The organism is Nostoc sp., assembly GCF_036917395.1.
Classification (GTDB): Bacteria; Cyanobacteriota; Cyanobacteriia; order Cyanobacteriales; family Nostocaceae; genus Nostoc.
On record NZ_JBALDI010000057.1, the window covers coordinates 115343 to 163799 of the forward strand.

The 48457-nt window shown below is 42.5% G+C and carries 41 protein-coding genes, 1 tRNA gene and 1 pseudogene (1 of these 43 only partly in view); 19 read left to right on the top strand and 24 right to left on the bottom strand.

What is annotated here, in order from left to right:
• Together groL and groES are read right to left on the bottom strand one after the other, a co-directional pair.
• On the bottom strand, positions 1–1545 hold the 5' portion of the coding sequence (gene groL / locus V7K46_RS20150) for a chaperonin GroEL (RefSeq protein ID WP_335116162.1). 90 nt of this gene lie to the left of the window's left edge; the window shows 1545 of its 1635 coding nt (coding positions 1–1545); it begins with the start codon at positions 1543–1545; the stop codon falls past the left edge of the window.
• A 142-nt stretch (positions 1546–1687) separates the two neighbouring features.
• On the bottom strand, positions 1688–1999 hold the full coding sequence (gene groES, locus V7K46_RS20155) for a co-chaperone GroES (RefSeq protein WP_069071443.1): 312 nt from the start codon (positions 1997–1999) through the stop codon (positions 1688–1690).
• A 254-nt stretch (positions 2000–2253) separates the two neighbouring features.
• Between groES and V7K46_RS20160 the strand changes: the two genes are divergently transcribed.
• The 3 genes from V7K46_RS20160 to V7K46_RS20170 all read left to right on the top strand — a co-directional run bounded on the left by V7K46_RS20160 (position 2254) and on the right by V7K46_RS20170 (position 3736).
• Positions 2254–2517 carry a hypothetical protein gene (locus tag V7K46_RS20160; protein WP_335116164.1) on the top strand — a complete coding sequence of 88 codons (264 nt, stop codon included), beginning with the start codon at positions 2254–2256 and terminating at the stop codon, positions 2515–2517.
• Between the two features lie 59 nt (positions 2518–2576).
• The gene (locus tag V7K46_RS20165; RefSeq protein WP_335116166.1) at positions 2577–2732 is read left to right on the top strand and encodes a hypothetical protein; all 156 of its coding nucleotides are present in this window, start codon (positions 2577–2579) and stop codon (positions 2730–2732) included.
• Positions 2733–3058: 326 nt separating this feature from the next.
• Positions 3059–3736, top strand: a complete 678-nt coding sequence (locus V7K46_RS20170; protein WP_273767301.1) for a response regulator transcription factor — start codon at positions 3059–3061, stop codon at positions 3734–3736.
• A 67-nt stretch (positions 3737–3803) separates the two neighbouring features.
• Here V7K46_RS20170 and V7K46_RS20175 read toward each other — a convergent pair whose 3' ends face one another.
• From V7K46_RS20175 to V7K46_RS20185, 3 genes are all read right to left on the bottom strand, one after another.
• The gene (locus tag V7K46_RS20175; RefSeq protein WP_335116168.1) at positions 3804–3932 is read right to left on the bottom strand and encodes a hypothetical protein; all 129 of its coding nucleotides are present in this window, start codon (positions 3930–3932) and stop codon (positions 3804–3806) included.
• A gap of 340 nt (positions 3933–4272) precedes the next feature.
• On the bottom strand, positions 4273–4707 hold the full coding sequence (locus V7K46_RS20180; protein ID WP_335116170.1) for a hypothetical protein: 435 nt from the start codon (positions 4705–4707) through the stop codon (positions 4273–4275).
• Positions 4708–4812: 105 nt separating this feature from the next.
• Positions 4813–6135 carry an AAA family ATPase gene (locus V7K46_RS20185; protein WP_335116172.1) on the bottom strand — a complete coding sequence of 441 codons (1323 nt, stop codon included), beginning with the start codon at positions 6133–6135 and terminating at the stop codon, positions 4813–4815.
• Positions 6136–6265: 130 nt separating this feature from the next.
• Here V7K46_RS20185 and V7K46_RS20190 point away from each other — a divergent pair, with 130 nt between their 5' ends.
• The gene (locus V7K46_RS20190) at positions 6266–6652 is read left to right on the top strand and encodes a hypothetical protein (protein ID WP_335116174.1); all 387 of its coding nucleotides are present in this window, start codon (positions 6266–6268) and stop codon (positions 6650–6652) included.
• Between the two features lie 150 nt (positions 6653–6802).
• On the opposite strand, the gene asnS is transcribed toward V7K46_RS20190, so the two are convergent.
• Entirely contained in the window at positions 6803–8194 is a 1392-nt protein-coding gene (gene asnS, locus V7K46_RS20195) for an asparagine--tRNA ligase (protein ID WP_335116176.1), read from the bottom strand.
• A gap of 81 nt (positions 8195–8275) precedes the next feature.
• Complete coding sequence (locus tag V7K46_RS20200) at positions 8276–8638, bottom strand: hypothetical protein (RefSeq protein WP_273767307.1); 363 nt, start codon at positions 8636–8638, stop codon at positions 8276–8278.
• Positions 8639–8743: 105 nt separating this feature from the next.
• Here V7K46_RS20200 and V7K46_RS20205 point away from each other — a divergent pair, with 105 nt between their 5' ends.
• A complete protein-coding gene (locus tag V7K46_RS20205) occupies positions 8744–9022 on the top strand; it encodes a DUF6439 family protein (protein ID WP_273767309.1) in 279 nt (92 codons plus the stop codon).
• 270 nt (positions 9023–9292) lie between these two features.
• On the opposite strand, the gene V7K46_RS20210 is transcribed toward V7K46_RS20205, so the two are convergent.
• Both V7K46_RS20210 and rlmD read right to left on the bottom strand, forming a co-directional pair.
• Positions 9293–9742, bottom strand: a complete 450-nt coding sequence (locus tag V7K46_RS20210; protein WP_298911492.1) for an ATP-binding protein — start codon at positions 9740–9742, stop codon at positions 9293–9295.
• A 390-nt stretch (positions 9743–10132) separates the two neighbouring features.
• Positions 10133–11539 (bottom strand): 23S rRNA (uracil(1939)-C(5))-methyltransferase RlmD, encoded by a 1407-nt coding sequence (rlmD, locus tag V7K46_RS20215; RefSeq protein ID WP_335116237.1) that lies wholly within the window; start codon positions 11537–11539, stop codon positions 10133–10135.
• A gap of 431 nt (positions 11540–11970) precedes the next feature.
• Here rlmD and V7K46_RS20220 point away from each other — a divergent pair, with 431 nt between their 5' ends.
• Entirely contained in the window at positions 11971–12456 is a 486-nt protein-coding gene (locus V7K46_RS20220) for an allophycocyanin subunit alpha-B (RefSeq protein ID WP_273767312.1), read from the top strand.
• A gap of 138 nt (positions 12457–12594) precedes the next feature.
• Here V7K46_RS20220 and V7K46_RS20225 read toward each other — a convergent pair whose 3' ends face one another.
• Both V7K46_RS20225 and V7K46_RS20230 read right to left on the bottom strand, forming a co-directional pair.
• Entirely contained in the window at positions 12595–12867 is a 273-nt protein-coding gene (locus tag V7K46_RS20225; RefSeq protein WP_335116179.1) for a hypothetical protein, read from the bottom strand.
• 319 nt (positions 12868–13186) lie between these two features.
• On the bottom strand, positions 13187–13810 hold the full coding sequence (locus V7K46_RS20230; protein WP_335116181.1) for a hypothetical protein: 624 nt from the start codon (positions 13808–13810) through the stop codon (positions 13187–13189).
• 526 nt (positions 13811–14336) lie between these two features.
• Here V7K46_RS20230 and purL point away from each other — a divergent pair.
• The 3 genes and pseudogenes from purL to V7K46_RS20245 form a co-directional block, all read left to right on the top strand.
• Entirely contained in the window at positions 14337–16712 is a 2376-nt protein-coding gene (purL, locus tag V7K46_RS20235; RefSeq protein WP_335116183.1) for a phosphoribosylformylglycinamidine synthase subunit PurL, read from the top strand.
• Between the two features lie 371 nt (positions 16713–17083).
• Positions 17084–18583: an amidophosphoribosyltransferase gene (purF, locus tag V7K46_RS20240; protein WP_335116185.1), complete on the top strand. Its 1500-nt coding sequence runs from the start codon at positions 17084–17086 to the stop codon at positions 18581–18583.
• A 318-nt stretch (positions 18584–18901) separates the two neighbouring features.
• Positions 18902–19402: pseudogene (locus V7K46_RS20245) on the top strand (Uma2 family endonuclease); the annotation flags it as partial.
• A gap of 165 nt (positions 19403–19567) precedes the next feature.
• On the opposite strand, the gene V7K46_RS20250 reads toward V7K46_RS20245, so the two are convergent.
• The 3 genes from V7K46_RS20250 to V7K46_RS20260 are packed head-to-tail and all read right to left on the bottom strand — an operon-like array spanning position 19568 to position 21477.
• Positions 19568–19849, bottom strand: a complete 282-nt coding sequence (locus V7K46_RS20250) for a hypothetical protein (RefSeq protein WP_335116187.1) — start codon at positions 19847–19849, stop codon at positions 19568–19570.
• Positions 19850–19879: 30 nt separating this feature from the next.
• On the bottom strand, positions 19880–20926 hold the full coding sequence (locus V7K46_RS20255) for an ABC transporter permease (protein ID WP_335116189.1): 1047 nt from the start codon (positions 20924–20926) through the stop codon (positions 19880–19882).
• A 32-nt stretch (positions 20927–20958) separates the two neighbouring features.
• Complete coding sequence (locus V7K46_RS20260; RefSeq protein ID WP_335116191.1) at positions 20959–21477, bottom strand: adenine phosphoribosyltransferase; 519 nt, start codon at positions 21475–21477, stop codon at positions 20959–20961.
• A gap of 502 nt (positions 21478–21979) precedes the next feature.
• Between V7K46_RS20260 and V7K46_RS20265 the strand changes: the two genes are divergently transcribed.
• Together V7K46_RS20265 and V7K46_RS20270 are read left to right on the top strand one after the other, a co-directional pair.
• On the top strand, positions 21980–22606 hold the full coding sequence (locus V7K46_RS20265; protein WP_335116193.1) for a DUF3038 domain-containing protein: 627 nt from the start codon (positions 21980–21982) through the stop codon (positions 22604–22606).
• Complete coding sequence (locus V7K46_RS20270; RefSeq protein WP_335116195.1) at positions 22603–24033, top strand: DUF4335 domain-containing protein; 1431 nt, start codon at positions 22603–22605, stop codon at positions 24031–24033. The genes V7K46_RS20265 and V7K46_RS20270 overlap by 4 nt, the downstream gene beginning before the upstream one ends.
• 54 nt (positions 24034–24087) lie before the next feature.
• Here V7K46_RS20270 and V7K46_RS20275 read toward each other — a convergent pair whose 3' ends face one another.
• Positions 24088–26358 carry a transglycosylase domain-containing protein gene (locus V7K46_RS20275; RefSeq protein ID WP_335116197.1) on the bottom strand — a complete coding sequence of 757 codons (2271 nt, stop codon included), beginning with the start codon at positions 26356–26358 and terminating at the stop codon, positions 24088–24090.
• Positions 26359–26787: 429 nt separating this feature from the next.
• On the opposite strand from V7K46_RS20275, the gene V7K46_RS20280 reads away from it, so the two are divergent.
• Complete coding sequence (locus V7K46_RS20280; RefSeq protein ID WP_335116199.1) at positions 26788–27513, top strand: hypothetical protein; 726 nt, start codon at positions 26788–26790, stop codon at positions 27511–27513.
• A gap of 202 nt (positions 27514–27715) precedes the next feature.
• On the opposite strand, the gene lspA is transcribed toward V7K46_RS20280, so the two are convergent.
• Both lspA and V7K46_RS20290 read right to left on the bottom strand, forming a co-directional pair.
• Complete coding sequence (gene lspA / locus V7K46_RS20285; protein WP_335116201.1) at positions 27716–28192, bottom strand: signal peptidase II; 477 nt, start codon at positions 28190–28192, stop codon at positions 27716–27718.
• A gap of 134 nt (positions 28193–28326) precedes the next feature.
• Positions 28327–28914: a biotin transporter BioY gene (locus tag V7K46_RS20290; RefSeq protein WP_298911479.1), complete on the bottom strand. Its 588-nt coding sequence runs from the start codon at positions 28912–28914 to the stop codon at positions 28327–28329.
• Positions 28915–29835: 921 nt separating this feature from the next.
• Between V7K46_RS20290 and pstS the strand changes: the two genes are divergently transcribed.
• From pstS to pstB, 4 genes are all read left to right on the top strand, one after another.
• Positions 29836–31017, top strand: a complete 1182-nt coding sequence (gene pstS / locus V7K46_RS20295) for a phosphate ABC transporter substrate-binding protein PstS (protein ID WP_335116203.1) — start codon at positions 29836–29838, stop codon at positions 31015–31017.
• A 184-nt stretch (positions 31018–31201) separates the two neighbouring features.
• Complete coding sequence (gene pstC / locus V7K46_RS20300) at positions 31202–32152, top strand: phosphate ABC transporter permease subunit PstC (protein WP_335116205.1); 951 nt, start codon at positions 31202–31204, stop codon at positions 32150–32152.
• A 19-nt stretch (positions 32153–32171) separates the two neighbouring features.
• The gene (gene pstA / locus V7K46_RS20305; RefSeq protein ID WP_335116207.1) at positions 32172–33053 is read left to right on the top strand and encodes a phosphate ABC transporter permease PstA; all 882 of its coding nucleotides are present in this window, start codon (positions 32172–32174) and stop codon (positions 33051–33053) included.
• 57 nt (positions 33054–33110) lie between these two features.
• On the top strand, positions 33111–33917 hold the full coding sequence (pstB, locus tag V7K46_RS20310) for a phosphate ABC transporter ATP-binding protein PstB (RefSeq protein WP_335116209.1): 807 nt from the start codon (positions 33111–33113) through the stop codon (positions 33915–33917).
• Between the two features lie 412 nt (positions 33918–34329).
• On the opposite strand, the gene V7K46_RS20315 is transcribed toward pstB, so the two are convergent.
• The 3 genes from V7K46_RS20315 to V7K46_RS20325 form a co-directional block, all read right to left on the bottom strand.
• Positions 34330–34400: transfer RNA gene (locus V7K46_RS20315), tRNA-Gly, on the bottom strand.
• A gap of 50 nt (positions 34401–34450) precedes the next feature.
• Entirely contained in the window at positions 34451–35635 is a 1185-nt protein-coding gene (locus V7K46_RS20320) for a hypothetical protein (protein ID WP_335116211.1), read from the bottom strand.
• Positions 35636–35703: 68 nt separating this feature from the next.
• On the bottom strand, positions 35704–38571 hold the full coding sequence (locus V7K46_RS20325; RefSeq protein ID WP_335116213.1) for a response regulator: 2868 nt from the start codon (positions 38569–38571) through the stop codon (positions 35704–35706).
• Positions 38572–39589: 1018 nt separating this feature from the next.
• Between V7K46_RS20325 and V7K46_RS20330 the strand changes: the two genes are divergently transcribed.
• Both V7K46_RS20330 and V7K46_RS20335 read left to right on the top strand, forming a co-directional pair.
• Positions 39590–40237: a GNAT family N-acetyltransferase gene (locus tag V7K46_RS20330; protein ID WP_335116215.1), complete on the top strand. Its 648-nt coding sequence runs from the start codon at positions 39590–39592 to the stop codon at positions 40235–40237.
• Positions 40238–40865: 628 nt separating this feature from the next.
• Positions 40866–41420 (top strand): hypothetical protein, encoded by a 555-nt coding sequence (locus V7K46_RS20335; RefSeq protein ID WP_335116217.1) that lies wholly within the window; start codon positions 40866–40868, stop codon positions 41418–41420.
• Between the two features lie 8 nt (positions 41421–41428).
• Here V7K46_RS20335 and V7K46_RS20340 read toward each other — a convergent pair whose 3' ends face one another.
• The 4 genes from V7K46_RS20340 to V7K46_RS20355 form a co-directional block, all read right to left on the bottom strand.
• Positions 41429–42580, bottom strand: coding sequence for a histidinol-phosphate transaminase (locus tag V7K46_RS20340; protein WP_335116219.1), 1152 nt, complete (start codon positions 42578–42580; stop codon positions 41429–41431).
• Between the two features lie 168 nt (positions 42581–42748).
• A complete protein-coding gene (locus V7K46_RS20345) occupies positions 42749–43384 on the bottom strand; it encodes a YqiA/YcfP family alpha/beta fold hydrolase (protein ID WP_335116221.1) in 636 nt (211 codons plus the stop codon).
• 97 nt (positions 43385–43481) lie between these two features.
• Positions 43482–44858 (bottom strand): glutathione-disulfide reductase, encoded by a 1377-nt coding sequence (gene gor, locus V7K46_RS20350; RefSeq protein WP_335116223.1) that lies wholly within the window; start codon positions 44856–44858, stop codon positions 43482–43484.
• Positions 44859–45182: 324 nt separating this feature from the next.
• Positions 45183–46439: a FecR family protein gene (locus V7K46_RS20355; protein WP_335116225.1), complete on the bottom strand. Its 1257-nt coding sequence runs from the start codon at positions 46437–46439 to the stop codon at positions 45183–45185.
• Between the two features lie 733 nt (positions 46440–47172).
• Here V7K46_RS20355 and V7K46_RS20360 point away from each other — a divergent pair.
• On the top strand, positions 47173–48405 hold the full coding sequence (locus tag V7K46_RS20360; protein WP_335116227.1) for a hypothetical protein: 1233 nt from the start codon (positions 47173–47175) through the stop codon (positions 48403–48405).
• The last annotated feature ends 52 nt before the right edge of the window (positions 48406–48457 follow it).

Below are 48457 nucleotides of genomic sequence, written 5' to 3' on the forward strand. Positions count from 1 at the left end.
CAACACCATACCAGCGATCGAAGCAGCGTTTTGCAGAGCAGAACGAGTCACTTTAGCAGGGTCAACAATACCAGCGGCTAACAAATCGACGAATTCGTTTGTTGCAGCGTTGTAGCCAACACTAAATTCTTTCTCTTTCACGCGTTCAGCGATCACAGCACCATTCTGACCAGCGTTTTCAGCAATCCGCTTCAAAGGTGCGGGTAAGGCGCGAACGACAATCAACGCACCAATCAACTCTTCATCCTTAAGATTTTCCTTCGCCCAAGTTTCTAAATCAGGAGCGAGGTGAGCCAGAGTTGTACCACCGCCAGGAACGATACCTTCTTCCACAGCAGCTTTGGTGGCGTTGATAGCGTCTTCTAGGCGCAGTTTCTTATCTTTCATTTCGGTTTCGGTGGCTGCACCCACTTTCACCACAGCGACACCACCAGAGAGTTTAGCAAGACGCTCTTGTAGTTTCTCTTTGTCGTAGGAAGATTCAGTTTCGTCGATTTGACGACGAATCTGTTCGACACGAGCCTTAACAGCAGCTTCGTTACCTTCGGCAACAATTGTGGTGCTGTCCTTGGTTATGGTGACGCGGCGAGCTTTACCCAGGCTATCCAGCTTGGTGTTGTCTAGCTTCAGACCGGCATCTTCAGTAACTAGTTGACCACCAGTCAAAACAGCGATGTCTTCTAAGAGAGCTTTGCGGCGATCGCCAAAGCCAGGAGCCTTAACAGCAGCTACGTTGAGTACACCGCGTAAACGGTTTACTACTAGAGTTGCCAAAGCTTCTTTTTCGATATCTTCGGCGATAATCACCAAAGGACGACCAGCACGAGCTACTTGCTCTAACACTGGTACGAGGTCTTGTACTAGGGCGATTTTCTTATCGGTCAGCAGCAGGAAAGGCTCATCAAAAACCGCTTCCATCCGTTCAGCATCAGTGGCGAAATAGGGAGAGATGTAGCCTTTGTCAAAGCGCATCCCTTCAGTGATTTCCAACTCGGTGAACATAGATTTCCCTTCTTCTAGGGAAATTACGCCTTCCTTGCCCACCTTGTCCATTGCTTGAGCAATCATCTGACCGACTTCTTCGTCATTACCAGCCGAGATCGCACCAACTTGGGCAATGGCTTTGGAATCTTCCACTGGACGGGCGTGTTCAGCAATTTTTTCTACGAGGAAGCTGGTAGCTTTGTCAATACCACGCTTTAGCGAAATCGCATTAGCACCAGCTGCAACGTTCCGCAAGCCTTCTTTGACGATCGCATGAGCTAAAACGGTGGCAGTAGTGGTGCCATCGCCCGCAGCATCGTTGGTTTTAGAAGCAGCTTGACGAATCAAAGCTACGCCAGTGTTTTCAATGTGGTCTTCTAATTCGATTTCTTTGGCGATCGTTACACCGTCATTGACAATTTGCGGTGCGCCAAATTTCTTTTCTAGGACTACGTTACGACCTTTGGGGCCAAGGGTAACAGCTACAGCCTCAGCCAGAATGTCAATGCCTCGCTCTAGGGCGCGACGGGCGTTTTCGTTATAGATAATGCGCTTTGCCATAGGTGTCTAAATCCAGGGATTAGGTCAATTTTTTCTTGAGTTGGGTATTAGGGATTGGGGAACTTGGGGTTCCCTCTAGGGATAAGGGATAAGGGGTAATGGGGATTGTTCCCATACGCCATAACCCATACCTGATAACCCATTAGATAACGACTGCTAAAATATCTTTTTCAGAAAGCAGTACATATTCTTCGGTGCCGAGCTTGATGTCGGTGCCAGCGTACTTCGAGTACAGCACCTTATCACCGACTTTAATTTCCAATTCCTGACGGCTACCGTCATCGTTACGCTTGCCAGGACCAAGGGCAACTACTTCCCCTACCTGGGGCTTTTCCTTGGCGGTATCGGGCAAATACAAACCACCTGCGGTCTTTTCCTCAGAGGCGTTCACTTTTACGAAAACGCGATCGCTCAAAGGTTTAACTGTAGAAACGCTTAAAGATAAAGCAGCCATATTATTTCCTCCAGAGTTTAGCACTCTCAACTCCTGAGTGCTAATCTACCGAAAAGTGGCGTCCAATGGCAAGAATTCTTTGAGTACGGGTTCCCGAACTAGAAGAGCATCAGGGTACTTAAATATATAAGTATAAATGCTTAATTATTTCTAGTTTTTAGGTTCCGTTCCGTAAGTTACGAATATTTTTATCTGGTCAACTTTATTTGCAAAGCTTGGAAATTGTTATAGAACTGTAATCAGGGAGCCACTCGATGAGTAACAATACAGTGATCCAGTCTAGCCATCAAATCCCCAAAACCACTAAGTCTGTCGAACATCAAACCCTGAGTAATTGTGTAGAAACTTTAGGACTTGCTAAAATTCAGCGACACATTTCTATTTGCGCTGACCAGACAATTGCTAACTGCTGCTCAAAACGAGCTAGTCTGGAATCCTGGGAATACTTCAAAAAGCGACTTAAAGAGTTAAAACTTGATGAGCCGCAACAAAGTTATCCCATTTGCGTCTGTCTTTAGAACTAAAGCCAACTGCTTGCGCGTTTGTTGTTCTGGACTCATAATGGTGGTTTACCCCGATGGGGCCTGGTATCGCCAAGCAAACCCGGAAAGTTACCCTGCGGCTCATCCGAGAACACTTAATAGGCAATAAGGTGGTAGAAGAATATGCATTTTCAACCCATCCTTTGCCAGAAACTTCCCTAGTTTCTCGTGAACACCTCATAGAGGCTTAACAACCGAAGGATATGTTATAGCAGTAAGCTTTAAGAAAGTGCGGGTTGTTTTGAGGTAGGGTCATCTTTAAGCCAATACTTACTTGTGAGTCAGAAAGATTATTATTTAATCAGTGTTTTTTACCCCGCCCCTTTCAAAGCGATATATAATAGCGCATTATAGATACTACTGCTATACGTATCCTTGCTGGACTTTTGCTATCGAGCTACTAGTCTATTGAAAGTGCTCGGCATTTTTGAGACTTCGAGACAGCAAAGGCAAGTTAAGTAGGAAAAAGGACACATCTCGAATAACCCACCATAGAGGATAAATATTCAAGACTTTGATGGACCGAAGCGCGACAAGTGCCACTGCTATGAAAGAGCCCAGCATGAAAGATCACAAACGACTTCTATTGATTGATGATGACCCTAACCTCATCTTGCTGGTGAAGGATTACTTGGAATTCCGGGGATACGAAGTCATCACCGCCGAAAATGGACGTGAAGCTCTGGAAATTTTAGAGCAAGATGTTCCAGACATGATTATCTGCGACGTGATGATGCCGGAAATGGACGGATATACTTTTGTGGAACAAGTCCGGCAAAACGAACGCACCAGCTGGATTCCGGTTCTTTTCCTTTCAGCTAAGGGACAAAGTGCAGACCGAGTTAAGGGTTTAAATAAAGGTGCTGATGTTTATATGGTCAAACCCTTTGAACCAGAAGAACTCGTAGCACAAGTTGAATCCTCGCTGAAACAAACTATCCGTTGGAAAGAACACCAAGCAAAAGGAGGCGAAAACAGTTCCCGCATCCAGGTTCCCTTCGATGTGCAGTTAACCCCAACCGAACTGAAAGTAGTCCAGTTTGTCGCTAGGGGTTTAGCTAACCGGGAAATTGCTGAAGAACTCAATGTTAGTCAGCGTACAGTTGAAAGCCATGTGTCCAATATGTTGGGCAAAACCAATCTACACAACCGCACTGAACTAGCGCGGTGGGCGATTGAAAATCAAATGGCATAGCCGATTTTAAATTTTGGATTTTGGATTATGAATCTAAAATCCAAAATCCGAAATCAAAAATTGATTACTACCCATCTTCTTCAGGACTGGATTGGTGCAAAACTTCTAAATCCAACTCATCCAGGTAAGTTAAGGCGCTTTCAATCTGGGAAACAGTACTTCGCAGTTGTAGATGGAAGCAACTATGTTGTGGCACGTTTGTGCTTACCTGAGCATCAGCAATAATTATTGTGACCCCATAGTGAGAGAACCAGTCGTGAAATCACTGGTTCCTCATGCAAGTCTTTAGGAATACGAATCTGGATACAAGTTTGGGTGCGTCTATTATCTAAAATAACAGTATTAGATTTTACTTATTTATTCAAAATTGCCATTCTAGCTTCCTACTCGACTTATGGAATAAGGATTTTACGTACAATTCTTTTAACACTAGCGTCACTTATCCCACGTAGGCAAGCAAGAAAGTATTTACAACTTTTACCTCTATTTAGTAGCATTTGTAATCAGATGTTATCAATACTACTAAGCTTTTATTTCTATGAATTTTGTACCGATTGAAGTAAATTATTAAGCTTTTCAAATAATTGTCTAAAGTTTTCAAACTCTGAAACATCAAAAGATTCTACATCAGTGGCAAAACTATCTTTATCTCCCATTATTTTAAACACTTCTGTTCCAAGAATGTTTTGACCATATTTGTTGAAATTTTTGAGCAAATCGTCCGAAAAATAATGTTCAATAACTAAATATCTTTGTGTGATATCATTTGAAGTTACAAATTTGGAACGTGAGATTGGAATAGTTAATAAAAACCCCCAAGCATCCTTTGAACGGTGCTTTCTAGATTCTTTAGATATATCATAATCTTCAAAGCAAGATTTATTTAATCCCTTAAATTGTTCATTACCTTCTCTATCATTATCAAATAAACCAATAATCGGTTGTGATGTTACTCCTGCAATAAATTCCAATGTCCTTCTGACGGCATCAGCATTACCTTCTCTTTTGGATTCATCAATTTGAATACCTGATGGTACAATGTCAAAATTAATTTCTTCATTTGGATAAAGCTTATGCTAAGCAACACGTATTATTTGAGCATCTGTTTTACCTTCAGTAATCAGGATAGGTCTTGTGTAAGGTTTGATAGTTTTTATTAATTCATCTTCATATGCTTTGGTTTGCTTATAATAAGTAAAAGAATGTTTAAACTCGGAAAAACGCTCTGTTGATATAAAATCCCCTTTAGGCATTTCAAGAATTTTTAATCCTTGCTCACCATATTCTTCTTCCATACCGAGTAGAAACAATGGAGAGTGAGATGTAATAATAAATTGAACTCTAGGAAATAGTTTTAATAATTTTGGTAAAACCTTATATTGTAATTCTGTATGTAAGTGAACATCAATTTCATCAATGATTACAATTCCTTCAATCTCTGTTAAATTGATACTTTTATGTATATCTCCTTTGTCAGCGTAACGAATTATTGTCGCAAACATATTAAAAAGTATAGATTGACCGGAAGATAGAGCATCTAAACTAGGAATAGCTATCAAATTATTTTTAGTAATACATAAACGAAATTGATTAGTACTTCGATAATTAACTGCAAATTTAGCTGAATTATCTTGAAGCACCTGCTTTAAAATAATCTCAACATTCTGTCGGCTTTTATTTAATAAAACTTTCTCATTTATATTTCCTTTAACACTTAAATTACCTTCAACATTTTCAATTTCCATCATGCAATCAAGGAAAACATCGAGTAACCAAATTTTATTTTCTTGCACACTACTGTCAATAAAAATCGGCTTACCCAGTCTCTCAGTAAACTTTGGCTCGATAAGAAACTTTAACTCATCAGATAGACTGTGGCGGTTCAACCAGTGTGGAAGTTCTTTTCGACTGGGAGGAAAGTAACAAATAGCATTTGTTCTAAAAAAATCTTCAAAAGCTTTTTTATCTTCTGGTGCAATCAATTTCTGATTTTGATCTATAGTCCATGATGCTACAGATTGAAATCGCTCTCGTCTATTTTGATTATATGTATTAGGATCAAGATTTCCAGATTTATCCACGTAGCAGTATTTTTTATCATTTTTGGAAAATTCTAGTAACCCAATACTATATTCTGAATATACTTTCTGATTTATACCACCTGTGATCTTGAAATATGGAGAATACATGGGTTGTTGTCCAACTAATATATCTTGATAAGCAGTTTTAGCAAATTCAGTCAGTGCATCAACAATATATGAAATAAATATGCTTTTCCCCGAACCATTGACCCCAACTAAAACCAAAGGCTGAGGTTTTCCATCTTCATTAAATGGCAAACTTATATCTAAATTTGCAATTGGTCCTGCGTTTTCAAGTAGATATTCTGTCAAATACATTTTGATGCTATCCCCAGACTAAATTCTAAAAATACCTCAGAAAATTTTCTTCAATAGAAAATTTAGATTAAACAACACTTATCATGAGTTTGAGATAATACGCCTTTGGGAACAACCTACAGACAGGTTTATGAGTATTCCAGGTTTATTACCCTTTGTGGTGCTAAGTCAGACAAACGATCCTACAATGGTATTAACCCAAGTAGCCAAAGCAGTTGAAGCAATTAGCGATCGCCAGCTACAAAGAAATATAGCTGCTGCCAGTGGCATTCTAGCAGGTCTGGTATTAAAAAAAGATGTAATTAGGAAGATTTTAAGGATTGAGATTATGCGCGAATCAGTCATTTATCAAGAAATCCTAGAAGAAGGCGAAGCCAAAGGTAAAGCACAAGGTAAAGCAGAAACAACAAGAAAGTTGGCTTTAAATTTGTTGCGAATTGAAATGAATGTAGAGCAAATTGCTCAAGTTACTGAATTATCTATTGAGCAAATTAAAGTTTTACAAAAGGAGATTTAAAAACCTTAATTTTAACTAATCGCTTTCTAAAATACACGGCTATAAAAGCAAAACCCGCGATCGCGGGTTTAAAAGTTTTTATTACTCCGCACAGACGGACTTGGTTTGTGTAGACGCGATTTCTAATCGCCTGGATTTTAAATTCTCAAACTAAAACTCAGCACTTTGCGGTGCACGCGGGAACGGAATCACATCGCGGATATTTCCCATCCCCGTCATGAATTGCACGAGTCGTTCAAAACCCAAGCCAAAACCCGCGTGTGGAACAGTACCGTAACGACGTAAATCGAGATACCACCACAAATCTTCTGGCTTTAATCCTTGCGCTAACACACGGCGTTCTAAGATTTCTAAGCGTTCTTCCCGTTGGGAACCGCCAACAATCTCGCCAATTTTGGGTGCAAGAATATCCATTGCGCGGACGGTTTTTTCATCGTCGTTTAAACGCATATAAAATGCTTTGATTTGCGCTGGATAATCTGTAACGATCGCAGGCTTTTTAAATAATTGTTCAGCTAGGTAGCGTTCATGTTCTGATTGTAAGTCTAAACCCCAACTTACAGGATATTCAAATTTAACATCAACTTTTTCTAAAAGTTTGATGGCTTCTGTATAAGTTAAGCGTTCAAACTGATTATTAATAATATTTTCGGCTGTTGCCAACACAGATTTATCAATACGTTCATTGAAAAATTCCATATCTTCTGGGCAAGTTTCCAACACATATTTAAAAATGTGTTTGAGAAACGCCTCAGCTAAATCCATATCGCCTTCTAAGTCACAAAAAGCCATTTCTGGCTCAACCATCCAAAATTCTGCTAGGTGGCGCGAGGTGTTGGAATTTTCTGCACGGAAGGTAGGGCCAAATGTGTAGACGTTAGAAAACGCCATCGCCATAACTTCCGCTTCTAACTGACCGCTAACTGTTAAATATGTGGGTTTAGCAAAAAAGTCTTGGCTGTAATCTACTGCTTGGTTTTCTGTGCGGGGAATATTCTTTAAATCTAAACTGGTAACGCTAAAAAGTTCACCTGCGCCTTCACAATCACTAGCAGTGATGATCGGAGTGTGTACCCACAGAAAGCCTCTTTCGTGGAAAAATTGGTGAATTGCTGTAGAACAAGCATTTCTGACGCGGAAAACTGCACCAAAGGAATTAGTCCGCGATCGCAAATGTCCAATGGTTCGCAGAAACTCAAAGGAATGGCGTTTCTTTTGCAGGGGATATGTATCGGGATCGGCTTCACCGTAGACTTTCACCGTCTCGGCTTTCAACTCAATTCGCTGTCCTTTACCAAGAGAAGCCACTAGTACCCCTGTTACCTCAACAGCAGCACCTGTATTTAATTTTTTTAATATAGCTTCATAATCTGGCAAATCCTGATTAATCACGACTTGCAAATTAGCTAGTGATGAGCCGTCATTGACTTCAATAAAAGCAAACCCTTTGGACTCGCGCTTTGTCCGCACCCAGCCTTGAATTTGGAGAGACTCATCAGGTTGACCACTTCGCAATATTTCTGCAATCCGTCGATTTACCATATTTTACAACTTGTATTCCATCAACGTAAAAAGTACAGATATTAAAGAATGTTAACGGGCTAACCCAATCCAAAATTGGGATTATCCAGCATAAGACTTTAATATCCAGCCTATGATAACGCCCATTCCACCAAAGCGGACGACTTGCCAGAAAGGTTTTTTGAGGCTACGCCAAGAAAATAACTGGCTTTCTAAGTTTAGTTCTAGCATTTCCAACTGCTGTTGAATTTGCCGTAACTCTGCTTTGATTTCTGGTGTCTGAGATTTATTGTGCTTTAGTTGATCGCGGCGCTGTTGCCATTGTGCCTGTTGTTGGCGATCGCTTTGCACTTGATCATAACGTTCTTTTAAGGATAGGAGCGATCGCTCTACTTCCTCCAATTCTTGTTCAAAATCTGGTTGTGGATTTTCCCCTGATGGCTGTGATTGTTTAGACGGCTTCATGTACAAGTAGTAAACTAAGATTAAATGCGAGTCTGCCAATAGTCAAAATTAAAACTATGAGTTTTTGACTTAGCACTCAGCACTTAGCACTCAGCACTCATAATTATGTCTCAATCTACTCAGCTGCCGAAAACCAGTCAACTGAATGAACTTAGTACTCTGGAACTAGCTCAAGCCCTCATGGAAAGACTAAGCATCTCCCCTAACGATTGGCATCGCCTCAAGTCTAACCGCAATTCTCGCGCCAATGAACAAGTGGCAGCAGCTATTGTGTATCTTTTAAAAAATCAGCCACAAGAAGCTCAAGCTAGATTAGAACAAGCAGTCGGTTGGTTAGATCGCTCTATTTCTGCCCCTCCCTGTCCAACTCACGGAAAAAGTTAAAAGTTAGGAGTTAAAAGTTTTAAATTATTAACTCCTAACTCCTAATTCTAGTCTGCGTCTTGGTGGTCGCAAGTATGCTGAAACCTTTGTTATGATGAAATAAAATTTGGTTTTGCAAGTCCCCGATATATTCGTTTTTGACCTCCCAAAAACTATCAACCTCTCGTTCGTAGGCTGCTGCCAAGGAATGCCTTTAGGGAGGCAGAGCCTCTAGATAAGCGTTCCCATGCAAAGCATGGGAATGAGATCAACTTTTAACTCCAAAATCTGCTACCGTCGCAGAGATAAACGGGGACGATTTTCCATTTGTTTACAAAGTCTCAATTCTGTGCCTTTGCGGTTCCACTCTACCTGATCAAAAATTTGATGCAGAAGACATAAACCACGACCACTTTCTGATTCATCTGGTGGTAAATAGTCTGTTGGCTCCTCATCACTAGTAGATGAAGGAGTAAAGCCGCTACCCTGGTCTGATATTATCCACCAATATTGATTATCTATTAAGGAAAAACGCACTACAACTGTTTTACTTGGATCAAGATTATTGCCATGTTTAGCTGCGTTTACTAAGGCTTCTTGAAGTCCTAGCCGCAGTTCTGCTTGTAATTTTGCTGGGATTTCTGCCAACAGTAAATCTAATATTGGACAAAGGTAGAGGGTTGAGGCAAAACTAATAGTGCCCCAATAACGTCCAACTGGACGAAGTGAAATAGTAATCACAAGAGAAACCCCATAGCTTTCAGTTAGCTAGACATCAGTTTGCTATTACAGGCACCCTGATAAAACTTGAGGTGGTCATGCTGCCTTCAAACTTGCGTCTTTAAAACTAAATTTTGAAAATGCTAGGGAGCATTAGCTTTATAGTATGAGTTGAAATTGTTTAGATATAAAACGGCTGGAATAGTTTTGATAATGAATTCCGCAACTTAAAAAGATGCTAGTAATTTGACAGAGTATTGGCATACTCTAATTAATTGCCGATTTGTAATTTACACAATCCAATTCATATTTTTAAGAGGCTATGCAACTTGAATTTATTTAAACAAAATGAATTTCTATTTTTAGCTTAATTCAATTTTAGCATCTTTAGTATGCACTAGACTAAAAATTTCAAATTTCAGTTTTTGTAAAGGAATCACTATCCTTATCCAAATGTGATAGCACAAGAAAGGCGGCAGCTTCAACATGAGCCGTTTGAGGAAAAAAATCAGCAGGTTGTACCCGTGTGATAGTATACTGCCCATCTTGACAAAGTAATTTTAGGTCGCGGGCGAGGGTGGCTACTTTACAGCTGACGTAAACAATCTTAGATGGTTTCAGTTGCCGTAAAGTCTCGATGACAGCCCGCTCGCACCCCTTACGTGGCGGATCGAGTATTACTACTTCTGGTATTGTGCCCATTTTTGGCAGCAATTTCTCTACTGACCCGACAAGGAAAGTCACATTATCAATTCCGTTACGCTGGGCATTCAAAATAGCTTGTTCCACTGCTGCTGGTTGCACTTCTAACCCTGTAGCAATACGTACTTTTTTGGCGAGGGGTAAAGTTAAAGTCCCAATACCACAGTAGGCATCAACTAGCAACTCATGCCCTTGAAGATTGAGTTCTGATTGAATTACCTGCAATAGTGCCTCTGCTGTTTCTGTATAAACTTGGAAAAATGTATCTGGGCGCACTTTAAATTCCAATCCAGCAAAATTTTCACGCAGGTGTGGGACTCCAGCGATGCAACGGGTTTGTGATCCAAAGATAGCATTTGTGCGATCGCTATTGCGATTGAGCGACACTCCCACTAACTGGGGATAGCGCTTTAACCATTCCTGGGCTTGAGTTTCAATTCCTGATAAATTCCAGTTCTTCACCACCAAAGTCAGCAACATTTCTCCTGTGTGTCGGCCAATGCGTAAACTGAGATGGCGAATTTGTCCAAGGTGGCGCTGTTCGTCATAAATTTGCCAACCCCGTTGTTGGATATCCTGCTTAACTTCGGCAAGTAAGGGATTTAATCGCGCGTCTTGGACTGGACATTGATTTAAATTAATTAATTGGTGACTACCTTTTTGGTAGTAACCAGCTTGTACCTGTCCTGTTGCCGATGTGCCCAGAGGATATGTAGATTTATTACGGTAGTTTAAAGCAGAAGGGGCGGCAAGTACCGGATCTACCGGTGGTTGGACAAAACCGCCAATGCGTTCCAAAGCTTGGATAACTTGATTTTGCTTGGCTGCTAGCTGGTAATCATAATTAATCTGCTGCCACTGGCAACCACCGCACTTATCCGCCACAATACAACTAGGTCGAATCCGGTAGGGAGATGGTGACAATAGCTGCTGGAGCTTCCCGTGGGCGAATTTGGGTTTAACGTGTACTAAGCGGACAATGGCGCGATCGCCTGGTACAGTATCTGGGACAAACACTACACGCTCATCAGCGCGTCCCACACCATCGCCTGTATCACTCAGGTTAGCGATCGTCACTTCAATTAATTCACCCTGTTGCCAAATCATTTTAGTTATTAGTTATTAGTATATTGGGCATGGGGGAGCCACTGCGGTCTTCTCCCTACAGCCCTTTGGGCATCCTACGGCAGGCGTTAGCCTCTCCCAATGTGAGAAGGGGAGACGATGCCGCGCATAGCGTTCGTGCAGCGTCTCTAAGAGTTGCGTTAGCGAGTCCGCGAGCGTCTGGGGTCTCCCAAAGTGGAGCAAGTGGCGTCATGGGGCATTAGTAAGAAGCTCCAGAGGCAGGGTGCTGCTCTTCTAAGGGGGAGAATGATATAATAAACTACCTCTTTCCCCCCTGCTCCATGCTCCCTGTTCCCCTGCTTCCTCACCTCCCTCATCTCCCCAAACAGATAAATTCAATACATAAGTAGCTCCTATCCCTTCACTTGTGTACCTCCGACTCGCTAAACTAACAGATAATATTTCAGGTGATTTCAATAATCATGACTGTAATTAGCCAAGTTATTCTCAAAGCCGACGACGAACTGCGTTATCCCAGCAGTGGCGAACTTAAAAATATCAAAGACTTTTTGCAAACCGGCGTACAACGGACGCGGATTGCGGCTACCTTAGCCGAAAACGAAAAAAAGATAGTTCAGGAAGCAACCAAACAACTTTGGCAGAAGCGTCCTGATTTTATCTCCCCCGGAGGTAATGCTTACGGAGAACGTCAGCGCTCTCTATGTATCCGTGACTTTGGCTGGTACTTACGTCTAATTACTTATGGTGTGCTTGCCGGCGACAAAGAGCCAATTGAAAAAATCGGTTTGATTGGCGTGCGGGAAATGTACAATTCATTGGGCGTTCCCGTGCCTGGAATGGTAGAAGCGATCAATTCTCTCAAAACAGCCTCCCTTAGCTTACTGAGTGCGGAAGACACTGCCCAAGCAGCACCCTACTTTGATTACATCATTCAAGCAATGTCTTAATACAAAGTATGTGCTGGTTCTAGGAGTATACTTCTGGTCTACTAAAGTGAGTGCAAGATATTAGCACTCAATAGGCATAAGATCCCCAATTTGATCATACCCTCCCCACATTTGGTAGTGGCTCTGGCAAAATCTTTGTCAAGTTACCAACCAGTTGTGGGGAAATTTATCAAGAAAGAATTCAGGAGTCAGAATAAAGCCATGAATTCTGACCAAAAAAGCAGATACCGCAGCGCTAGCAAGTCGCTTGGCATTTTGATTCTGACCGCAGCTTTCGGAGTCTCCGGCTTTGCTCTTGTATTTAGAATAGGTGAATTCTTGTTCAATAGGTATATTTATGGGGCATTTCTCAAAGGATGAAGGATATACGGACATAAAAAACCGACAGTCTTTGATTAAGGCTGTCGGCAATTAAGTGTGTTCCCTATTAATGACTCGGCTAGAGTTCAGTTGTCATTAATTATGCCTACTTCACAAGCGCAGGGAGACGATCCTAATCATAGATCCGTGTGATTTTCGTCACTTTATTGTTACAGCTAAACTGCATATAGGCGAGTAATCCCTGAGTTACAGTAAATCTATGCAAGTTTGGAGCTAAGAATATATACGCTGGTAGATGCTTTTTCAGATTAAGAGCAAATTACACCTATTAGACACTCAGGGGTTAAAACACGAGATAGAGGAAGTGACATCCTCCATACAGGTATATAAGGCGAGATAGTTAACAAACCTATGCCCCGTTTACCAAAGTACTGTAGCAGAAAGAGCTATCTGCAAAGATAAATTTCTCAAAGCCAGTGGTAGATAAGCTAATAAAGTTCCCATTGTTATTAAAAGTGATGTTGGCACTTTTAAGGGGATTGCCAGAAATAACACCAGATACGCTCAGTTGAGAGCGATTGAAAGCTTTCAGATCAAGGGTGTCAAAACCGTCCCCACCATCAACCTTCGCAACACCGAATCCTTTGAAGTAGTCATCACCACTGCCTAGAGCAATCTTGATACCGCCACCGATAGTGACTTTCTGTTGAACTCCATTTAGGATACTGATGGCAATAATTTCGTCATTGCCATTGCCAGTATCAATTATTCCTTGTCCATAAATGCCATAGGCAATACCACCAATTGTTGCTGTAGCCTGTCCGGTAAGCTTGTCAGAACCATTGCCAGTATCAATTATTCCGTCGTTGAAGATGCCATAGGCGGTGGCGTTTTTTCCAGAACTGTTGCCATAATCGGTAATTGTGTCGTTGTCTGATCCTGTAGTGATGGTGCCATTTTTACTGTTCTGGATGCCAGTCCCAGCACCGCCGGGAGCGATACCGCCGTTCCCGCCAGTACCAATGCCGAACATACTGTCTTATACATCACCAGTATCAAGTTTGTTACTGTTGCTGATACTGATCCCAACTCCGCCCTTGCCGCCGAAGGCGGTTTGCTTCGCGACCATCGCATCCTCTGATTTTTCTGCCTTCTTATGGGTCATTTGACAGACTGATAGCCATTTTCATTATCTGGAAATCACCTATGCACGTTACAAGGAAAGAAAATTTTATTACTTTATAATCATCAGTACAATTACCAGTATTTGAGGATTTAAAACAATCTATCTTTAGACATATTACAATATTTATCTTTAGGGACTTCCAATTAAAAAAAGACCCAAATTTAGGGGTATGGCATCCACAGACTTTCGGTGAAACAGATATTTAATCGGTGCTGTACCCCTACTTGCTCGATAAATTATTCTCTGGAAGTCCCTAAGTAGATTTATTTATTCAGCCAATCTGTAGCATCTAGCGATGAACAATCCTATATCTGCATTTAGAGGTCAAGTAAATCGATAGAATAATGCTCTGTACAATTGGTGCATTATTTCCATGACCGCCACATCTCCTGCTCCCTTTTCCCCCCAAGAAATCGCTGCTGAAGGTATAAAACCAGAAGAATACGCAGAAATTGTCCATCGCTTAGGGCGTCATCCCAACAAAGCTGAACTGGGAATGTTTGGCGTAATGTGGTCAGAGCATTGCTGTTACAAAAATTCTCGACCTTTACTCAAACAGTTTCCTACCGAAGGGTCCCGCATCCTCGTAGGACCTGGTGAAAATGCTGGGGTTGTAGATTTGGGTGACGGACTGCAACTAGCCTTTAAGATTGAATCCCACAATCACCCTTCAGCTGTCGAACCCTTTCAGGGAGCGGCAACCGGAGTAGGAGGCATTCTCAGAGATATTTTTACAATGGGTGCGCGTCCCATTGCGATATTGAACTCGCTGCGCTTTGGTTCCCTCGAAGATGCCAAAACCCAAAGGTTATTTACTGGTGTAATTGCAGGAATTGCCCATTATGGCAACTGTGTGGGAGTGCCCACCGTTGGTGGCGAAGTTTACTTTGATCCTGCTTATTCTGGTAATCCTCTGGTGAACGTTATGGCGCTGGGGTTGATGGAAACGTTAGAAATTGTCAAATCTGGGGCATCTGGCTTAGGTAACCCTGTGTTGTATGTCGGTTCCACCACAGGACGCGATGGTATGGGAGGCGCAAGTTTTGCTAGTGCAGAATTGAGCGAACAGTCAATGGATGACCGTCCTGCTGTGCAAGTGGGCGACCCCTTTTTGGAAAAGTCGTTAATTGAAGCTTGTCTGGAGGCGTTTAAGACAGGTGCAGTTATCGCCGCCCAGGATATGGGAGCAGCCGGGATCACCTGTTCTACCTCAGAGATGGCGGCAAAAGGCGGTGTGGGAATTGAACTAGATTTAGATAAGATTCCCGCAAGAGAAACGGGGATGGTTCCCTATGAATATCTGCTTTCGGAATCTCAAGAACGGATGCTGTTCGTTGCCCATAAAGGGCGTGAGCAAGAATTAATCGACATTTTCCACCGTTGGGGACTTCATGCTGTTGTTGCCGGTACAGTAATTGCTGAACCCATCGTGCGGATTCTCTTCCAGGGTGAAGTAGCAGCAGAAATTCCCGCTGAAGCTTTGGCGGAAAATACCCCACTTTATCACCGGGATTTGTTGACGGAACCCCCAGAATATGCGCGTCAAGCTTGGGAATGGACTCCTGATTCCTTACCTCCTTGCACAACTACTGGAATAGAACTCCAAGGACGCCTGCAAACTTGGAATGATATTCTCTTAACTTTGCTCGATACACCCACGATCGCTTCTAAAAACTGGGTATATCGTCAGTATGACCATCAAGTACAAAATAATACAGTAATCCTGCCAGGTGGTGCAGATGCGGCTGTTATCCGTTTGCGCCCGCTTGAAGAAATCCCCAATCTAAAATCCAAAATCCAAAATTTAAAATTAGGGGTAGCAGCAACAGTAGATTGCAATCCTCGTTATGTTTATCTTGACCCTTACGAAGGAGCTAAGGCAGTGGTGGCAGAAGCTGCACGCAATCTTAGCTGTGTGGGTGCAGAACCTCTGGCGGTGACAGATAACCTGAATTTTGGCTCTCCAGAAAAACCGATTGGTTACTGGCAATTGGCAGAAGCTTGTCGCGGTTTGGCAGAAGCTTGTCGAGAATTGGCAACACCCGTCACAGGCGGAAATGTCTCTTTGTACAATGAAACCCTCGATTCCCAAGGCATTCCGCAACCCATTTATCCCACTCCGGTTGTGGGTATGGTAGGCTTGATTCCCGATATAACCAAAATTTGTGGTCAAGGTTGGCAAGCATCTGGCGATGTGATTTATCTTCTCGGATTGCCTCTGGCATCCAAAATCAGTTTGGGAGCATCTGAGTATTTAGCCACTATCCACAGTACTGTTGCCGGAAAGCCGCCACGGGTAGATTTTGACTTGGAACGCCGCGTCCAGAAAGTTTGTCGTGAAGGAATTCGTAATGGTTGGGTCCGTTCAGCCCATGATTGTGCTGAGGGAGGGGTGGCGATCGCTCTAGCCGAATGTTGTATTGCTGGCAACCTTGGTGCCGAAATCAATTTAGAAATAGCACCAACCCAGTCACTACCTCGCCTTGATGAGGTGCTGTTTGCCGAAGGTGGTGCCAGGATTTTAGTTTCTATAGCATCAGAACAACAAGAAATTTGGGAATCATACTTACAGGAACATCTGGGTCAAGAGTGGCAAAAACTGGGTATAGTTGGCAATTTTCAGACGGGTTTGGGGGTTTTCACTACTGATAACCAAGCCTTAATCAAAGTTAGGATCGAAGATATGAATGATCGCTATTCCCATGCGATCGCCAGACGTCTTGCCATCCACACTACTACCTCCAGTTAAAGAAGTTAGGAGCTGAAACTGAGGAGTTGGGAATAAAAAGCATAACTCTTCACTCCTAACTCCTAACTCTTTTATTAGCGTCCCTGATCACAATTACGGTACTGTTTTAATGGATGGTTAAAGATTTGTTAAGAACTTCGCTACCATCTATATAATCCCAGTGACTTAACTACCGATTTTAGATTTTGAATTTTAGATTTTGGATTGGGGGTGTTTCTTCTGGTTCCTGTCTTGCTCCTAGTGAGGCAAACAAATTTAAAAATAGCCACTCCCAAATCCCAAGCCGCATTCCTACTAGGGTGCGGTCAATCCAAAATTATAAATCTCAAATCCAAAATTGATTGACCCCCCCCACCAGGAGCAAAGCTAGCATGATTTCTATTCATTCTGTCACTTCGGATGAATACCCCGAGCAGATCAACAACCCAATCAATAGTCATGAAAATCAGCCTGACAAGCCAGAAGAAGCTTGCGGTGTTTTTGGCATCTACGCACCAGCAGAAGACGTTGCTAAACTGACCTACTTTGGATTGTATGCCCTCCAGCATCGGGGTCAAGAATCAGCCGGTATTGCTACCTTTGAGGGAACACAAGTACATCTTTACAAAGATATGGGCTTGGTGTCTCAAGTTTTTAATGAATCCATCTTGGAGCAATTGCCTGGTAGCCTTGCTGTTGGCCACACTCGTTATTCCACCACAGGTTCTAGCCGCAAAGTTAATGCCCAACCCGCAGTGCTGGAAACCCGTTTAGGGTCATTAGCCTTAGCACATAATGGCAATTTAGTCAATACAGTGCAACTGCGTCAAGAGTTGCTTGAGAAAAAATACAACTTAGTCACAACAACAGACTCAGAAATGATCGCTTTTGCGATCGCAGAAGCGATCAATGCTGGTGCAGATTGGCTAGAAGGTGCAATTCAGGCATTCCATCGTTGCCAAGGAGCCTTTAGTTTAGTTATTGGCACCCCTAACGGCGTTATGGGTGTCCGTGACCCCAATGGCATTCGCCCCCTAGTAATTGGCACTTTAGCTAGTAATCCAGTCCGTTACGTTTTGGCTTCGGAGACTTGTGGTTTAGATATCATTGGAGCCGAATACCTGCGAGACGTAGAACCAGGTGAATTAGTTTGGATTACTGAAGAAGGTTTGGCTTCCTATCATTGGAGTCAACAGTCCGAGCGGAAATTGTGTATCTTTGAGATGATTTACTTTGCCCGCCCTGATAGCGTCATGCACAACGAGAGTTTGTACAGCTATCGGATGCGGTTAGGGCGGCAACTAGCAGCAGAGTCTTTTGTAGATGCCGATATTGTCTTTGGTGTTCCTGATTCTGGTATCCCTGCTGCTATTGGATTTTCCCAAGCGTCTGGTGTCGCTTACGTTGAAGGACTGATTAAAAATCGCTACGTTGGGCGAACCTTTATTCAACCAACCCAAACCATGCGTGAGTCAGGTATCCGCATGAAACTCAACCCCCTCAAAGATGTGCTGGCGGGTAAACGAGTGATCATCGTAGACGACTCGATTGTCCGGGGTACTACCAGCCGTAAACTAGTCAAAACCTTGCGTGATGCAGGTGCAGTAGAGGTACATATGCGAATCTCCTCCCCACCTGTAACTCATCCCTGCTTCTATGGCATCGATACCGATTCTCAGGATCAGCTGATTGCTGCTACCAAGTCAGTAGCAGAAATTGCCAAGCAACTGGAAGTAGACAGCCTCGCCTATCTCAGTTGGGAAGGAATGTTAGAAGCGACACGAGAAGACACCAATAGTTTCTGTTCTGCCTGCTTCACCGGAGATTATCCCGTGGCGATTCCTGAGCAAGTGAAGCGTTCTAAGTTGAGTTTAGAAAAGGTAGTAGTGTAAAGACTTCGACAGACTGAATGCGGCTAGACAAACCAAGCCCGCCTGCGCGGGCTAAATAAATATTGTCAATCTCAGATTAAGATTGGTAAATCCTTCAATAGTCATAGTTTATGAACCAGCCGATATCTGAGAGAGTGTGCTGGACTACCGCCGATTTAGAGTTGTTTCCAGATAACGGAAACCGTTATGAAATTAGGGACTTCCAAATAAAAAAATACTCAAAAAACTGGCGAAAAAACTCTCTCGTTTTTATTCCTCTGTGTTCTCTGTGTCTCTGTGGTTCGTTTATTTGGATAATTTATTTCTTGGAAGTCCCTTATTGACGGAGAATTGTTTGTGACCAGAGCGCCTCACTGGAATCATCAAAAAACTTGTGTCAGAATTAGAACTTTTTTAGATATTTGGTCACAGGCTAGTGGTCTGGGAGAAGTTGTGACTGCTCCAGGAATAATTTTTGGCGATAATAATGTGATTCCTGATGTTGTCTGGGCTAGTAATGAAAGATTGCCTCTACTTTTGGACGATGCGGGGCATTTGACTGGTGCGCCAGAACTGGTAGTAGAAATGCTATCTTTCGGTATTGAGAATGAAAAGCGAGATAGGGAACTTAAACTAAAGCTTTACTCAGCAAGAGGTGTCAGAGAATATTGGATTGTGGATTGGCGCAAGCAACAGGTGGAAGTATATCGACGCGAACAAGCAAGTTTAAAGTTAGTTGCTACGTTGTTCAATGGTGATGAATTGAATTCACCCATATTGCCTGATTTTACTTGTGCGATGTCTACGACGAGCTACGCCTACGCATCCTTATTTACATAACACAAGTTCGCAAAATTGCTGTAATTTCTTATTATTGGCAAAACTACTTTTAATTGCGCGATGTCTACGAGAGGTTACTCGGTGATCGCACAATTATTTACGTTAAACAAATTAGCAAGCGATGTCTGACGACAAGCGAAGAAGCGTCTACGCTAATCCATAAATTTAACTGTGCTGCAAAAACTCAACTTTAGGCAATAACGGGTCAGTCACAATACCCACACCGCTAAAACCCCAGCGTTTGAGCAAGTTTCCCAACTGTGTACGCGCAATAGATTCTACAGTAAAGCGATTTGCCACTTCTGCCGCATGGGTGTTGAGATAGCTAAGGGCATCAAAGTTTTCCTTAAACAGCAATAAATAACCTGATGTTTCGGTGTCAGGACGAGCTATGAGATAATTACCGTCAGTTGTTGAGCGCACCAAGTAATAGACTTCGGACAGCATGGAGATGAGATGGGGAGAAATGGGGAATGACTAATTGAGATTTTCTAGGCGAATGCGAGGATCGGCTGCTTTTAACATTAAATCGGCGATTAAATTACCAGCAATCAGCAACACTGCGCCCATTACCAAGCTTGCCATTAACAAATATAAATCTTGAGCTTGTAAAGCCTGTAGAGACAATCTCCCTAAACCGGGCCAGTTAAAGAAATATTCAGCAATGAAAGCACCGCTTAATAAACCAGCTAATTCAAAACCCAATAAGGTAATTAAGGGATTTATCGCATTGCGGAGAGCATGAACGTAGATCACGCGGTTTTCTGGTAGACCTTTGGCACGAGCCGTTTGGATGTAATCTTGACGCAGCACATCCAATAATTCGCCACGAGTGATGCGTTGTAAACCAGCAAAACTAGTAATTGAGAGGGCGATCGTGGGTAAAATCATGTGCCAGCCGACATCTAAGATTCTGCCAAACCACGTTAGTTCTGAGTGATTAATGCTAGTCATACTACCCACTGGGAATAAAGGCGAGGTGAGTTGGGCTAAAACCAGCAGCGCTAAGACAGTGATGAAACTAGGAAAGCCTTGTCCGGCGTAGCTAATCACCTGTAAAATTCGGTCTGATAGCTTATTTTGATTAACAGCAGCAAAAATCCCTAGAGGGATGGCGATCGCCCATGTGACAATTAAAGATGCGATCGCTAATAGCAAAGTCGCTGGTACCCGTTCCCACAAAAGCGATGCCACTGAACGTTGATAAATAAAACTCGTGCCAAAATCCCCTTTTGTCAAGATTCGCCATAGCCATAGCCAAAATTGCTCTGGCCAAGACTTATCCAGACCAAACTGCCGCTTTATTTCCTCAATTCTTTCTGGAGATATCTTCGGGTTTTGCCGCAGTGTATCTACATAATCCCCTGGAGCGAGTTGAATAATGAAAAACGACAACGCTGACGCCAAAAACAAAGTCAGTAATGCCTGCAATACCCGCTTTACCACATAAATAAAAGTTTCGCTCGTGACTAACCTGATTAGCCAATCGCGACCTGTCTCCAAGGAAATTCTCGTAGATGTCATTTGTCCTTTGTCCTTTATCTAATGACCAATGACTAATATTCAATTAGAGAGATAATTGGTACATCTGGCAAATATTTACGCCCTTCTAAATCCCGTAGCTCGATAATAAACCCAAACCCTACTAGTTCGCAGCCAATTTTCTGCACTAACTTTGCTGTTGCACTCGCAGTTCCACCCGTGGCAATCAAATCGTCCACAATCAAAACTCGGCTACCTTGGTGTAAAGCGTCTTGATGCACTTCCAAGCAGTCTGTACCATACTCTAGTTGATATTCAATTGAGTGAACTGCTGCTGGTAACTTACCTTTTTTGCGGACGGGAATAAAACCAGCACCTAATTTATAAGCTAGAGGTGAGCCAAAAATGAATCCCCTTGACTCCATACCGATGACATAATCTGTCTTGATCCCAGCTTCATTGCATTTTTGTGTTAAAAAGTCAATAGTGTAGCGCAGTCCCTCTGGATCGCGCAGCAGCGTAGTAATATCCCGAAATAAAATTCCGGGCTTGGGGAAATCTGGGATGTCACGAACGAGAGACTTCAAATCCATAAAATAGGGATTGGGGAATGGGACATGGGGCATGGGGCATGGAGAGTGAGGGAACTGGCGTTGCACGGGAAGCAAGGGAAGAAGAACTATTGATTATTGACAAATGCCCAATGACGCCACTTGCTTCTCCTGTCGGAGACGCTGCGCGAACAACCAGGGGAACCCCGGCAACGCAGTGGCTCCCCAATGCCCAATTTCAGATACCTGAAAAATCGTACACTATAATGTCATACGCTGGGGGTCGAGGCTGAAGCTTCGCCTTTGATTGACGATAATTAGAATCTAAACCAAGCTAGAAAAGGTATTGCACTAATAAATGAGGTGAATTAACTTATGTTTTAAAACTTTGATTTCAATATAAGGAAAACTTTGAGTAGAAAGAGTTAAGTAATGTATATATCAGGTAGTCATGCTACTACTACAAGTCTAATGTCCAAGTCTTGGCTACCGATTTTAAATTTGTTTTACCTAGTCTGTTGGAACCGCACAAGGTATTTATAGAATGAATGTCTCAGCAAGTTTAACGCCGTTCAACAGTTCAACCCAAGAATCACTGCCGATGATTTTGGACACTTTACCAGATCCTGCGATCGCTTCCAAGACCTGTCCTCGGAGAACGCGGTTGCAAATTGACCTAATTTTATTGGCAATTGAAGCTTTAGAGCTTGGTGGTTCTGAAGCAATCCTAACTTTTGCTCAAGAGTTGGATCTTAAAGGAATTGTTAAAGACAGGGTGAATTTATGGCGGATGCGTAGCTCTAACCCGCTACGAAGAGCGCATATGCGCCGTCCTTTAACTATCATGGAAGCAAAAGCTCTGGTGGTCATTGCTTGCTACATAGCGCGGCGTTTAACTGTTGTCATCCGCCAGTTACTAATGATATGTCAACAAATGGAAGAAAAGCAGATTCCATTAGAACAGAATTTGCGCCTATCTAATTACTTAGAACGGTTTAGAACGCATTTTAAGAGCCGGATGAATGCTCGACGTTCTGGTGTACTGGCATTAAGTTCTGATGAAAAATTAGATGAGCTAGCAATAAATTTGTTAGGACAATTACTATTTTGTACTGGTACAGCTGGAATGCAGCGGTTCTGGATTAGTCTTTTTGACGGTGAAGTGGAATGAATATTCAACGTAAGTACAGTCTACCTAATTGTACACTCCTTTTAGAAGGGTTAAGTGATCTCAGTAGGGCTGCACACTTCCAGGAAATGCGCCCGGAATTATCAATATTGGTAAATGCAGAATGCTATTTATCTGGTTATAATCAACCCCTAACGGGAGGGCGGGAATTTTTTGAAAGTTTGGTGAGGGCTGTTAGTGGCTATGCCCAAGAATTTTTAAGTAGTGTACCTAATCCGCAAGCACATAACCAGGAATCGGAGCTAGTTGAGTTTCAGAAAGTTGACAGCAACCGACACAGGTTAATTATACATTCAGAAGGTGCTCCAGAGGGGTTTGATCACTCTAACAATTCCAAACGTCCGCCGATTGAAATAGATTTGAATACAGTGCAGTTGTTTGATTTAGTGGAAGCAGTGGATCAGTTTTTTGCTGATAGCCAAACTTTACCTGAACTTTCCCTAGAACTACAACCAGTTACCAGACGTTATGGCGGTGCTAGTCAAGCTTTAATCAGGCAGGCTGTTCCTGCTGCTGTGGGTGTGTCAAGTTTAGCAGTAGCAGCGATCGCCTTTAACTTGATTCCACCTCCCCAAATGCGTCCACCGCAGCCTAAACCAGATGAGCAAACTAGCTCTAGAATAAACAATATCACTCCTCCAGCATCAGCTGCTGTAACTCCCATAGCTGCTGCAACGCCCACATCAAAGCCTACAGCTAATGCAAAGCCGGCAGTTAAAGATTTAGAAGCACTTTTAAATACAGTTCCAGAAATTACTGATCCATCCCAACTGCGTGCATTGAATCGTCAAGTGTACAACCAAATTCATCCAGCTTGGACTAATCGCTCAGGATTGCAACAGGATTTGATCTATCGTCTGGGTGTAGCAGCAGATGGAGCGATCGTCGGTTATAAAGCAGTGAATAAAGAGGCGAATCTAGGAGTAGGTCAAACTCCTCTGCCTAACGTACTTTACAATCCAGCTAACCGCGCTCCCATTTCCAATGAACCAATCGCCCAATTTCGAGTAGTATTTAATACACAAGGGGTGCTAGAAGTTAGCCCTTGGCGAGGATATGCGAGGACGCCAGAGGTAGTGGGTGCAAAAATTACTGACTCTAATATAGTCGAAGGTTTAAACCAAAAGCTTTATAGTACAGTTCGCCAAACCTGGAGTGGTACCCCCACCTTTACGCGAGATTTGAAATACCGGGTAGCGGTCAACAAAGATGGTGTAATTGCTGACTATGAACCACTCAATCAAGTTGCCTTTGACTATTTTCGAGAAACACCCCTTCCGAAGATGTTCAACGCTATTTACGGTTCCAATGTAGCAGCTCCCAACAATAAAGAACCTCTCGCCCACTTCCAAGTGATATTCAAGCCTAGCGGCAAACTTGAAGTTATGCCTTGGCAGGGATATCAGTAATTGAGTACTTATACTGGGCTAGCTCAGTATAAGTGGCCAATGTGCCATACCCGTTTACCGAGTAATTCTTTGCATATAATTTCCCCACAACTGAGCTGCTTGGGCACTGCTACCAGATGTAGGGGAATTATTGTCGTTTCCCAGCCAAACACCAGTTACAAGCCGCCGACTGGGGATAAAACCTATGAACCATAAGTCAACGTTTTTATCTGTTGTGCCTGTTTTCCCAGCTTCCCCCAGTCCAATGGCAGCACTACGACCAGTACCTCTTGCGATGACACCGCGCATCAAACTAGTCATTTCATCGGCTACACCATTTGGCAGTACTCGTTTGTTGGCATCCGTATTTTGGTCGAAGGAGTAGATGACACGGCAGGTTTTGATATCATTGCGATCACGGCAATCACCACTATCTAAAATTCGGTTAATCGCATGGGGAGGATTTGACACACCACGATTGCCAATAGCGCCAAAAGCACCAGTCATTTCCAAAACATTGACCACACTTTGACCTAGTACCAAGCCAGGAACCGGATCTAGGGTTGACTTTATTCCCAAACGCTGCGCCATTGCCACTACTTTATCCAGCCCAATTTCTCTAGCAACTCGTAGGGCGATCGGATTTTCCGAAAGAGCCAGCCCCGTGGCAATATCTAAACTAGTGTCAGCACCAGCACGACAGGGTTTGTAAGTAAAGCCTTGCCAAGTTAAAGGGGCGCAAGAATAACTCTTGGATGCTGGAATCCCCTGTTGAATAGCGGCTGTATAAGTAAAGATTTTAAAGGTAGAACCTGGTTGTCTTTTGGCTTGAACAGCGCGATTGAACTGACTTTTTTTGTAATCAGTCCCCCCCACCATTGCCAAAATGCTGCCAGTACTGGAGTCAAGGGTGACCAGCGCCCCTTGAGAAAAATTAAAACTTCTACCACCATTGTTAACTGAATTTCGCAACGCTGATTCTGCTTTGCTCTGAATCGCTGGATCAAGCTGGGTTTCAATGATATAATTCCCTTCCTTTGCGGCTCCCTCCCCCAAGATTGATTCAAGTTCAGAGAAGACGTAACTGTAAAAATAAGGAGCGATCGTCTTAGCTTGCTGTTCACAAACTTTAGGACTAACTTGAACAGTGGAGCGTCTAGCTCGGTTCGCATCTTCAGGTTTAATTTTGCCCATCTCCAGCAACCGCTTAATCACGCGATTCCGGTATTCAGATGCTTGTAGCTTATTTGGCCCATCCCCACAAAAATCGAAAGCGTTGGGAGCTGGTAAAATTCCTACCAATGTTGCTGCTTCTGCCAAAGTTAATTGTTTAGCCGACTTCTCAAAGTAATACCGGGATGCATCTTCAAAGCCAGAGGTATCTCCCCCCAAAAAAACCCGATTTAAGTACATCAGCAAAATTTCATCTTTGCTGTAAAAGGTTTCTAACTTCAGGGCGACAACTGCCTCCCGCAATTTGCGTCCAAGGGTATCCTGTCTGCCTACATACTCGCGGAACAAACTGCGGGCAACTTGCTGGGTAACAGTGCTGGCTCCTTGTTGCACATCTCCGCTACGGCTATTGATCAACACGGCTCGTAAAATCCCCAGAGGGTCAACACCAAAGTGCCAGTAATAACGACTATCCTCTGAAGCCACCACAGCAGCAGGCAAATAAGGCCCAAATTCCTCTAATCGCTTTATATCTACGTGAGAGATAGTTCGAGGCTCTCTTAGCGGGGTGGCTCCATCACGAGCGTAAACAACTACTGGGGCGCGTGTAGCTGTAGGTAGAGGTTTAACTGAAAATTTCAGCCATTCAACGCCAATTACTAACGCTAACAGGGCACTGACACCACCGACACCATAAGCTGTCCAACTTGCAGCTTTGACATACCAGGCTGGTGGATCGACGTATTGCAACCGCACAGAAGCGGCAAGTTCTGGGGGACCCAGCGTGAAAATATCGCCGTGACGCAGTTCCAGGGAATTGACACGACGCTTGCCACGATAAATGCCATTGGTAGAGTTTTCGTCTTTGATAATGAAAACTGGTGTGCGCTGAGTAGAATTCCGCGATAGCGATAGGTGAATTTGGCTGACAACAGGGTTACGGATGACGATATCGCTGGATTTAGAGCTACGACCTAGAATATAGCGATCGCCCAACAGTGGATATACCTCTGCCTTATCCGCCCCCGCATCCTGCACCCAAAGTTCCGGTACCTTGGCATTAGGCTTGAGCGCCAATTTGGAAAAATCGACCCTAGCTTGAATCGTATGTACTGCTTGAGTCAGTTGACCTAGTAACGTTTGTGGCTTGTGAGGGGGTTGGGGTGAACTCATCGGCTATTCACATCACACTTTTTAGTGAAGAATCGGGCGAATTACAATTTAGATGTTAGTCTTTCATCATTTTACTCATAAGCCAAAGCATAAATTAGATATACGGAACTTTTTGCTCTATTTTATACTTGAATTTACTTCATATTTATAATTAATTTGTTATTTTTATCACTTATCTCCAGAGGTATAAATTTTTTATCGATTCTCAAAGACTTGTTTTATCTACTATTACTAGTTCAATAACTACAACTAGATTTTTTAATCTTGTATTTTTAAACACTAGTCATTATAAAACAAGAGATTTCATTTTTACCGATTTTACATATCCACATATTCTGAAACAAACCTAAATATCTTCATTTAGGAAGATTTTCTAAATCTTATTGTCTGTTTTAATGGGCCGAGTGTTCCGTTGAGGTTAATTTTAGAATGATGGGAAAATCTCTGAGCCTGATTGGTACAGCTCTATCTTTGGCTCTCACCACTAATATTGCCGTAGCCGAATCTAGTAAATCCCCCATAGCCCAATCCAGTAGCGACTCTACTAGTGCACCAACGGAAATCAAGATGTCGCCAGAAGGGATGAAAATTCTGTGCGAGTATTTTCCGCTCAACTCCCGCTGTCCCGGCGGCACAGCAGTCGTCCCTGGTAGCGCTCCTAGTAGCACTACAACTCCAGCAGAAAGCACGCCCAGTAGCACCACCACTACTCCAGATAGTACAACTGCACCAGGAACCAGACCAGGAACCAAAACACCACCTGGATCTAGCACTCCCGAAACCACTCCAGGATCAGGAACCGGTACCCCATCTGAACCTGGCAACTTAACTCCAGGATCAGGAACCCTTACCCCATCTGAACCTGGCGCTCCTGGCAGCCCTACCGAACCAGGAACCGTTACCCCAGCTCAACCTGGCGCTCCTAGCAACTTAACTCCAGCACCAGGAAGCGTTACCCCATCTGAACCTAGCACTCCTGGCAGCAGTACTGTACCAGGAAACCCAACTTCACCTGAGTCTGGTACTACTGAAATCAATCCCGAACCAGGAAGCTCAACAACTCCACCTGAGTCTGGTACTCCTGGCAGCACTACCGAACCAGGAAACTCTCCCAGTACTCCAAGTTCGCCAAAAACTCCTACCACAGGCAATTAAATTAAAATTTGGTGCATAATCTGAATACTAGTTTGTCATTAGCGATCGCCGTTGCATCTTGACCTCTTGCACCAGTTATGGTGACTGGTGTAAGATAAAAAATCATAATTGCTGGAACCTATAGATAAAGTCTTGGCATATAGGATTGAGCAAGGATTTCTGTAATCAATAGCCTGGGATTAATCATCCCAGGCTTAATAGTTTAATGGGGTCTGCCAGTTGAAGTCGGTGTTTTTTGCAAGGAAGCAATTAACAGGCAAACAATACCGATACTAATAAATGAATCTGCCACATTAAATACAGCAAAGTTAATCAGGCGAAAATCAAGAAAATCAACGACATAGCCTAAAACAAAGCGATCAATACCGTTGCCCATAGCTCCACCTAAAATCAAGCCATAGCCTAACTGATCCCACAAATTTAACATTGGACTAAATAAGGCCAAGGCTATCAATACTAAACTCACTCCTAAAGATAGCCAGCGCAACCACTCTACTTTCCCACTTAATAGACTAAAAGCGGCACCAGTGTTAGTAACATAGGTGAAGTGAAATATCTCAGGTAAAAGTGGCAGTGTCTGCCCCAAGCTAAAGGTTTGCACCACCCAGTATTTTGTTATTTGGTCTAAGAAAAAAGTTATGAAGGCAGCGATCCAGAAAAGGCGATTTTTTAAACGCATGAAACTAGGGGCTAGGGACTAGGATTAGGGACTAGGATTAGGGACTAGGGGCTAGGGACTAAGCAGTAGGGTATAGGGATTAGAAGAATTTTAAATTTCTAGCCCCTAGCCTCTAGCTTCTAGCCCCTGCATAACTAATAAAACATTAAGTGACGCAATACATATGCTATTACGGTAACTGCACAAACTACACTTAATTGCCCTGGTAGTGCAAACCAGGAGTATTTGAGGATTGCTTGCATTAATGGTAGATTTTCTGTACCTTTCCACTGAAAAATATAGCTAATAATTAAATAAGTAATGCCCCATAGGTGGAGAGTTAATAAGCCACAAATGCAACTAAAGGCGAGAGTTTCTAGTCGCGGTCTAGCTTTAAAAGCGAAGAAACCACAAATCCAAGCTCCAGGAATAAAACCTAGTAGATAACCAAACTGAGATAGCTTAACATAACCAAGACCACCACCATCGGCAAATACAGGTAATAAGGTTAACCCCATCACTAAATAGGCAATTTGCGAGAGCGCACCGGCATTTTTGCCCCCTAAACAACCCACCAACAGTACTGCGCCAATTTGGAAAGTGACACCTAAAGAAAAAGTCTGAATTCCGTGCTTACTCCAATTCCAAGGTAAGGTGATGCCATAAGCTTCTAGGAAGGTGCCACCCATTGTCAGGAGTAAGCCAATCATTGACCATAGTAATTGATTGGAAGCAGCAAACATTTATTAGGCAACCGGGGAAAGGCAAAAGAGAAAACCAACAGCAACTAATATGTTCATTAGTATTGAAATGAAATTTGTGCTGACAGCTCTAAGAGGATGTTTGAAAAGTATTATTGCTAACATCAAAACCTCAGAAACCTAACCCCGCCAGCAAGCCTTCCCTACAAGGAAATGGGGATTTAAAAGCTTATCTCCACTTCTGTTAGAGGAATGGAAGTGAGGTTTTTGGTATACTCTACGACTTTTCAAACATCCTCTAAGGATTAGCATATTTTTTTTGTCTTTTTGGTATGTAACTTTTCAGTTCTGCGAATTATGTTAGGTGTCTACAGCTGTAATTTTATTGACTGAAGCGTAGTCTGATTATGGTATTTGACCTAATAGGTGTTCAAATTAGCAAAATTTAGGATTTAAACTAAGTTTTTAGATTCAGCGCCAAATTATGCTACAAAGTGTTAAAGATAATTCCTTAATTCACTATTTTTTAGCGATCGCCCCGCCTCCTCTCCATAAAAATAGGCAATTTATTATTTTCTGCTTTCTCTAAACAATAAGTTCACTGGCTAAACTTAGATTGTTTAGTTATGACTTTAAGTCTGCTTAGGCTGATAAGCAGAAACAAATTTATTAAATTTCAAATAATACCACACTTACATATTTTTTTATGACTTGAGCAATAAATTTACACTATTAATAAAGTTTTGTAAATATCTGTAACCAAATTATTGTGGTACTCTTTGTAACGGGTAACTAAAGCAGCAGTATTAATTTTATCAAGCAAAAGTCAAAACGAGTGTTTGTTCTTCATCAAAAAAAAACAAGCATTTTTTTGCTTTATTAACCTAACCTTTACCTTAACCTTTATCCTTTAAGGGTATCCTTAGAAGCGCTCACCTGGAAAGTTACTCAAAATTGATAGCGATGCCCTCACGTCTTAGTGTAATAAAAATTCATCGCCTCACAGGTTCAATTTCAGTGTTAGCACTGACAATCAGCCTAGCTGCATGTGGCGGACAGCAAAACTCAGATAATACAGCCACCAAGGATACTCCTTCTGGTACTGCTACAGATACTACTGCCTCCAGTACAACCAAATTAGATTTGGGTGGAAATATAAAATTAAGCGGGGCTGGCGCGTCTTTCCCAGCACCACTATATGATACATGGTTTACGGATCTAAACAAAAAATATCCAAATCTACAAGTTGACTATGCCTCAGTTGGTAGCGGTGCTGGAGTTGAGCAATTTATCAAAGGGACTGTAGATTTTGGTGCCAGCGATGTTGCCATGAAGGATGAAGAAATCCAGAAGGTGCCAGCGGATAAAGGCGTTATTTTACTGCCTGTAACTGCTGGTAGCATCGTGCTAGCTTACAACTTGCCAGATGTTGCAGAACTAAAGCTACCACGAGCCGTTTACGCCGATATTCTACTAGGCAAAATCAAGTCTTGGGATGATCCCCAAATTGCCAAGGCTAACCCAGGTGCAAAGCTTCCTAAACTGGCAATCACAGCTGTTTATCGTTCAGATGGTAGCGGTACAACAGGTGTGTTTACAAAACACCTCAGCGCTATTAGCCCGGAGTGGAAGACTAAAGTTGGTGAAGGCAAAACTGTCAACTGGCCTACAGGAGTTGGTGCTAAGGGGAATGAGGGTGTTACTGCCCAAATTCAACAAACACAAGGCTCTATTGGTTACGTCGAGTATGGCTATGCCAAACAAAATAGTCTTAAGTTTGCTGCTTTAGAAAACAAAGGCGGTAAGTTTATTGTAGCTAGTGAGGAGTCCGCCTCTAAAACTCTGGCATCAGTAACTCTACCGCCTGATCTCCGCGTCTTCATTTCCGATCCAGAAGGGGCTGATTCCTATCCCATTGTCACTTACACCTGGATTTTGGCTTACAAGAAATATCCCAATGCGGCAAAAGCTAAGGCAGTTGAAGCTGCGATCGAATACGCCTTAACTGAGGGTCAAAAGCAGGCTACTACACTAGGATATGTTCCTTTACCCCAAAACGTGATCACAAAGGTGGCTGCTGCTGCCGATCAAATTAGTCCAGAGTATAAAATTGCTGTTGGTAGTGGTACTAGCGCCAGTAAGTAGCTACAGTCAAGATATGAGGTATTTCTAGACAATAATTTGTCAGCTGCTTACTAGACTATAAGCATTCGTAACTTGAAACTCTGTGTTACCAGTGTCTCAGTTTCAAAAGACGATGAGGCAACAATTTGGTTGATATAGTTGCCTCCCATATTTTCCTCTGATTTAATTGTGAAAGTCGGTAGTCATGACTACAAATTCTCAAAACCTATCATCAGCAACAAAAAATCGCTCTGATGTAGAAAAGTCCGTAGATCGGGGTTTTGTTTGGCTCACTAAAATTTTAGCCTTTGGGGTTACTGCCACTTTATTATGGATCGGCTTACAAGTTGCAATTGCTTCTTGGCCTGCCATCCAAAAGTTTGGGGCTAGCTTTTTAGCTAACACGACATGGAACCCAGTTAATGATAGCTACGGGGTGCTACCTCAAATTTATGGAACTCTCTTGAGTTCTTTTATTGGTCTGTTGATAGCTGTACCGATTGGGGTTGGTACGGCTATTCTCCTCAGTGAGGATTTTTTGCCCGCAAAAGTGAAGTTGGTACTGGTTTTTGCGGTAGAGCTGCTCGCAGCTATTCCCAGCGTTGTCTACGGCGTCTGGGGTATTTTTGTTTTAGTGCCTATCTTAACTAACTTGGGAAAATGGCTCAATAGTTACTTTGGCTGGATACCATTTTTTAGCACCCCCCCTACTGGACCAGGAATGTTGCCGGCGGGAGTCATATTAGCAATTATGACTTTGCCCATCATCACAGCCCTATCGCGCGATGCCTTGATTTCTATACCTCCCAGTTTGCGTCAAGCCGCCGTAGGACTAGGAGCAACCCGCTGGGAAACGATTTTGCAAATTCTGATTCCAGCAGCCTTTTCGGGGATAGTTAGTGCTGTGATGTTAGCACTCGGTCGGGCAATGGGAGAAACAATGGCTGTAACAATGTTGATTGGTAATTCCAACAACATTAGTATTTCACTGTTAGCACCAGGCAATACGATTTCTTCTCTACTGGCAAATCAATTTTCAGAAGCTAGTGGTTTGCAAGTTTCGGCTTTAATGTACGCTGCTTTAGTTCTATTCTTCTTGACCCTGGTAGTCAATATCATGGCCGAGTTTATCGTTCTGAGAGTCAAGCGACTGTAGCTTAGTTTTGGGTTGAATTATGACTTCTAGTTTTCCAGAGCGCAGTCTAACTCGCGCTCCCATGTCTCAAAGAACACTGTTTAATACAGTAATGACCGTAATTGCATTTATCTGTGGGGTATTGGCACTTGTGCCTTTGCTAGCAGTGCTTTCTTACGTCATTATTCAAGGCTTTGGCAGTTTGAATCCCAGTGTCTTTTTTGAACTGCCACCCAAAGCTTTACAAAAGGGAGGAGGCTTTGGTAATGCAATCTTGGGCACACTATTGATGGTAGGAATTGCGGCGCTGATCAGTATCCCGTTTGGTGTTTTAGCGGCGATTTACATCACAGAATTTAGCTCCGCCCAAGTAGCAAGATGGGTACGTTTTGCGGCTAATGTCCTGAGCGGAGTCCCCTCAATTATTGCTGGGGTATTTGCCTATGGCATTGTAGTTCTGACACTGGTCAAGTTAAACTTAGGATCATATTCTGCTCTCGGTGGAGGGTTTGCACTGGCAATTTTGATGTTGCCAATTATTGTCCGAACCACTGATGAAGCTTTGCAGTTAGTATCGCAAGATTTGCGACAAGCATCTGTAGGGTTAGGAGCAACTAATTTTCAAACAGTGAGTCAAGTCGTTTTGCCAGCAGCTTTACCAGCAATTGTAACTGGGGCAACACTAGCGATTGCCAGAGCATCTGGAGAAACCGCACCTTTGCTATTTACCGCCCTTTTTTCCAATTTTTGGCCCGATAGCTTATTCCAACCAACAGCTTCCCTTGCTGTTTTGGTTTACAAATACGCTATTTCTCCGTTCAAAAATTGGCAATCACTAGCTTGGGCAGCATCTTTGATTTTGGTATTGATGGTTCTAATCACAAGTATCATCGCTCGCTGGGCAACTCGTAAGAAAGCTTAGTGAAATAGCATCTACATAGCGGATTTGTATCGCTAAAACTAATACTACATTTAATTTATGGCTACCAATGTTAGCACAGTGAATGATACTCAAACCGTTTTACGCACCGAAAACCTCAACGTTTACTACGGCAAATTTTTAGCCTTGCAGAATATTTGGCTAGATATACCGAAAAATCAGGTGACAGCCTTTATCGGCCCTTCTGGTTGTGGTAAAAGTACATTGTTGCGATGCTATAACCGCCTCAATGACCTGATTGAGTCATTTCATGCAGAAGGTAAAATACTTTTTTACGATAAAAACTTGTATGCATCCGACATTGATCCTGTAGAAGTGCGTCGGAGAATTGGGATGGTGTTTCAAAGACCAAACCCGTTTCCAAAATCAATCTATGACAATATTGCTTTTGGAGCCAAAATCAACGGCTACAAAGGTAATATGGATGAATTAGTAGAACGGAGTTTGCGACAAGCAGCTTTGTGGGACGAAGTAAAAGATAAACTGAGACAAAGTGGTTCGTCTTTATCTGGTGGACAACAACAGAGGTTATGTATTGCTCGTGCGATCGCAGTCCAACCTGAAATTATCTTAATGGATGAACCTTGCTCCGCTCTCGACCCTATTTCCACGTTGCGGGTTGAAGAACTTATTCACCAACTTAAAGAGCAATATACAATCGTTATCGTCACCCATAATATGCAGCAAGCAGCGCGAGTTTCTGATAAGACAGCCTTTTTTAATGTTAAAACTACAGAAACTGGAGGTCGTAACGGCTACATGGTAGAGTACGACGCAACAGAACTAATTTTCAACAATCCTCAGCAGCAAGATACCAGAGATTACGTTAGCGGCAGATTTGGATAAATAGATAAATATTTCTATTGTTGATGTGAGAGCAATGAGGGATATTCGGAAATTAAAGCTGTGCGATATTCCTCTATTTTTTTATTTGTTTACCAAGATTAGCGTAGGCGCAGCCCGCCGCAGGCATCGCTTTATCAATTATTGTTTTTCTTGGTAAAGAAAAACAATAATTAAGCTATTTAACATCAGACTTGCATTGACTGGGCAAGTTAGACACCCGATCAAAAATAGCCAGACACACAGTGCAGTATTAGTGTTGGCTTGCCTTGCTATTTATTATCTACCTGTAGGTATTGTGATAACTACATAAGTAGCTAGGCGAAATTAAATATAAAATTTTTGCCCCTTGTCTAATTAAAATCTCAGGTGCATTTATACTGTGCTGAACTAGTACACTTAATAGTTTTTTCTAAGCGGGCGGCGGGAATCGAACCCGCATTAATAGCTTGGAAGGCTATAGTTTTACCACTAAACTACGCCCGCAAAATCCCAACCCTATAAGTGTAACACAGTTTTTGCAAAAATTGAAGCATTTAATTGGAATTTGCAGGTTGGATTTTGATCCATACATACAGATTGCTCAAATCTGGTTTTGTGCCATCGTTGTTGTGAGCGGCAAGAAAGTTTTCTGTTTTGAAAACCTCGTTGAGAATTCGCTCATATGTGCTTTTTTCACTTTGTGATGTTGCTGGTTCTATTTCTACAACTAAAGCCTGTTGAAAGTTGCCCTTGTTATCAATTACTAAGCTAGCAAGGATCTGTGCAGGCTTAACTTTGGAATCGCCGGGGAGAAAACTTGAGTCCAATTGTTTTGTGTTGCTTCCCCTGTATAAAGCGATAACGTCTGGTAAAGCATCTTGTCGTAATCTTCCTGATTGTATTAAGTTACTGACTTTATCTCTAAGCAAAGGAGCCACTATTGCTACCGATGCTCCCCCAGTCGGAGTTGCTGGAGTTTCTCTAGTCGGAGTTGATGGAGTTTCCCTAGTCGGAGTTGCTGGAGTTTCCCTAGTCGGAGTTGCTGGAGTTTCTCTAGTCGGAGTTGCTGGAGTTTCTCTAGTCGGAGTTGCTGGAGTTTCTCTAGTCGGAGTTGCTGGAGTTTCTCTAGTTCGAGTTGGTGGATTTTCCTGAGTGGGGGTGCGTGGCGGAGTTTCTCTGTTTTCAGCTTCCGAAACTGGTGGATTTGATGGAATACCTGTTGATAGTGGTGTTCCCTTTCCCAGTTTGATTTCTTGACGGCGGTTCCAAGGTAGACTAACGACTGGAACTGTAGGTTTCGGTGTGGCTGTAAGAACTCTCTGCTGCCTAAAGGGTCGGCTATTAGATTGAGAGGTGTAAGTTCGGCGGAGATTCTCAGCAGAATTAATTGCGCCAAAATCTTGATTTCTGGGCGTAGTTCGTGCTGTTTGTAGTGAACGTGCTGGTACAGACTTTTGAGTTGAGGATAGTGGCTTTGGCGAAACTGTTTTTGCTGTTGATTTTGATTTGGTTATTGATTTTGTTTTGGGAGCAATGTCTATCAATTCAATGGGAACAACAGATTGACTTTGCTGGGGAAACCACAAACTAAATGCATTAGATGAGCGCATCAGCCAGAATGCCAGCAAGTGCAGAGAGACTGAACCTATAACGACAGAAATCCACAAACCTGGTGGGTCAGTGTGTCGCCTCCAGACCTTGGCTGGAATTGGAGTTTTGTCTGCAACCGATGGTATCATATTATATCAACTGGATATGATTAGGCACTCTTACTCATTGGTAATGCTTTAAAATACCAGTCTAAATTTTAGCGATTAACCATTACTTCTGGTGTAACAGCGAAAGTCAAAACTGTTTCATCTACTCCTTTAAGTTCTAGCGGACTACCTTTAGTAATTTCTTCTTCCTGCAAATAATCTGCCACGGCAGCAGAAACCAGGATCGTACCGGGAAGGGCAGCAGCTTGTAACCTTGCAGCAATATTCACACTTGGACCAATGGCTGTATAATCAGCACGTTCAGCACTACCAAACATTCCCACAACAGCTGTACCTTGATGGATACCGCACCGGAACTGAACGTTAGTAAGTTTATCGCCATCAAATACACCTTGGTCTCGCCAGCGCTGGTTCAAGTCAGCCAGTGAGCGGTGCATTGCTCTTGCTGTATTGATGGCACGACGCACCTGTTCATTAGGAGTTAGTTCTTCCGGCGCTCCGTATAAAGCTAAGATAGCATCTCCCATAAATTTATCTACAGTACCGCCATTGCCAAACACAACCTTAGTCATGGCTTCTAAATATTCATTTAGCAACTCTGCTACTCGCCGGGATCTGAGGGTATTTGCTAGCTGTGTAAAACCCACAATGTCACTAAACAAAACTGTAATTAAGCGTGGTTCTGGGCGCAAATCTAACGTTAAATCTCCGGTTGCGGCTTTTTGCACCAATACAGCCGGCAAAAAGCGCTTTAGCACCGATTCTGTTAGATAAGTATTTAACTCCACGATTCGTCGTTCATTTTCTTTCAATCCTAAAAGATTCCGAACTTCCGCCAAAAGTTCCCGATCATTGAATGGTTTTGCTAAATAAGCATCCGCCCCATGTTCTGTACCTTCGATGCGGGTTTCCTCATCAACTTTCGCTGTCAGCAGAATGATTGGTGTTCCTTTCAGCTTCTCCTCATGGCGGATCATCTGAATCATCTCAAGTCCGCTCACCAAGGGCATCATTAAGTCAGTGACAATCAAGCTGGGTATAATTTCCTTAGCTATCCCATAACCTTCATAACCATTACGAGCTGTCTGTACATGATAGCCATTGCGGCGGAAAATTTCAGATACATAGGTTCGCAAATCCGGGTTATCATCTACAACTAAAATTGAGGAGCCAGCCGTGTGCAGGGGTTCCCCTTGTTGATCGGTCTGGCGTTGCTGAGTCTTAAGTGCTGAGTCTTGAGTATCAATACTGGGCGAGAAGTTTCTTGTAATATCTTCAATATTGTCTGTTGTTGAGTCTACCAGTTCTAAATCAGCCAATTCTACGCTAGCGCGGCTCGTGTTCAGTTCGGTAGGCGTTTCTAGTACTTGTAGTGCGGGTAAATGAGTGTTTCCAGTAACAAGCCATAAACTAAAGGTAGTGCCTTCGCCATAAACTGATTCCACAGTGACTTGACCACCATGTAATTCTACCAATTCTTTAACTAAAGCTAAACCCAAACCACTGCCTTCATAGGAGCGGTTTGCTGAACCTTCAGCTTGGCGGAAGCGCTCAAATAGGTGAGGAATTTGTTCTTTAACAATGCCAATACCAGTGTCTTGTACTTGCAGTATGCAACGGTCATTTTCAGATTTTAGTCTGATGCTGATCGTGCCACCTTCAGGAGTAAACTTCATGGCATTTGACAGCAGGTTGTAAACCACCTTGTCAAATTTTTCCATATCTAAGTACACCGTAGAACATTCATCTAACTGAGTGACTAGATGCAGTCCCTTTTTCTCACAGTAGGGACGAAAAGATTCAACAATTTGGCTGACAAATTCGACTAGATCGCAAGGGCGGAAACTAGGCTGCATTCTCCCCGCATCCAGGCGTTGTAAATCCAGCAGTTGATTTACCAGTCGTAGCAGGCGACGGGAGTTACGCAGCGCGATCGCACATTGGGAGTAAGATAATCCCTCACCAGCCGTCACTGCCGACTCTAAAGGTCCTTGAATCAAGGTGATCGGTGTGCGAAACTCATGGGAGATATTTTGGAAAAATTCGGTTTTTTGTTTGTCTAATTCTAGTAAGCGTTCAGCTTGTTGGCAGATCAATGGCACAACTAAACTAGAACAAATGTTAGCAGCAGCAAAAGCTGCCCCACGTTGGCGCAGTTCGGGAGTTTTACCGTGAATGCGCTGATCATCGATCACATCGTGAATTACCTGGACTTCGCGGGTTTCCCACACCGTTTGAGCCAGCAGGGAGGAGGGAGGGATGGGAGGAGAGGGAGATGAGGGGACAAGAGGAAAATTGATTTGCTGATCTCCGTGTCCCCATATCCCCGTGTCCCCGTGTTCTTTTTCTTCCAGAGCCTTCTGATAAATAAATCCTTTATCCGCCAACTGCTCATCTTGGAAGGGACGCAACAGACAGACATCCACCTCCAACATATGGCCCACTGTATCTACAATTGCCTGTAAAATTTGGCGATAGTCTAAAGCACTGCGAATCGTATTTGTGACGGTATTTAGCAGCGATTCTTGTCGGAGTGTGCGGGTAAGTTCGCGGGTGCGGGCTTTTAGGACATTGTGGGTATCCAAAGCTTGGCGTACCACTGCTTTGAGTTCCTCGGCTTCCCACGGTTTAGTTACATATTTAAATACCTTACCAGCGTTGATTGCTTCCACCAGGTCTTCGACATCAGTGTAGCCAGTTAAAATAATCCGGATAATATCTGGATATTGAGTTGCTGTTAGGCTCAAAAATTCTGTACCGCTCATCATCGGCATCCGCTGATCGGAGATGATCACTGCGACTTCTCCCTCTTGAGCCAGCAGATCCAGTGCCGCAGGACCAGAGGCTGCCCTGAGCACCTTATAGTCGCGATAGAAAGTGCGGTAAAGCAAATCAAGGTTGTCTGGCTCATCATCGACAACCAAAATTTTAGGCTTACTGTTTGCTTGGGATTTCATGCACCGCTTTCCTGCTGCAACGGCAGTCGGATAAAGAATAAGCTGATCAGGTAAGGATTTTTCTGAGTCAGGTAAGAGCAGAGCATTTCGACCAATAAAGCTCTTTGGCTACATGACTGCTGAGTGTAGGAGCGTTTACTCACAGTAATTTGTCTCAATGGCTTATGGCGATTACCGTTTGCTTTGGTGCAATGTAATTGCTTTCATAGTCAGTTTTAGGGTTACAGAGTCGATGCTTGCTTGCCAAATCTTCCTTTACCTCCTGTGAGCAATCTCTGATACTACATACAGCACTCATAGCTAGCTGAAAAATCCAGATGAAGCTGCATATTAAGTTTTCCCTTCCCAGGAGTTGTACTAACACTTGCAGGTAAATTTTATTTATGCTAGTCATGGTACAATCAGCAAAATTAAAACAATAAGATTTAAAGCTAAAGTATACTATTAGACAAATGTCTCTTTCCAATTTAGCAATTAGAACTATCATTAAGACAAGTGATAGTGGTTAAAAAATTGGATATTAGGAATTAGAGAACCTTGCAGATTCTTACTCCAATAACTGTACAGCCTGTTCCGATGACCAAGTAGCAAAGTCGTGTTAGTGTAGCGGCAATTGTAAAAATGAGTTCAGTACTGCAACCAAGGGTGGTTTTAAACCAGAGTTTGCCGTTGGTGTACTTACTTAACAATTTTGTAAATGCTGCCTACCGACAGGTTATGCTATTTCTCTGCCCATTCACCTCAACCTCTACCACTTTACAGATGTTTTTGTGGTAAACAGGCTGATATTCTCCCTACCTAAAGCAAGGGATGCACTTGAACCGACTGAACTTAAGATTGTAGATTTATGAAGCTGTAACTTCTAAGACTCTTTCAAAAATACAGGCTATAAAGCCTTAAACTAAAGTGTAAAACTTTGTCGGCTCCACAAGCAAAAGCGAATTAGCAATCTTAGGTCAGTTTAATCTCCTGGGCAGATATAAAGTTTTTATTCAGTTTAAATGGTGTTTGAGGATATTTGAGAAAATTTTCGTTAAATAAAATCAATCCTAAACTAGCCTTGAAATATCGGTTTTTTCATCCATACCAGCAACAGCCAATCAATCCAGCTTGCTGCCAATTTCAAATTCGTACAGCTATACCTGCTGATTTGATCGGTGTTGCCCAAATTATTGCTGAAAGCTTTCACTCCCAACAGGGTATGTGGGGATGGGCTTTCCCATTGCTACGTCTGGGTATTTACGAAGACTTAAGGCATCGCATGGCATCACCTTTGCCGCGTCATATTTGTTTAGTCGCCTTTGAAGCTACTACTGGTGCGGCTAATAACTTAGTAGGAAGTGTGGAACTGGGTGTACGTTACAGTGATTCGTGGAGCCAGGTCGGCATGGGTTTTCCTTACTTATCTAATTTAGCGGTTCACCCCAAATTCCGTAGACATGGTGTAGCTTCAGGCTTACTGACTAGCTGTGAAAAAGTCTCTCGCGAGTGGGGATTTCAAGACTTATATCTCCACGTTTTGGAAAATAACCATCAAGCAAGACAACTTTATTTTAAGCTGGGATATCGGGTGCATAAAGTCGAATCGAATTGGAATACATTTTTCCTAAGACGTTCAAGCCAGATGTTATTACACAAGCATCTGAGTGATGATTCCACTATTTGAATTTTATTTGGCTATAAATTTTGATGTTGTAATTACTTGGGATAAAATATATCACCAATATAGACGCTCAAAGTACAAAATAACCTAATTCAAAACTCAGCCATATTAGCTAAATAGCTAGATGTGTATAGGTTTGGTTAATTTTTGTCAGGATATTTTATTTAGACTTTTCACGAATCTTTCCATTCGTTATTTTAATAAAAGTATAACTTTGGAAAACTCCACTTAAATGATTAAATGTTAAATGTTGGCCTTTTTGATTTGTCATTAAATAAAAAATAAAATATTTTTGACTATTTTATATAGATAGATAGATAAATAAATTATAATGAAAATAGCGGTAAAATTACCCTGAGGAAATCAGCAATACCTCATAATAACTTTGTAATTAAGATATTCATCTTTATAAAAACTTTAAGAAAACACTCGTAGAGTTTACAGACAAATATAGTTATATCTCATAAAATATAATCACTCAATTACTAAACAATGCCTATTTATTAGTATTTTAGTTAAGTTGACCGAAAGATTCTTGATAATAAAAGAATTAAAAAGTCTGATTTTACATAACAGTTAGTTCCCTTTTGAAGTGCATAGTACTACCAAATTCGTTGAAAGTCTAAAAAACATGGATAGCGAACAGCATCGACGCTATCAAACCTCTATGGTATCAACTTATTACCCTGAAACTAGTTTCCTTGACTCTGTTGTCATGCCAGATGGAACTGAGCAATCGCAAGGCTCGGATATCCTTACACGTTTACACAGTGGAGAAGTTTTCATCGTCAATAGTCGTAGACGAAATGGATTAATCCTCTTTAAACGATACCATGCAGAGTTTGCTGGGCCTGGGGCTGCTGTAGGTGGGGATTACGATTGTGATTGCCAAAGAGCACTGCCCATAGGTAATCTGTCTTTATTAACTCCTGAATCTAATGAAGAGCGCCAGAAGGCTTACTTGATTAGGCGACAGTGGATTCGATTGATCAAACAAATTACAGAAAACCCAGTGCCTGGGCAGCGAGTTCAGAAAATTCTCGATCAATTTGAACAATACTTCCCACCAGAAATAGTGGCTCTTTTGCCAGATGTTGCTTTTGCTCTTTTAGTAGGTGTCCTGCCACAAACAGTGGGAATGGTACGCCGTTTGGGCAGTGAGATGGACAGCCGATTTAATTACTAAGTAAATTGCTAAAATTCCAAATTTGCCAAAGCAGCTTGGACTCGATTAACAGTGCGCGCGTTTTCCTCTATCGTTCCTACAGTAATTCGCAATCCTCCGCTAATGTGTCGCACAAGAGTTCCGAGTGTTCTAAGTTTCTGGTGGAAAGTTTTTAACGCAGCCTCTTGTGAATTAAAGCCATTTGCTTTAAGACGTAGGTAAATAAAGTTAGCAGCGCTTGTGGTAATTTGTAGTTCTGGTTGCTGGGATAAAATTTCGATGAGTTTGGCTCGTTCACTCAGGGTTTGGGGAATTGACTCCAGCAAAAGTGTGCGGTTTTGTAAAGTAACTAATGCTGCTGCTATGGAAAAGCTGGGCAGATTGTAAGGTAAGCGAACTTTTTCTAAAATGGCGATCGCTTCCGGATGAGCGATGCAATAGCCAACACGGAGAGCAGCCAATCGAAAGGCTTTAGAAAAAGTGCGTAATATTACCCAATTGGGATGCTGTGCTAATTCACCCACTAGCGTAGTTTGGCTGAATTCAAAGTAAGCTTCATCAATTACTACCAAAATATGCTCACTCAGACTTTTTAACCATGTCAACTCTGCTGTAGTTAAACTATTGGCAGTTGGTGAATTGGGATGCACTACAAAAACTACGCGAATAGGGGGATTTTGAGTTTGTTCGATCGCAGACTGGGCGGCGCTTATATCAATTTCAAAATTTGTTTCATTTCTACCCACCGCCACTACAGGAATGCCCAAAGTTTGTGCCAAAATTCCGTACATAGAGAAAGTGGGATTGGCAACTAGAATTGAACCTTCTCCTCCTAGACAGGTGGCGATTAATAAAGAGCGGATTAGTTCATCTGAACCATTGCCCACAGAAATATTGGCAGCAGTATTGGATTTGGATAGCGACAGACCGGCTGATTCATTGACGTATTCGGCGATCGCATCCTTAAGTGTTTCATGTCCACCATCAGGATAACGATTTGTTTCAATTACTTGCTGATACGTCCAGGCCAGCTTCTCTTTTAACTCCGGTGGTAAATCATAGGGGCTTTCATTTGTATCCAGTCGATCAAACTGTATGGGGACAGAATCGGCTGGATCGCTGCTTGGGTGGGGTTTATACGCAGTAAATTCGGCTAAATCTGACCGGATGAAGGGAAGCATATCAATTTTGGATTTTAGATTTTAGATTTTAATCAATACTGTTTACAAAAGACTTATTTTCCCCTCACTATCCTTGATAGTGAGGGAATATAGGCTCCTTTGAGCTACGAGTTAAGTTGTACTTACTGAAAAATATTCCGTTAGGTCTGAGTTTAATATTTTACAACTTTAAGGTAACTGGCAAAAGAGGCGAATTGCCTGCCAAATTTCTTCCATAACATCAGCCAAGGCGTGGTCACTGGCGAGTTCGACTAACTCCACCCAAGGACGCAAACGCGCAAAGTCATGACTAGCTTCGATGGGGATGACTTCATCCTTTTTTCCATGCAAAATCAGGGTGGGGATAGGACGTTGTAAAAGCTCCTCTTGGTATTGGGCAGCATCTGTAACGAAATCGTAACTTAAGGGAAGCTTTCGCCCCTTTCCATAGTGGTAGACCATGATATATTTTTCTTGCTGCCAACGCTGTACTTCTTCATCGCCTAGCTTGGGCAACCAATGAGATAAAAACCCAAAAGCTGGTGCTAACAGCACAAGACGTTCTACTTGTAAATATTGCTGTCCCAAGTGGGCAGCGGTCAAACCACCCAAACTTGAGCCAATCAGTGTTACTGGCGTAGAATCATTGCTGAATTCTGCGGCAACTTGAGTGATCTGACGAGTGATTGTCAACTGCGAAAAATCGCCAGCATTCAAATCAGGAATTTTTAACTTTGTGTGAATTTGGGCAAAGCGATCGCCGATATCCCGCGCTTTGGCAGAATTAGGACTCGAAGCAAAGCCGTGAAGATATATGTATTGCAAGACTGTAGATAATTAGAAGTGAGAAAAAGTTAGGAATTTTAAGTTTTAAGTTATGAGTTTCTTTCTTCAACTCATAACTCATAACTCCTAACTCTTATTACCGCATTGTGACAAATTCTTCCGCTGCGGAGGGATGGATACCAACAGTGGCGTCAAAGTCTTTTTTAGTTGCGCCCATCTTCACAGCGATCGCCACACCTTGAATGATTTCAGCAGCATTTTCACCCACCATGTGAGCGCCCAGCACTTTGTCAGTCTTGCTATCAACCACCAACTTCATCATTGTCTTCTCTTGCTTACCAGTTAAACTATGGTACATGGGGCGGAAGCGAGTGCGATAAATTGTTACAGCATCACCGAGTTTTTCCCGTGCTTCGGCTTCTGTCCAGCCGACTGTAGCGGCTTCTGGGTTAGAAAATATTGCTGTGGGTACAGTTTGGTGACTTAATTGGCGGGGGTTATTCCCAAATTCGCTATCTGCAAAGGCGCGACCTTCGCCAATGGCCACTGGAGTTAAATTAATTCGGTCGGTGACATCGCCAACGGCAAATATATTCGCTTGACTAGTTTGACTATATTCATTGACTGCGATCGCACTTGTGGTAGGGTATCCAGGCCCTTCGATAGAACTAGCGACAACATCAACCCCAGCGTTTTTTAAACCTAATCCATCTACATTAGGAATCCGACCGGTCGCTACTAAAAAGACATCGGCAATTAATGGTTGTTGATCATCCCCTGATAAAGTCAGTTTTAACCCTTCTGGCATACCTTCAATTGTTTTTACCACATTATTCTTAATCAGCCGAATTCCGTGGTTTGTCATCCCCTCTTCGATTTCTATGCGGACATCCTCATCAAACCCGTTCAAAATCTTTTCACCTCTAGTAATTTGTGTCACCTCAGAACCCAAACCTCGCATAATACAGGCAAATTCCGTGCCGATATAACCAGCACCAATAATAACGATGTGTTTTGGTTGTTCTTTGAGATGAAAGATTTCATTAGAGGTAATGCCGTATTCCATCCCTGATAAATCTGGCTTGACAGGACGCCCACCTACAGCAATTAAAATTTTGTCTGCTGTAACTTTGCGTCCATCAATTTCTACTGTGTGGGGGTCTACCAACGTGGCGCGACTAGGAATTAGTTCCACTCCCGCTTTTTCTAAAAAGCTTATATGTAGTTGCGACAGTCGCCGAACTTCCTTATCTATAGATGTAATGAAATATTCCCAGTCCAACTCCGCATTACCAACTTTCCAGCCATAGCCTGCGGCGTCACTAAATAGTCCAGGGAAGTGAGAGCCATAGACCATGAGTTTTTTGGGAACGCAACCACGAATTACACAAGTCCCACCAACTAAATCATCTTCAGCGATCGCCACTTTTGCCCCGTAGCTAGCCGCCCGTTTGGAAGCCGCCAAACCTCCAGAACCCGCACCAATTACAAACAGGTCGTAATCAAAAGTCATAAATTTATGTTCTCTTTAGCAACAAGTTAGTTCCTGGGAACTTAGACACAGAATCTGATTGAACTATATAAGGATATCCGGTGAACCCTGTGTAAGTCCTGTCCTTGATTTAATCTAGCGTTAGCAGATGCTCTCTAGTCGTAGGGAATATCACTTTTTGCTTTGGTTGCTGTAGAGGTAGTAGTTAACAGTTGTTATAGTTATTTCATCTACGTTAAGTATAAATTAATACTTTTGGTTTAAGTATTTATTTCTTCTCTTTCTTCTCTCTGTGTCTTCTACGCTTGGAGCGGTAGCCTACGGCAAGCCGCTACGCGTGTAGTTTCAGGTAGTTTCTGGAGGTTTTACTGGCGGATTTACTGGAGGTTGGACTGGCGGATTTACTGGAGGCTCGACTGGCGGAATTACTGGAGGTTGGACTGGTGGATTTACTGGAGGCTCGACTGGAGGAATTACTGGAGGTTGGACTGGTGGATTTACTGGAGGCTCGACTGGCGGAATTACTGGTGGATTTACTGGAGGCTCGACTGGCGGAATTACTGGCGGATTTACTGGAGGCTCGACTGGCGGAATTACTGGAGGTTGGACTGGTGGATTTACTGGCGGAATTACTGGAGGTTGGACTGGTGGATTTACTGGTTGATTTACTGGTTGATTTACTGGAGGTCGAACGGGTGGATTTACTGTCTTGATAATGTTATTTTTTTCAGTCTCCTGCTCAGTATTTGACAGAACTTGTCTTATGTCCTCAAAGGAATTTGATGGGGAATCATCTCCAATGGACTTTATTGGGGAATCGTTGGTGGAAGAAGTTGAAGGACTAGTAGTTAGCTCTACAAAAGATGGGTTTTCAACTACTCCCTCACCTGTAATCGGCGACTGTGCTTTCAAAGCCGCAGCCGTTTCAGCTTGAACGCTAGCGATCGCCTGATCGGCCGTAGGCGTAGGATTTTGCCTAGTCAAATTAAGTCCCCGAACCAGATCGCTCGTTTGATAAAAATTTCTCAGATCAAAATCGTATAAGCCCTGAAATTCGCCTTTAACTATAACCATCATCTGTCCTGCTTGCAGCACCTGAGTTTGAGAAGCTTCCTGATTAGAAACTTCAATGCCGCTATTTGTCAGTGCACCCACAATCGTGGTATCTGTTTGTTTGTCGTAGCGGACAAATAATGCTGAACCACGAATTGCTGCTGCTGCACTTGGCGTTTGTATACGTGTTTGCCCCCTACCAGGTGGGATAAGCAGCAACGCAGTCCCGTTTGACAGTCTAAAGCTGCGAGTCTTTGGTAAAAATTGAAATATAGCCTGTTCGCCAACTCGTGCCAAAGAACCGTCGTTAAAGCGCAAGTCTGCTAGGGAAGCTCGACCAGTTGACAACCCATCCCCAGGAGTCATTGCATCTAATTTGCGTGCAGGACGCTTCTTCAGTCGATCTTTGGGTATCAGTAGTACCAAGTTGCGGAGGTTCTGAATCTCCGCTCGCGTTAGAGGAGTTATGGCACTTACCCGATTTTGCAAAGGCAGTACTATAACTCCCCATAAACCAATCACTAACAATGGAAACGATTTATGAAACATAATTTGATAATTTATGAACTTCAACTAATAACAGAAAAGTTAAAGGTTTAAGAGGATGTTTGAAAAGTTGCAAAGTATACTATAAACTCCACTTCCATTCCTCTCCCCTATAGGAAGAGAGGCTTTGAAACCCCCCTTACCTATGAGGAAATGAGGGCTAAGGAGTTAAGTTTGGCAGGCTTTGATGTTACCAAAAATACTTTTAAAACATCCTCTAAGCTGCTGCTAATTGTTATAAGTTTTCTTAGGTAAATTCATTTGCATTTTATCCTACATTTAATACATACATCAAATCAATAGCAAATAAATTATGTGTTTAGTTTATTTAAGTTTTTTTTTGAAACTGACATCTTATGCAATAAAATCTGTAGCAGATTTCAAAGTTATTATTTAATATCAACAATTAAATGAGGAGTACCTTACAGATAATCCTTTCTAATCAGATCAGCCACAGGATCATCAGTTATATGGGAAAAGGAGTTGTTAGGGATATGTTGTCAAATGACTCACTGACTGTATTTCACTAAAGTTGAGCAGAAATTGGATTGGAGCATCTCTGTTTTGCAAAAAAATCTGGGAAAAAATCCGAAAAGCAGCAACTTTAGTTTGTAGTTTCAGTATATACCTACGAAACGAAAAGAGATGCGCTCAATAGCTGTATCTTTTGAGTCGGAACTTCCGATACAGCTTATAGGTCTATATTCGCCAAACGCGATCAACGCGATCTAACCAGATGCGACTCAAGAACTGGAAGAATTTGTTTTTTTGTATTTTGTTAGCTTCCAGTGGTGGAAGCTGGTGTTGCATTAAAGTAGATGCGGCAGAATCTGCAAATACAGATATTTGGCATTCTAAAAATTTAGCAAACACACAGGTAACTTATCAGCTATGTCAGAAGTTAGAGCAAGAAGTAATTAACTTTTTGTGCAAGCAGTCCAGTGAGTCGCAAAGTTTAGACTCCCAGATGCCGTTAAATGTGGCACAGCAAACACCAGCTACTACTCAAACCCCAACCGCAACCGAACAACCTGGAGATACTCAAAAGCAAAATGACCCGCCCCAGTTAGAATCACAGCCAAGTGTTTTGCCTACATCTCCTCTAGACTCAAAAGAGCAACTGTTGAATGCACCTCAAATAAATCAGTCCCAAAGGCTACAGAGGCTAATACAGCTGCTGCGATCGCCAAAACAGCCATTTGAGTCTGAGAGCGATGATCGCGAATTGGGGTTGTGGGTGCGGTTACGACCTCTAGAACAACAGCCACTCCCACCGACAGAACGATCCGTACCTAAGTTTAAACCCATAGGCTATCTACAAGGCCGTGTAGGTTATTTCCAGACGAGCAATATTTTTTCCTCAAATGATAGTCCCATAGAAGATGGTTTAATTATTTCTGGACTGACGCTAGCCTCTGCATATTTCCCTTTGGGATCTAAGACTTATTTAAACGGCTCAATTGATGGCAATCTCATTCGTTATATCAATCAGTCACAATACAATTACAACCAGGTGAGATTTAATCTCAATATTTACCAGCAGTTCTCACAGCGAATGTACGGAGAAGTCAGTTACAACAATCAACAGTTATTTTATGCCAATAACAGTCGTAGCCTTGATAGCTTCAAAGCAGGCGATCGCTTTTTAAATGAGAATTCCCTGCAACTGTCTCTGGGACGGCGAGATCCCTTAACTCCAAAATTAACGCTAGATAGCTTCTACGAGTTGAGTGTAAATTTTGCTGATCCCCTAAGTCGTGATCGGATAATCAATTCTTTTTGGATTTCTCTGAACTATTACTTGCAAAAGCCTCTCCAGGTTGGTATTGACTACCAAGCCAGCTTCTCCGACTTTACACAGCGCGATCGAGAAGACCAATTTCATCGACTATTCGGGCACTTAAATTATCGAATATCTTATACCACTAAGGGACTGACAAAGAATAAATTATCCCAAAAAAATCAATAGACAAGATTTTTTAAATAATGATAATCATCCCCCTCCATAGCGTGCATGATAA

Bases quoted from the DNA above. Each gene is read 5' to 3' on its own strand.
- groES (WP_069071443.1), bottom strand. From the start codon at position 1,999: ATGGCTGCTTTATCTTTAAGCGTTTCTACAGTTAAACCTTTGAGCGAT.
- V7K46_RS20160 (WP_335116164.1), top strand. From the start codon at position 2,254: ATGAGTAACAATACAGTGATCCAGTCTAGCCATCAAATCCCCAAAACC.
- V7K46_RS20165 (WP_335116166.1), top strand. From the start codon at position 2,577: ATGGGGCCTGGTATCGCCAAGCAAACCCGGAAAGTTACCCTGCGGCTC.
- V7K46_RS20170 (WP_273767301.1), top strand. From the start codon at position 3,059: ATGGACCGAAGCGCGACAAGTGCCACTGCTATGAAAGAGCCCAGCATG.
- V7K46_RS20185 (WP_335116172.1), bottom strand. From the start codon at position 6,135: ATGTATTTGACAGAATATCTACTTGAAAACGCAGGACCAATTGCAAAT.
- V7K46_RS20190 (WP_335116174.1), top strand. From the start codon at position 6,266: ATGAGTATTCCAGGTTTATTACCCTTTGTGGTGCTAAGTCAGACAAAC.
- asnS (WP_335116176.1), bottom strand. From the start codon at position 8,194: ATGGTAAATCGACGGATTGCAGAAATATTGCGAAGTGGTCAACCTGAT.
- V7K46_RS20200 (WP_273767307.1), bottom strand. From the start codon at position 8,638: ATGAAGCCGTCTAAACAATCACAGCCATCAGGGGAAAATCCACAACCA.
- V7K46_RS20205 (WP_273767309.1), top strand. From the start codon at position 8,744: ATGTCTCAATCTACTCAGCTGCCGAAAACCAGTCAACTGAATGAACTT.
- V7K46_RS20220 (WP_273767312.1), top strand. From the start codon at position 11,971: ATGACTGTAATTAGCCAAGTTATTCTCAAAGCCGACGACGAACTGCGT.
- V7K46_RS20230 (WP_335116181.1), bottom strand. From the start codon at position 13,810: ATGTTCGGCATTGGTACTGGCGGGAACGGCGGTATCGCTCCCGGCGGT.
- purL (WP_335116183.1), top strand. From the start codon at position 14,337: ATGACCGCCACATCTCCTGCTCCCTTTTCCCCCCAAGAAATCGCTGCT.
- purF (WP_335116185.1), top strand. From the start codon at position 17,084: ATGATTTCTATTCATTCTGTCACTTCGGATGAATACCCCGAGCAGATC.
- V7K46_RS20250 (WP_335116187.1), bottom strand. From the start codon at position 19,849: ATGCTGTCCGAAGTCTATTACTTGGTGCGCTCAACAACTGACGGTAAT.
- V7K46_RS20255 (WP_335116189.1), bottom strand. From the start codon at position 20,926: ATGACATCTACGAGAATTTCCTTGGAGACAGGTCGCGATTGGCTAATC.
- V7K46_RS20260 (WP_335116191.1), bottom strand. From the start codon at position 21,477: ATGGATTTGAAGTCTCTCGTTCGTGACATCCCAGATTTCCCCAAGCCC.
- V7K46_RS20265 (WP_335116193.1), top strand. From the start codon at position 21,980: ATGAATGTCTCAGCAAGTTTAACGCCGTTCAACAGTTCAACCCAAGAA.
- V7K46_RS20270 (WP_335116195.1), top strand. From the start codon at position 22,603: ATGAATATTCAACGTAAGTACAGTCTACCTAATTGTACACTCCTTTTA.
- V7K46_RS20275 (WP_335116197.1), bottom strand. From the start codon at position 26,358: ATGAGTTCACCCCAACCCCCTCACAAGCCACAAACGTTACTAGGTCAA.
- V7K46_RS20280 (WP_335116199.1), top strand. From the start codon at position 26,788: ATGATGGGAAAATCTCTGAGCCTGATTGGTACAGCTCTATCTTTGGCT.
- lspA (WP_335116201.1), bottom strand. From the start codon at position 28,192: ATGCGTTTAAAAAATCGCCTTTTCTGGATCGCTGCCTTCATAACTTTT.
- V7K46_RS20290 (WP_298911479.1), bottom strand. From the start codon at position 28,914: ATGTTTGCTGCTTCCAATCAATTACTATGGTCAATGATTGGCTTACTC.
- pstS (WP_335116203.1), top strand. From the start codon at position 29,836: ATGCCCTCACGTCTTAGTGTAATAAAAATTCATCGCCTCACAGGTTCA.
- pstC (WP_335116205.1), top strand. From the start codon at position 31,202: ATGACTACAAATTCTCAAAACCTATCATCAGCAACAAAAAATCGCTCT.
- pstA (WP_335116207.1), top strand. From the start codon at position 32,172: ATGACTTCTAGTTTTCCAGAGCGCAGTCTAACTCGCGCTCCCATGTCT.
- pstB (WP_335116209.1), top strand. From the start codon at position 33,111: ATGGCTACCAATGTTAGCACAGTGAATGATACTCAAACCGTTTTACGC.
- V7K46_RS20320 (WP_335116211.1), bottom strand. From the start codon at position 35,635: ATGATACCATCGGTTGCAGACAAAACTCCAATTCCAGCCAAGGTCTGG.
- V7K46_RS20325 (WP_335116213.1), bottom strand. From the start codon at position 38,571: ATGAAATCCCAAGCAAACAGTAAGCCTAAAATTTTGGTTGTCGATGAT.
- V7K46_RS20335 (WP_335116217.1), top strand. From the start codon at position 40,866: ATGGATAGCGAACAGCATCGACGCTATCAAACCTCTATGGTATCAACT.
- V7K46_RS20340 (WP_335116219.1), bottom strand. From the start codon at position 42,580: ATGCTTCCCTTCATCCGGTCAGATTTAGCCGAATTTACTGCGTATAAA.
- gor (WP_335116223.1), bottom strand. From the start codon at position 44,858: ATGACTTTTGATTACGACCTGTTTGTAATTGGTGCGGGTTCTGGAGGT.
- V7K46_RS20355 (WP_335116225.1), bottom strand. From the start codon at position 46,439: ATGTTTCATAAATCGTTTCCATTGTTAGTGATTGGTTTATGGGGAGTT.
- V7K46_RS20360 (WP_335116227.1), top strand. From the start codon at position 47,173: ATGCGACTCAAGAACTGGAAGAATTTGTTTTTTTGTATTTTGTTAGCT.